Below are 46,100 nucleotides of genomic sequence, written 5' to 3'. Positions count from 1 at the left end.
CTGTGTCCGGGGGCGAATCCTCAACTCGCGATCATGCCGTGATCAAAGCCCTTCGCCGAGGATGAAAGAGGCTCACTGGTCACCGGCAGGGTCAGCGAGTTCTGCGTATCGGGGAATCATGATCCGGACGGAGATACGCTGCAAGAAAGCGCCAACGGGCAGAGCTGCTGGGAGACCATGACGGGGGAGTACCCGGGACTGACCGCCCCCAGTAGCGCCCCCACCGCCACCGCGCCGGCTGCAGCCGCGATCGAGTGGATCCTCCTGGCGCCCGAGCAGCGGTTCGTGCTCGTGATCGACAGGTCGGGCAGCATGGCTGGGAACAAACTCGCGGAAGCGAAGTTCGGAGCCGACTGGTGGGCCGACAACGCGGTGCGCGGCGACCGGCTGGGCGTCGTGTCGTTCGCCGGCGCGGCCAGCAGGAACCTGGGCGTCACCACGATCAATGGTGACGCTGACCGGACCTCGGCGCAGACCGCGATCGCAGGCCTTGTCGCGGGAGGCACCACGTCGATCGGCGGAGGCCTGCGGGAGGGGCTCAACAGCATCCTCAACGCCGGCCCACGTGCCGCTACCCAGGTGATGGCCCTGCTCACCGACGGGTTGCACAACAGCGGCGAGCATCCTTCGGCTGTTTTGCCTGATCTCATCAGCAACGGTGTCCGGGTATACACCGTCGGCATCGGAAGCTCCGTCGACACGGCTCTCCTGCAATCGATTGCCACGGCGACCGGGGGCACATTCCACCGCATCGACCCGAACCTCTCCACGTCCGATCAGGAATTCCGTATCCGCACCGTGCTTCAAGAGATCTCCGGTGTCGCCCGGAACAACGGCGGACTCGTCACGACCCAGCCGGAGGCGCTGGGTGAAGTGCCGGTAGAACGGTCGGTACTCATCGAGCCGGGCAGCGAACTGGCGACCTTCGGCATTACCTGGCAGGGCGAGGAGAACCTCCTCTTGCTCGAACTGGTCTCCCCCGACGGGGAGACCATCACGGCCAACTCCGTTCCCGACGGCACACGCAAGATCATGGGTACGCGTCCCTACAGGGCATTCCAGGTGGACCAGCCCGTCGCCGGGAACTGGAAGGTCTCCATCCGGCCCGAACACGGCCAAGGAGCCGTCCAGACCCGGCTGTTCGTCTTCAGTCAGAACCCGCACATCGACGGCGCGCTCTTCTCTCCCAGGCAGGCTTATGAACCAGGCCAGACCGTGCCGCTGTTCCTCCAGGTCTATTTCAACCAGCCGGTCACCGGACTTCAGGTCAGCGGGGTGGCCCGCCTACCGGACGGTTCCGCGGCACCACTGCGATTCGACGACACCGGCGACACCATCTGCGGGGACGAACTGGCCCGCGACGGCCTTTACAGCGCCCTGTTCGACGAGACCCACGACCAGCAGGGAACCTACACCTTCGAAGTCGAGGTCGAAAGCGACGGCAAAACAGTCGCGTATGCCGACTCCGGCGAACTGCTCCTGTCCGGCGACAGCCACGATCCCGAGCCGATTCCACGGTTCAAACGCCGCTTCCAGACATCACTCATCATCGGCCGCGAGCCGATCAAGACCGGCGACAGACAAGAGGACTGAAGTAGCCGCAGACGAACCAAGCCGACCGGCCAGTGGCTCATCTCCCAACGTTGCCGGGGTTTTGATCTACGCGGATGTGCCCGGCGGGTCCCGGGTCGAACTCGCAAACGCGATCTCCGAATACATCGAAGGGTTCTACGGTTCGAAACCACCACCCCAACGTCGAGCCTCATCTCCTCACCAGCGAGTCCGTGAAACCGAGGCAACATCAGCTTGGCCGTTGAACCGGGGGGAAGCTCGGATCAGTGCTTGGTCAGCGGCTTCGTCTTCTTGTTCTGGCGACGCTCATCCCTGGCATAGAGGGCCTTCACAGTGCCCACGCCGCGTCGTTCCAGCTCGAACAAGGTCGTTGCGGTCATCAGGTCGCTCAGCTTCGCGTATCCGTAGGTACGGGTGTCGAAGTCGGGGTGGCGTTTGGTGATGATGCCGCCGACGGACGCGAGATTGGCCCAGCCTTCTTCGTCGGAGGCGGCCTCGACGGCGTCGCGGAGCCGGTTGACCAGGAGAGTATCTGCTTTGAGCTTGGTGGCCGGGGCGCGCTGAGCGGGTCTTGTCGCTTCGACAGGGGTTGCCGCGTCAGGGGTGTAGACGAGGTTCTCGATGTAGATGAACTTGTCACAGGCGGCGACGAACGGCGAGGGCGTCTTGCGCTCGCCGAACCCGTACACGGTGAGACCCGATTCGCGCAGCCGCGAGGCCAGCCGGGTGAAGTCGCTGTCGCTGGAGACGAGGCAGAACCCGTCGAATCTGCCCGTGTAGAGAAGGTCCATCGCGTCGATCACCATCGCGGCGTCGGTGGCGTTCTTGCCGGTGGTGTAGGCGAACTGCTGGACCGGCTGGATCGACCGGGCGAGGAGTTGGTCTTTCCAGCCCGTGAGCCGTGACCCGGTCCAGTCACCGTAGGCGCGCTTCACATGAGCGGTGCCGTACTTGGCGATCTCCGCCAGCAGCCCTTCAGCGATGGAAGGCCGTGCATTGTCAGCGTCGATGAGCACCGCAAGCCTGGCTGCGTACTCCCCGGCCAGCCCGACCTTCCCCAGCTCCGTCATGAAAAACAGAATGCCCGACTTCAGACGAGTTCGTCCGCAGCTCAGACAGGAAACTTCTTGCCCGGTCTCAGCGGGGTGCGATCGTCCAGGAGGATGGGAAACCTACACGCCCGCCGCGACCACACCGGCCCTTCACCGAGACGCCCCCGACGGATTCGGATCCCTGTGATGACCGACCGCGACGTTCCCTCCCCCGCCGCCCTCAAAGCCGTCAGAAAGCTCGCACGCATCCGCATGGACCTGAAGACATAGCCGGGGAGCCTCAGATACCGGTCTCCCCCGTCAGGTAAGGACGGAGGACCATCACGGGCAACTGCGCGATACCTTCCCAGCGGGCCAGGGCGACGGCGATGTCCTCGGCGATCTCGTCTGGATCGGGGATCCCCGACTGAAGGTGGCGAGCGAGCTGGAGATGTTTCGCCGCGAAAGCCGACGCGCCGACCTTCCGTATCTGCAGCAGCCGATGGGTGAGCTCGACCCTTCGGTATTCAGGTGTCGTCAGTTCGGTGCTTCGACAGGGGCCTGCTGGGTGGCTATATGGCCGCCTGGCGGCGTAGCGGGTGCGTGGTTCCTGGGGTCTACCTGATTTCGGTCGCCTGGGACCACACCACTCGCCACTGGCCATCGATGTTCTCGTAGCTGTCGGTGTGCCAGTAGGTGGTGCGCGGGACCGGATGGCCGCCGAAGACCACCTCAAGGGTGGCCTGGTAGCGGATGACGGCGGCGTTCTCGTGGACGCGGACGTCGATGGGACCGGGCTCCCAGGCGACATAGTCGATATGCCCGGCCGCGATGGCCCCCAGGTAGTCGTCCTTGGACAGCGCCGCACCGATGGGGGTGATGAGCTGGAAGTCCGATGCGTGCAACTCGGAGGCAACGGCGACATCGCCTGCTACGAGCGCACGGAGCCGGGCGCGCTCGACTTCGCGGATCTGTTCTGCGACCACATCAATGGCGGGAACACCGGCTGTCTGTGGCATGGGACTTCACTCCTGGGTTCTGCGGGCGGGGTGCCGCGGCGGACGATGCTCGAGCCGAGCAGAGGTGGGGCGACGGCCGGACCGTCCACCGACACCGCTAGACAAATTAACACGGCTTGTCTAGTTGGACTCCATGCGTCCAAAAGGTTAGCGTATCGACATGGCAGACGACCGGACCGGACACATCCTCGACAGCGCGCTGACCGTTTTCAGTCAGTACGGGTACGCCAAGACCACCATGCAGGACATCGCCCGCGCCGCCGGGATGTCCCGGGCCGCGCTCTACCTGCATTTCGCCAGCAAGGAAGACCTCTTCCGGGCGGGATCCCGAAGGGCGCACACCCGGGCGCTCGAACACGTGGACGCGGCCCTCGCCGAGCAGGGCGACGTGCTGTCGCGAGTCGACGCCGCGATGGCCGCCTACTTCGGGGAAGTGACGGCGCAGATCTCCTCGAGCGCCCACGGCAGAGAGATCTTCGACGCCGGGCTCACCCTCACCGGGGACATCGTCAGCGAAACCAAGGCCGCCCTGACGGCCCGGTTGGCCTGCGCACTACAAACGGCCGCAGCAGCGGGGGAGGCACGGTTCTCCCACCTCGACACCACCGCCGAGGACATCGCACTTCTTCTCCTCGCCGCCGCAGACGGACTGCAGAAGACAAGCACGGACTCAGCGGTCCAACACCGGCAGAGGCTCCTGTTCCTACGCCTGGTACGCGAAGCGATCACACCGCCCGACGACACCGATTCATGATCATTCTCCTGCGCTACCAGGGTTGCCAGGCCTTCACTCATCTCGACTGGAGCGGGGGTTCTGGTGGCCACGGTCGCGAATCCAAGCGGGCCGAGGAGTCCGGCAGGCCGTTGGGAGTGTGCGGCAAGTCGTTGGATTCAGGGCCCGGTCGGCGTGATGCTCCTGTCGATCGTGGAAATCCGGCGAAGCGGTACTTTGCCGCCGTGACACTCGAAGACTTCTGGACGCTCATCCACCGATCCGCGGTCGAGACCGTCGGCCAGGACCAACGCACCGAATGGCTCACCGCGCGCCTCGCACGCCGTCCGGTCTCCGAAATCATCGAGTTCGAACTGCACCTCACCGCCCAGCGAAAGAGGGTCGACACCCGGCACATGTGGGGCGCCGCCTGGAACATCCTGCAGGGCTGGTGCTCCGACGACGGCTTCTGGTACTTCCAACCCTGGCTTGTCGGCCTCGGCCACGACGCCTTCGAACGCGTAGCCGTCCACCCGGACGCCCTCGCCGACACCCATGAGGTCCGCCGCCTCGCCGGACGTCCGAGCTCAGAGTGGACCGACGACGAATGGCCGGAATGGGAGAGCATGAACTACATCGCGCTCAACGCCTATGACCGCGCCACCGGAGAAGAAGAAGGGCTCGAAGACGCCCTCGAAGCACGAGGCCTCTACCGAGTCTGCGACGCCTCCCCCGAGGACGAGCGCTGGGATTACGACGACATCGAACAGCGCCGTACACGGATCCCTAGACTCACGGAACTCCTGGGAGAGCATCACCCTGCCACCTGACAGATCTGATTCCGCGTCATGCCGCATGGTCAACGACGGCGCCTCAGGCACCGAGGCCGCCGCACTCTCGAAATCGACCACTCCACCACCTGCGCCGCCGCTTCGCTGCCTGCAATCCGCTCACGCACCGGGCCTTACCAGGGGCGCCGCCCCCATTAGTGCGGCAACCACGCCGCTCGGGCACGTTATCCGGTACGTCAGCCGTCCGAGATCTACCCGTTGTGGGGTTGGGCTTACGTGGGCTGGACCCCTTGAACGACGGGCCCGCCCTTGTCAGTGGCCACCTGTTTACTTGGCATATGACCGACAAGATGAGTCACAGCTATGTCCACCGAACCACGGCTCTCACTCCCGGCACCGAGATGGTCGAGCCATACGGAGGCGGGACGGGATTTCGGTTCAAGATCCGCAACGTAAAGATCGATGGCCAGGCCGACGTGGTACACGTCCGCGGAGGAGGTTCGCACAAGGTCAGTTTCGACGTGCTGCATGATTGCTCGGAGTGCGGCAACGCCATCAACCAGGTGATCGTCGGTCTGGCGGGCCAGGATCGAGCCCAAGCGTCGGTTTGGAACGGTAAGCGGCGCAGCAGGGGCGGCTTGAAAGTGGTCAATGCCGGCACGCGCGTCGAGGCACTGGCGGAAGACAACCCGGGTCCGGCGGAGTGGGTGAATGTGTCGTGCGACCTCGTTGTTCCCGACGAACCCGGCGTCTACTCGGTTCGAGCACGTTATGCCCAGGCGTATCAGGGACGCCTGATGACTGCCGAGGGACGTGCGATCCCACAGCCGGAATACCAGGACGTGCTGGGTTGGTGGAAGGTCGACCGTCCGGAAGGGCCCGGCCCTGAATCGACCATAGGCACCATCATCGTCGAGGGGGTCGGCTGAGCATCGGCCGTAAATCCAACGATGTCGACGCTGAACTGCGAAGACTTCGGACGTGGCGGTGGTGCGGCCGAGCGTGGTGATGTCCCGGCGGCCCAAGGCCCTGGCAGTGGCGGTGCGCCGTCTGCACGCCGCGGTGCCGCCGGGCGGCCGCAGCCTCGCACACCTCGCTGCCCGATGTGGTGCGACGGGCTCTCGGGAGCGGGCTGGCGTGGCTGGCCGGCTCGGGCCTGGAGGACACGGGGTGGTCGGACTTCGTGCCGGTCTTCGGGCCCGGAGACGGTGACATCGCCGACTACCTGTGGGACGGCCATCGCGTCCGGGTGGTGGACTTCGAGGAGTCCGGCCGCAGCGATCGGGCCTTCGAGCTGGCCGAGATCACCGAGCACGCAGCCAGCTGGGTGGAGCATCCCCTGGACGTCGGGCTCTTCCTGGAGCAGTTCGACCTCACGGCGGCCGAGGCCGCCCGGATGCAGGACTGCCGCAGGCTCCTGGCGCTTGTCTGGCTGTTCCTGCCGGCCTTCGACGAGGGACGAAATCCTCCGGGCACCGCCGAACGACAGGCCGAACGACTGAGCCACCTGCTCACATGAGCAGGTGGCGGGCAAGGAAGCCACGCCACCGCCATGGCCGAAATCCCTGCAGGTCAGCGTCGACATCGTTGGATTCACGGCCGTTACTCGGCTGACCCGTCGAGGCGTGAATCCGCTGGTCAGCCTCTTCGGCCAACCGCATGACCTCGACCGAGCTCGGCATGGCCTCACCGCCGACGTCGATCGCGGGCCCGGAAAGTACAACCACCGGCACCTCATAATGCCGACCATGCAACTGCGCTCAGAGCTGCTCCCTCCACCGGTGAACGAACAACAGCTTCAGGCGATCGGTCGTGAGATCGAGAGGATCGCGAACCTCATCCAGCACGGCGAGCCCGCCGACGAAGCGATCGCGGTCTTCAATCGGTCAACCGGTCACCACTACGGCATGCACGACTTCGCCGAGTACCAGGGGTCTCGCGACCTCGCCGACTTCGCGCTGGAGGCGGCACGGCCGGCACACCCACGGGTTCCGGACATCACTCGCTACGAGCTCATCGAGGTCGTCGACAGGATCCTGGCCGCTGACCCGGAAACCGACTACTACCTGCGCCTTCTCGACGCCAATTTGGCGCACCCCGACGCCTCGGGACTGATCTTCCATCCGCCCGCAGAACTCCGGGACGCCTCGGCCGAACAGATCATCGACCACGCGTTGAGCTACCGCCCTATCGCGATGTGACCCCACCGCACACCCAGCGACCATCACAGAACGTGACGCCCGGCCGAGAACACAGACCACCCGATCACCAGGCCTTACCAGGGGCCCCTCCATAGGAGACAGACGGCGTCCTCCTCCCGAACGTGGCTCCCAGCTCCGAAGGGGTTCTGGGTAGCGTTCCCTACGTTGACAGCATTCCCTCCAGAACGGACTGCCCGATGCCTGCCGAGCTGTGTGAGCTGACCGTCCACATCGACACGGGCCGATGGAGCGAAACGGTTCTGGATGCGGTCGATCTCCTCGTACCGGACGGGAAGATCACCGCTCTGCTCGGCGAGTCCGGTTGCGGCAAGTCCATGGCCGCCGCAGCGCTCACCGGCTCGCTTCCCGGCTCCGCCCGCATCACGGGGCAGGTGCACGTCGACGGCGAGCCCGTGGGCGGACAGCACCAGTGGCGACGCCTTCGCGGCGGCGCCGTCGGGCTGCTGCCCCAAGCCGGTGTCACGGCCTTCCGCGCCGAGGACACCGTGGGCGCGCAGTTGCGCGAATTGGAAGACCGGTACCGGCGATGGAGCTTCGACCGCGCCTGCGCGGCCGCCCGGTACCCCACCGAGCTGGCCGACCTCCATCCGCATCAGCATTCAGGCGGTCAGATCCAGCGTGCCGCGCTCGCCGCCGCACTCCTGCCCGAACCCCGCGTCCTCATCGCGGACGAACCGACGGCCTCCCTCGACACCGGGACCGCCTACGGCGTGTGGGCCACCCTCCGCCGGTACGCCGACGCCGGAGCCGCCGTCCTGGTGATCACCCACGACGTGCCGATGCTCGCCTCTGCCAGGATCGCCGACCACATCGTGCTCATGCGCGGCGGAAAGGTCACCGCCACAGGCCGTCTCACCGACCTGGCCGCCCTCGACGACCCGTATGTGCGCGGCTTCTTCCAGCCGAGCGGTCACTGACCGCGTGACTCGAGCCCCTTCGCCGACTCGAACACGATCAAGTAGAAACCACAGCCGACCAACCCCATTCACCCACCTGCTTCGGAGCCGGAGACGGCTTCAGAAGCGGAGGACTCAAAGGCCCGGAGCACTGAAGGAGGAGGTGGATCCGGCCGCCGGGCCGCACTTGGGCTTCGCAGACGTCACCGCACCCGCAACGGCTTCCCCGCTACGCTCAACTGATGGCGCACACCGGCCTTGACCAGCGCACTCTCACCTCCTGCCGCGCCGACGCGCAGGCAGCCCTCACCGTCTACGACAACGCACTGTCCTGGCTGGAGACCGCGGTGCGGAAACCGATGGCTCCGCTGGCCGCGGAGGTCTGGGCGTTCGACTCCGCTTTTGAACGTGTGCTGCTGGTGCGGCACCGTCGGCGCGGCTGGGTCCCGCCCGGCGGGACGGTCGAGGCCGGGGAGACACCACGCGAAGCAGCACGGCGGGAGCTGCGGGAGGAGACCGGACTCGACACCCGTCTCCTGGAGCCCCCGGCCGCTGTGACGGTCCGGGCCTACCGGCCGGACTGGGCGCCGACGCTGGGCCTGTCGTACGCGGCCATCCTGGACGCTTCGCTCGTTCCGGCAGGGGAAAGCCACCAGCCCGCCGCCTGGGTACCGCTCCTCCACGACTGGGAAGGCGCGTTCCCTGAGGACCGGCCTCGAATCCGGACGTTCGCCGCGCAACTGAAGACGGTGGGAGTGACCGCAGCCGACTGATGGAGCGCATCCGTCCGGTGTCCCCCATCAGCGCAGCGCGCGTATCCGATCCGGATAAACGACTCGGACGGTGCGACCTCGGTCGGCGCCACCGCGGAAGCGTCTGCCCGTGCGTGCCGGGCTTAGGTCTCGCAGAACTGACCGTTTCTGCGAGCCACCCGCAGTCGCCCTCGTCACCCAGGGTTACTTTGCGGCTGGTGACGCGGCCCCGAGCGGGATCAACGTCACTGGCCGTTCGACTGCTGCTCAAGCACTGCGGCAAGCCGCAGCTTCAGGAGTTCCAGGCCGTGAGGGACCAGGCGTGACCAGCCGTCCGAAAGCCGGATCAAGCACGGGAGTCGTTGATCACAGCAACGGCCTCGACCTCGACGAGCTGGTCGTCGTAGCCGAGCGCCGCGACACCGAGCAGTGTGCTGGGCGCATCGTGGGCGCCCATGTAATCGCGGACGACCTGCCAAGCCTGAACAAGGTCATCCTGCCGGGAGGAGACGACGTACACGGTGGTCTTCACAACGTCGCTCAGCGTCGCGCCGGCGCCGCGCAGGGCCTCTTCGAGGTTCCGCATCACCTGGTGGGCCTGGCCCGCGTAATCACCGACCGCCACGGTGGCGCCCTCGCTGTCGAGCGGGCACGCCCCGGCCGTCCAGACGGCCCGGGCCGGGGTGAGGGACGCGGTCGCCGCGTAGGCGTACTCGACCACCTGTGTGAGCCGCTGGTTGCGGACGAGGGTGACATGGCCGTCCATTGCTCTCCGTTCCGGCTGGGTCTTCCTGTCGAAACGAACAGGAAACGATCAAGGTTCCGCGACCGGCTGTGCGCACGCTCGCACGGGCGGCGAAGGCGCTGCCCGGCTCTCCTCACTCGAACACCGCGGCCTCAGCCTGTTCAGCCGAGGGCGGGTTGGCCGCCCATGGCGCTGAGGGTGGCGCCGTTGACATAGCTGGCGGCGGGAGAGGCGAGGAAGGCGATGGGGCCGGCGATTTCCGCGGCTTCGGCGAGGCGCTTGAGGGCTACGGCTTGTCCGGCTGACTCGAAGGCTTCGCCGTGGACGGCGGTGCCTTCCGTGCGGGTGGGGCCTGCGGCGACGGCGTTGACGCGGACGCCGTCGGGGCCGTATTCGGCCGCCCAGACACGCGTGAGGGATTCGAGGGCGGCTTTGGTGGCGCCGTAGACGCCGCTGCCGAATCCGGGGGTGGTGGCGGCGCCGCTGCTGATGTTGATGATGGCGCCGTGCCCGCGCACGGCCATGCCGGGAGCGAGGGCTTGGACGAGGAGGTAGGGAGCACGCAGGTTGACGGCGATGTGGGCGTCGAAGGTGGCCGGGTCGGTGTCGACGGTGCGGGCGAAGCGGAAGATGCCGGCGTTGTTGACCAGGATGTCGACGGCGCCGACGGATTCCGCGAGTGCGGTCACCTGTGCCGGGTCGGAGAGGTCGGCGGGCTCGAAGCGGGCGTTCGCTCCCAGCGCCTCGATCTGCTGGAGGGTGTCGGCGGCCCGGTTCTCGTCGCGGCCGTGGACGATGATGTCAGCGCCGCGTGCGGCCAGGGCCAGGGCGGTGGCGCGGCCGATGCCTGCGGTGGCACCGGTGACCAGGGCGGTCTGCCGGGCGAGGTCCTTGTTCATGAGCGTGCTTTCTCGTCGGTGATGCGGGTGTGCCGGGCGGTGAGGACGGTGTCGTGGACGATCACCGGTGTGCCGTCTGGTGCGGTGACGGTGCGCGGGCGCGCGGTGCGGGTGATGACCGTCCACGTATGGGCGGGAAGGTCGGCTGCGAGGTCGTCGGCGGTGTAGAAGAGGTCGGGCTCGGGCGGGCGGGGCACGGCGGTGCCGAGGTCGCCGGGGTGGTGTCCGACGATCACCAGGTGCCCGTCGGGGGCGACCCGGGCCGCCAGAGCGGCGAAGACCGGGCGTCGTACCAGTGCGGGGAAATGGAGGAACGAGGCGGTGACCAGGTCGTAGAGGGGCCCTTCGCCAAGTCGCCAGTCGCGGATGTCCGCCTGCTGCCAGGTCGTGCGTCCGACCAGATCGGCGGGGGTGTGCCCGGCGGCCCGGCCGAGGGCATGGGCGGAGAAGTCGACACCGGTGACCCGCCAGCCCTGTCCGGCCAGCCAGATGGCGTCCGCGCCCTCACCGCATCCCACGTCCAGTGCCGTCCCGGGCGCGAAGGAGGAGACTTCTTCGACGAGCGCGGAGTTGGGCTCACCGCTCCACACCTGGCCGGTGCCGCGGTAGCGCCGGTCCCAGAAGGCTGCGCTGAAGCGCGGGTCGTTCTCGGTCATCACACACTCTTTCGGACGTCGGGAAGTTGTCGTGCGGGAACAGCCTCGCGGTGGGCGAGCCGACTCTGGTCATTGCGCATCCTCAGTCCTCGTTCACCCGTGCGTCGGGGCATCTGTCACCACCATCGGTCCGCCGGATCCAATGCGCAAAGTTTCTTGCTGCGGTGGCAAGATTGAGGCGTGGATGACGAGACTGCGTCGACGATGGCGGCCGTCGGCCCTCGCCTGAAGGGGCTGCGCACGCAGCGCGGCCTCTCGTTGACCGCCCTGGCCCACGCCACCGGGATCTCGCTGAGCACGCTGTCCCGGCTGGAATCAGGGCAGCGCCGCCCCACCCTGGAACTGCTGCTTCCCCTGGCACGCGAGCTGCGCGTGGACATCGGCGAGCTCATCGGAGCTCCGCAGACCGGCGACCCGCGCCTGCATCTCCAACCCGTCACCCGCCACGGCATGACCATGCTGCCCCTCACCCGGCGGGCGGGAAGCCTCCAGGCCTACAAACTGATCATCTCTCCCCGAACGCGCTCGCCCGAGCCCGAGCAGTCCAGCCACGAGGGCTACGAATGGCTCTACGTCCTCGACGGACGCCTCCGCCTGGTCCTGGGCGACAACGATCTGGTCATGGGGCCCGGTGAAGCCGCCGAATTCGACACCCGCATCCCCCACTGGTTCGGCAACGCCGACGACGACCCCGTCGAAATCCTCAGCCTCCTGGGCCACCAAGGAGAGCGCGCACACCTCCGCGCCCGAACGGTACGGAAGAAGGACACCGAGACAGATTCCGAGTGACACGACCGAGTGCCCTCAGGCGGAGAGGGCCGAGACCTCGTACAGGCCGCTGCTCACCGCCCGCCGGTCGCGGCCTGGAACGTCACGCCGCTCGCACCACTGAAGGGCTCCGGGCACGCGTCTGCCAGCGCATCTGTGCCCTCAACGCTGTGATCTGGCGCAACCGGCTGATCGATGCACCCGTCAAGCGCTCCCTGATCGCCTACGACCATTGACCGGCACCGACATTTCCCATCGACGATCTAGCGCGTCCGTTCCCTGAGGGCGGTGTACGCCTTGCGCGAGGACGGCAGCAGCGCGCGCCAGCACAGGCGCCAGACGCGGCCAGGCAGGAAGCGGCTGCGTTCCTCCCTGGCGACACGGCCGCGGGGGTGGCTCATCCAGCCTCTCCAGCCGGCCTTGTAGCGGGTGCCGTACTCGATGGCGCACACGTGCTTGACGTTCTTGTAGCCGTAGTGCGCGGGCGCCACCAGCCGCAGCGGCGCCCCGTTGTCGGGGGTGAGCGGGACGCCGCCGAGCGTGTCGGCGAGCAGCACGTCCCCGGTAAGGGCGTCGTCGAGCAGCATCGTGGCGCGGAAGCCGTCCAGGGCGATGAAGGTCACCCACCGCGCGGAGCCGCGGGGCTCCACCTCGCGGGCGATCATCTCGTGGACGGCTCGGAACGGCACGCCGTGCCATTCCAGGCCGACCGCGGTCCAGGTGGTGACGCAGTGCAGGTCGGCGCGCCGGTCGCCGTGCCCGGGCAGCGCGAGCAGTTCGGCGGCGTCGAACTGGGTGGGCCGCCGGACGGCGCCGCCGACCGTCACGCTCGGACGCGCCGGGACGCGCGGGTGCACCGCGGCGAAGGGGGTCAGCCCGAACGGCTCGAGCGGCGCCGGCCGCTGACCGGGCGGCAGCGGGTGCGGCGCGGCGGGTCCGGTGGCCGCAGGTCGGGTGGTGGCGGGCTGGGGGGCGGTGGTCTCGTCCAGATGCATGGTTCCTCCACGAATCACGAGGACACTGTATTAGAGGTCTCTCTCTAATACGGCCGAGACTATACCCTCGCATCCATGGGGAGACCATCGCGGTTCGACGAGGACCGACTGCTGGACGCCGCCGTAGGTCTCGCGGCCGGGAGCGGGCCGCGCGGCGTGACCGTCGCGGCCGTCGCGCGCGCCGCCGGGGCGCCCAGCGGCTCGGTCTACCACCGCTTCCCCGGCCTGGCCGCGCTGCTCGCCGCGCTGTGGCTGCGCACGCTCGAACGTTTCCAGGACGGCTGGCTCGCGGCCATGGCCGAGGCCCCGGACGCGGCGGCCCGGTACGTGGTCGCCTGGTCGCGGGCCCACCCCGAGGAGGCGCGCATCCTGCTCCACGGCGCGGCGGCGTTCGATGAGCCGAACTGGCCCGCCGAGGCCCGCGAGCGCCTGACCGCCGACAACGCGCGCGTCGCCGCCGCGCTCGCCGATGCGGCCGCCCGGCACACGTCCGGGGACGTGGAACGCCTCACCATGGTCACCGTCGATCTCCCGTATGCCGTCGTCCGGCGGCACCTGCTCGCGACCGGGGGGCTCCCCGAGCGCGCGGAGACGCTCGCCGCCGACGCCGCGGCCACCCTCCTGGCCGCGGCCCCGCTCCCCTAGAAGCCGGTCTTCACACACCGACCATGGGCGCCCTTCGCCGTGCCCGCACCCGGTTCACCACCAGCAAAGGCGACCTCAAACCCATCCGCCCAATGGGGAGAAACTCAGGGTCGATCAAGGGCCGGGTTGCAGCAGCCTGCTTTGCGGCTCGGCGCGGGCGGAAGCCGCCGCTGCCGTCGGGTGGAGATCTGTGCGGCTGAACACCGGACATCCGAGGAGTTCGGCCAGGACCTTGCGTTGCCTGTCGGTCAGCGGGTTGAAGAACACCACGGCTACGGCGTCGGCCGAAGTGCGTTCCTGCACGATCTCGCGGATCTTCCCTGTGCTCATGAGCGTCCTGGACGAGTAGGGCCGGCTCATGTTGCCCTTGCCTCCGGGCGCGTTCCCCTTCTTGCCTCCGGAGATCCCTCGGCGCTGAACGAAACACCCGGCGACCCGCCCGCCCAGTACAGCGACCTCCGCCGCCAGGGCGCCCATGCACTCGAGATGTTCTTTCTGCTTGGCGGAGAACAACCCCGCGATCAGGACATCACGGCCTTCGATGATCTCCCGGGGGCCGGACATGAGCGGCAGACGCCGTACGGCCTTTCGCCGTGGCGCACGCTGCCGCCCAGTACGCATTCCATCACTCTAAACGCTGATATTCGGGGGCGTCGAAGGAGTCCGCACCGGGAAACCGGGATCGTGTCGGCGGCTTCACCGATCAGAAATCTTCCGCCACGCCGTCAGTCCTGGTAACCCCTCGCCACCTGCGGAAGGATTGACGACCATGACCGACGCCAGACTGCCAGGCGCCGACAAGGCCGCGTTCATCGCGGCGGCCCGCTCGAACGACACGGCACGGTTCGCGCTCATCACGGAACGCTACCGGCGTGAGCTGCAGGTGCACTGCTACCGGATGCTCGCGAACTACGAGGACGCCCAGGACATGACGCAGGAGACGTTCCTGCGGGCGTGGAACAAACGGGAGTCGTTCAAGGGCCACGCCGCGCTGCGGACCTGGCTGTACCGGATCGCGACGAACGCCTGCCTCGACTTCCTGGAGAAGCGCAACGACCGCACACCCGTGCCCGCCGAGCTGCCGGGCGCGGGCTCGGAAGTGCGCTACCTGCAGCCCTACCCGGACCGGATGCTCCCCGAGGACCCGCAGGAATCGGTGGTGGCGCGGGAGACGATCGAGCTGGCGTTCATCGTCGCCGTCCAGCACCTGCCACCGCGGCAGCGGGCGGTGTTCATCCTGCGCGACGCCCTCGGCTGGCCGGCGTCGAAGGCCGCCGACGCCCTCGAGCTGACCGTCGCATCGGTGACCAGCGCACTGCAGCGGGCGCGCGTGACGATGCGCGAGCAGCTGCCCGACCGCCGCCTCGACTGGCGGAGCCCCGCCACGCATGAGCTGTCGAAGGACGAGCGCGGCGTGGTGAAGTCGTATATGGACGCCCATGAGCGCAACGACCTCGACGGGCTGACGGCCCTGCTGCGCGACGACCTGCGCTTCGCGATGCTGCCCGATCCGGGCACTTTGATCGTCACGGCCAAGGACGCGGTGGACGGCTGGGTCTCCAGTGGGCTCTTCCAGCGCGGCAAGGACGACTGGCGCTGCATCGCCACGACGGTCAACCGCATGCCCGCCGCCGTGCTGTACCTCCGCACCCCCGACGACCCGGAATACCGTTTGTTGAACATCGCCGTCCTGCACATCGCCGACGGGAAGATCGCCGAACTCACCGGATTCGACGTCACCGACAAACCATGGCTGAACCTGCCCGCGACGCTGTGATCAGACAAGTCCCCACCGTCGACGAGTCCAGCATGTGGGCCGACGTCACCGAAGTCGCCGCCCCGCCGGCGTTGCCGGCGGGGCGGCTTCATGCCCGAAGAACTCGGCCCCCGCTCATCGCCTCGTCTCGTATCGGGTCAGCACCACGCCGCCGGGAAACGTCCGCGTCTCGACCAGGTTCAGATTCACCCAGCCGTCCAGCGCGGTGAAGAACGGCGTGCCGCCGCCCACCAGGACCGGCGCGGTGACCAGCACGTACTCGTCGATCAGCCCGGCCCGCATGGCCGCCCCGGCGAGCGTCGCGCCGTTGATGTCCATCGGGCCGCCGTCCTCGGCCCTGAGCCGGGCGATCTCGGCGACCGCGTCGCCGGTGACCAGGCGGGCGTTCCAGTCGACCGCGCCGATCGTGGAGGAGAACACCACCTTCGGCATGTCCCGCCAGCGGCGGGCGAACTCGATGTGCGCCGGTGTGGCGCCGGGCTGCTGGTCGGCGGTCGGCCAGTGGGAGCTCATCCCCTCCCACAGCTTGCGCCCGTACAGCGCCAGTTCCGTCGCCCCCACCCGATCGGACCACCACTGGAACAGCTCGTCGCTCGGCACGCTCCAGCCGAGGTCGTCGCCGGGCGCGGCGACGTAGCCGTCCAGGGACACGTTCATTCCGTAGATCAGTTTCCGCATCGTGCAGCCTCCCTTGAGTCGATCTCACACGTACAGACGGGCGAGGCGCGGAAACCTCATCGGTGCGCGATCCACGTCCGCGGATCTCATCACGTGAAAGAGCGATCACTTCGAGCATGGGAACGAAAAGTCCCGCTAAGCGGGCTGGGTTGAGCTCGCAGGCGTGACTTCTCGTCCCCATGTTGCTCGGGGCAGGACCGGTGCGGGTCAGGGGTCGAGGCCGGAGGGCCCTTCGAGGGGCAGGGCCCGCTGATATCCGGGCCCTGCGCCGCCTTTCAGTCCTCGCCGTGCCAGGCGCGCAGCTCGCGGCGTGCTCGGTGACGGCTGCGGCGGCGCTCTTCACGCCGGAAGAGGTACCACTCCCGGCCTCCGCCGACACCACCGCAGTCGAACAGGAAGTAGGCGCTGGCACGCCAGTGGCAACCACTCGTGCGCTTGTTCAGGGACGCGCTGCCAGCGGTGATCTCACCCGTCAGCGTGCACGGCCCGAACCGGTGGTCGTGCTCGGGCACACAGGTCACCAGCGGTGCGTCCGCCAGCCGCACCCACCAGGGCCGGGTCTTGTCGGTCTTGCTCATACGGTCACCTTTCGGCTCCGTGACGCCCCGGGCTGGGGCTGTCATGGGACCGGATGCACCGTGATCACCTCCGAACTTCCACACACGACATATCACCGGCAACGCTACCGCGAGCCCCAAGAGCACACGAATGACGAGACCGCATTGTCGGCTCCCCACCGAAAGCCACGGCATGACCAGGACCGGAGGGGCTCAGCGTGTCTTTTCGTTCCGATGTTCCCACCGTTGTGAATGCCTCACGCTACGGAGCCGACCAACAGTTCCTCCCTTGATATCGGTGACCTGATGGCGCTGCAGACCGGCGGACGATGGGTCTCGACCATGGACCCGTTCAGATCATCCTCGCGGGCCGAACCAGGCCGGCCGCGGCGGTGGGGCCGTCTCGAAGAATCGCTCAGGTGAGTATCGGAGGTAGCGCCCAGGGGTCTTCATCCAGCACAGGTTCGGCGTCGTCGGGGTGAAGCAGCCCGCGGATGCAGCGGTGGAGGCCCGTGTCGTCCCCGTGGTCGACAGCGCGCATCCACGGCAGCGGCGCCATCAGGCGGGCCGTCTCCTCGGTCGCGCACACCTCGAGTGCGGCGAGCAGGGACTCCGGGGCAGGGGCGTCGGCCAGGCACAACCACCCCAGCGCGGCACTGACCCTCACCACAGGTGGCGTCGTGGGGTCGGACCACAAGGCCTCGGTCCATGCGCGGCACTCCGGGTCGGGGTGCTCACACGCCAGTTGCGCAAGCGCGAGCACCAGGCCGGCGCGCACCACCGGGTCGGCCTCGACGCGCAGGCGCACGTGCAGGGCGCTGCGGACGTCGTGGATGCGTCCGGCCGCCACCCCCGCGTAGGCGGCTGCGACGCGCATCTCGGGCTCGGGGTCGTCGAGCAGCGCCGTGACGAGGTCGAGATCAGCGGCGACCGCGTCACGGGCGGCTTCGATTCCCCAATGACCCGGGTAGGCGCTCGGTTCGAACCACCACTCGCCGCCGGACAGGCGCAGCAGCTCCTCGCGGGTGCATCGGCTGGGTCCCAGCGTCCACTGCACGATGTCCGCCACCAACTCCAGCGCAAAAACCCGGCAATGACCGCGCGGGTCGGCCGCGACGCGCAAGAGGAACGGCACGGCCAGCGCCGCCACCGAACAGGCGCTGTTGGCCAGCTCTCCGCTCACGCCGCGCAGCGCCCGGCGCACCACGTCGGCGTCGCCGGAGCGCAGGTTCGCCACATCACCCCGGGTCTCGGGGCCGCGGGGGAAGCGTTCCCACGGGAGATGGTCGTAGGCGAACGCGTCCTTGGCCTCCTGGGAGATCGACGCCATCGCTGCGCGCACGTCGAGCGGGCCGCCCGCGTGCATCTCCAGGTCTCCGCTCACGAACGCCTGCGCGATCGCCTGGTAGACCGGATCTTCCTCCCACCGCACCATCCGTCCCCTCTCAAAACCAGAACAGTCAGCCGCGATAAGAGGCTTCCTGGTATCAGGAGCATGCCTCATCCGGCGGGTCGACGGTGAGGAGATCGCCGGGCTGGCAGTCCAGGACGTGGCAGATGCGGGTGAGGGTGCTGAAGCGGATGGCCTTGGCGCGCTCGTTCTTGAGGATCGACAGGTTGACGGTGGTGATGCCGACGCGGTGGGCGAGTTCGGCCAGCGTCATGCCGCGTTCGGCGAGCAGGCGGTCGAGGTGGAGCCGGACCCGGTGGTCGTCTTCGTGCGGCATCAGACGACTCCCGCGAGGTCGTCGCGCATCCGGGCGCCGACCTGCATGATGCGGGCGATGGTGAGCAGGCCGAGGCCGGTCAGCAGGTCTGGCAGCGGGAGGGTGAGCGCGCCTTCGAGCAGGATGAGCCCGATGCCGTTGTGCATGAGGTCGCCGGGTACGGCGAAGGTGTCGACCAGCGCGGCGCTCATACCGTCCTGGACGGCGTGGGCGAGGTAGCCGCCGACGATCAGCGTCCAGCCGATGATGCGGAGCCGGACGGCGACCAGCGGACTGAACGGGCCGTCGGTCTCGGCCGTGCGCAGCAGCCTGAAGAACAGGAAGAACACCGTGAAATACAGCAGGAAGCCCGGCGCCTGCGTCATCGAGTCCAGGGCGCGCTGCGTCATGCTCGGTGTGTCGTCGCACATCTGCATGCTCTTCATCAAGATCATGGTGTCCGGCCGGACCAGCTCGCGGTAGGCGGTCAGGCCCTTGTCGTATTCGGTGCCGGCGAAGCGCAGCTCGGGCGTCGTGCACACCAGGCTGCCGCCCGCCCCCATGAAATAACCCTCTTTGGAGACCACGAGCAGGACCCCCACGACCGTGGAGGTCACCAGCAGGACGAGCACGAACCGGACGGCGAAGGAGAAGGGCTGCAGGGGGTTACGCGAAGCACGACTCATGCGCGATCCTGACATATCGATATTCGATGGGGGGATCGATATTCGATACCAACGACTCTCGATACGTCAAGCCGCCGCACCCGGCGAACCGCATCGCGCAGCCCGACGAGATCGCGCCGTTCCTGCTGAGCGACGGAAGGCGGACCCCGGGATGGGCTCGGGGTCCGCCTTCGACGGCGGTCAGATCTCGGTGGCGACCTTCCACGCCGAGTGCATCGCGCCCTCGATGTAGTCGACCTTGGTGGCGTCGCCGACGATGTGGACGTCGACGCCGGCCTTGGCCAGTTCGTCGGCGAGCGGCGCCGATGCCGAGACGCCCGACGCCACGACGACCATTCTCGCCGGCACGGACTGCGTCCTGCCGTCGGCCGTGAACTCGACGGTCTTGCGGGTGATGCGCTCGACGGTCGCGTTGCGGTGGATGTTCACGCCCAGTTCCTTGGCGTGCTTGACGGCGGTCCAGCGGCGGGGCATCGCCATCGGCACACCGAGCTGCCGGCCTTCTTCGATCAGGGTCACCCGGCTGCCGCGCTCGGCGAGGAACTCCGCGAGCTCGAGACCCACGAGCGATCCGCCGATGACGACGACGTACTTGCTCATCGGCAGGAACTTGAGGTATTTGCGGCTCAGGTCGCGGATCCTGGCGGGGGTCTTCGTGACGCCGATCAGGCCGCCGAGCCTGCCGGCGACCCGCAGGAACAGCGACTGGTCCGAGACGTCGCCGGTGCCGGTCATCAGGCCGCGCAGGCTGTCACCGGTGTGCACGTGGGGCAGGTCGCCGCCCGGAACGTTCGGACGCGCACGCACGGCACCCGTGGCGATGACGACGGCGTCGGGCTCGAGGGCCTTGATCGTCGCGGCGGTGGCCTCGGTCTTCAGCCGGACGTCGACACCGGCCCGCTGCACCTCCTGGGTGAGCCAGTTCAGCAGGCGCTCGTTGTCGGGAGTGGTCAGCGTCGAGAACCACAGCGTTCCGCCGAGACGGTCGGTCTTGTCCAGGAGGGTGACGCGGTGGCCGCGTTCGGTGGCGACGCGGGCGGTCTCCATTCCGCCCGGTCCGCCACCGACGACGACGACGTGCTTGCGGGTCTTGGTGCGGGGGAACGGCAGCAGCGTCTCGTTGCCCAGTGCGGGGTTGACCGCGCACAGCGGGGTGGCGTCCCAGAAGTTCTCCTGCACGCACACGTAGCAGTTGATGCACGGGCGGACCTGCTCGCTGCGGCCGGCCTTCAGCTTGTTGACCAGGTCGGGGTCGGCCAGCAGCTGGCGGCCCATCGCGACGAAGTCGGTGTTGCCCTCGGCGATCATCTTTTCGCCGACCTCGGGCAGCATGCGGCCGACGGTGATGACCGGGATCGACACCGCGCGCTTCACGACCGAGGCGTTGTCGGTGTAGAAGCCGACCTTGTCGGGCAGCGGGCCGTCGGTGAAGTTCGCGAACGCGTTCAGCGCGGTGCCGGTGACGTGGATGGCGTCGGCGCCGGCCTGCTCGAACATGGCGGCGGCACGGGCGGCCTCGTCGGGGGTCAGGCCCTCGGACTCGCCGTACTCCTGGCCTGCCAGACGCACGATGACGGCGAGGCTGTCGCCGACCTCCTCCTTGACCGCGCGGATCACCTCGCACGACAGCCGCGCCCGGTTCTCCAGCGACCCGCCGTACTCGTCGGTGCGCTGGTTGGAGTAGCGGCTCAGGAAGCCGCCGAGCACGTAGTTGTGGGCGCAGTGGATCTCGACGGCGTCGCCGCCGGCGGCCTTCACGCGGCCTGCCGCCTCCGCGAACATCCGGACCAGCCACTGGAGGTCCTCGTGGGTGGCCTCATGGTGGGTGGCCTTCTTGCCCTCCTGGATGGCGGCCATCTTCCCGAGTTCCTCGGGGGTGCAGTCCATCATCGCGCTCATGTCGCCGGGAGGCTTCGGGATGGACGGCACCAGCTGCGGGCGGCCGTCGAGCGTGTCGATCCGGGCGACCTTGCCGTGGTGCACCATCTGCACGCACAGCTTGCTGCCGGCCTCGTGGACCGCGTCGGCCAGCGCCTTGAGGCCGGGGATGAACCGGTCCTCGGACAGGCCCGGCTCCTTGCGGCTGGTGCAGCCGGCCGGGTAGGCGACCGCGCAGCAGCCCGTGATGATCATCCCGGTGCCGCCCTCGGCGCGGGCCGCGAAGTGGGCTATGTCACCCTGCTCGATCTCGCCGTCCTCGCAGAGGTTCATGTCCATCGCGGGGAGGACCACCCGGTTGGCCAGCGTGATTGGCCCGATCTTGCCGGGCGAGAGAAGGTTCGAGAACGTCTGCTGTCGGATCACCACCATCTGAAGCTATTTCGCAACGCCGATCGCTTGTAACACCTTCCCGCTCAGCGAGACGTCTCCAAGAGCGAAGCCCGGACGCCGCGACGAGATGACGCACCGCGGAGACGGGGGCTGCGGAACCCGATGATCAGCCGATCATGTCGAGGAGCAGGCGGGCGGCCGTGGACGCGCCGTCGGTGCGGATCTCGCCGGCGAGAGCGGTCGCCCGGGAACGGGTCTCGGGGGCCAGGGCCGTCTCCAGGGCGGTGGACAGGGCCCCGGCGGTCGGGACCGGGCCGTCGAGGACCGCACCGACGCCCAGGTCGGCGAGCCGGCGGCCCCAGTACGGCTGGTCGGCCAACTGGGGGACCACCACCTGGGGGGCACCCGCCAGGGCCGCCTTCGTCGTCGTACCCGCGCCGCCGTGGTGGATGACGGCGGCCACGCGGCCGAACAGGGCGTGGTGGTTGGCCTCGCCGACGGGAAAGCAGTCGTCCCGGTCGTCGATCAGGCCCAGGTCCGCCCAGCCCCGCGAGACGACGGCGCGGCGTCCGTGGCCGCGGACCGCCTCGATGGCCGCCCGGGACGCGTCCTTCAGGGCGTCCGTCGACATGCTGCCGAAACCTACATAGACCGGCGGTGTTCCGGCGTCCAGGAAGGCCATCAGGTCGGGCGGAAGCGGCCGGTCGTCGGGGAGGACCCACGCGCCGGTCTGCACGGCGCCGAGATCGGCGGGCCGCCGCCAGGGTGCCAGGGCCGCGTCCGCCGCCAGCAGCGGACGGTCCGTGAAGACGTGGTCCCGGACGCTCTCCACCGCGGGCAGCCCGATCGACGTCCGGTGAGCGTTGACCGGGCCGCCGAAGACGGCGTTCATGTTCTCGCGGTCCAGCTCCCACAACACCCGGTTGTCGGTGACGTCCTGGGGAAGCGGACGGCCCGGGTAGGAGAACGGCGGGTGATACGGCGACGGCAGGACCCACGGGCAGTAGACCGTGAGCACATACGGAATGCCTCTCTTGTCGGCGACCGACCGCGCGGCGGCGGAAGACGGCATCAACCCGGTCGCCACCACCAGATCGCATCCCTCGGCCACCGCGTCGACCGCCTCGTACTGCGCTGCCAGCACCTCCGCCACGGTCTCGGAGAACCGCTTCACCGGACGTGACCTGGCTCGCTCCACGAAATCCCGCACCGGCACCCCCGCCGGCACCGACGTCACACCGACCTCGGCCAGCCGCTTGACGAATTCCTCGTCCGGCGGCGCGCACATCAGCGTCTCCGCCCCGAACTCCTGCAACCGCACCGCCAACGCCGCCAACGGCTCGACGTCCCCCCGCGACCCGCAGACAGACAGCAGAACACGCATTTCGAGACCCCCCTCGTTTCCGCTTTCGCGTTCGGCCTGCGATTTTGCTCCACACCCCGGGTCTTGCGGCAAGTCCCCCTGTGCGTTATAGCTTGAAAATGGAAGGCGATTCCCCTTCCTCGTCCGCGATGGATTCGGCCGCCATGGCGCGGACAGCGCGCCTCCTTTTTCGCCCGCGCCACCACGGTGTCCACGGTCGCGCTGCTCCAGTCGACATCAGCACAGCACGACATCAGCGCAGCAGACCACCTAAAAAGCCGCGTAAGGCATGGTCTTAGGCGGCTGCCGGTCTGGGGCTTATGACCGACCCACCCGCCATTTCGTTTTCGGCCCCGCGGCGATCATCCGATTTGGCACTATGAGGGCGACGAATCCCGACCGGAGCGAGGAGGACCGCGGATGGCCCTGCAGGCCGAGAAGACCGACCGCAGCCACGGTGCCCGCTTCACCTCGGGTCTCGTCCGCGTCCTCGACCCGCACGGCACCACGCACGGGCTGGGCCTGCTCGTCGGGGACCGCGAGATCGTCACCTGCGCGCACGTCGTCAACGGATCCCTCGGCCTGGACTACACCGAGGCCGGGCGGCCCGCCGAACCCGTCCAGGTGGAGTTCCCCTTCGCCGCGCCCGGGACCCGGCTGACGGCCGAGGTCACGGCCTGGGCGCCGATGGGCGCCGACGGCTCAGGCGATGTGGCGGGCCTGCGGCTGCACCGTCCGCCGCCGACCGGCGCGATCTCCTCACCCATGGCCCTCGTGGACGACCTGTTCGGCCATCCCTTCCAGGTCTTCGGCTTCTTCCCCGGGCACGAGACCGGAGCCTGGGTGACCGGCGAGTTCCGCGGCCTCGACACCGTCGGCGGCGTCCACCTCGTCGGCGAGGCGCGCAGCGGGCTGCGGATCAGCCCCGGGTTCAGCGGCTCGCCGGTGTGGGACGCGCGCCTTGAGGCGGTCGTCGGAATCACCAGCCGCGCCGCCGTCGGCCGCGACGCGCCGCCGAGCGCCTACTGCGTACCGACCGCGGCGATCGTCGGGGCATGGCCGGAGATCGAGCCCGCGCTGCGCCCGCCCTGCCCTTACCGCGGCCTGCAGGCGTTCCGGCAGGTGGATGAGAACCTCCTGTTCGGCAGGCGCGACCTCGTCGAACGGCTCTCCGCCGACCTGCCGCGGCACAGGCTGACGATCCTGTCCGGCCCGTCCGGTTGCGGGAAGTCGTCCCTGGTCAACGCGGGCGTCCTCCCCAGGCTCCGGCGACGCGCCGACCTCGAGGTGCGCGTGTTCCAGCCCGGTGTGGCGCCGTTCGCCGCGGTGGCCGAGGCCGCCGCACCCCGCATGCTGGAGCAGGCCATCGCCGACCCTTCAGTGCTTCATGGGGAGCGGTTCGCCCGCGAGGTGGCCGCGGAGCTCGACAGGGCCGGGGCCGAGCGCCTGGTCCTCGTCGCCGACCAGATCGAGGAGCTCTTCGCCCACCGGGCCGAGGTCGTGGCGGACATGACCGGGCTGCTGGCCGGGATCGCCGCGCTGCGCCGACCGGACGGGCGGCCGCTGGCCTGCGTCGTCGCGGTGGTCCGCAGCGACTACCTGGACGAGCTCCTGGAGGCGGCGCCGCTCGTCGAGGCGCTGGGCCGGGACCGGGCGGACGCGCAGCGCGGCGTCCAGCACGTGCTGCCGATGAACCAGGCGGAACTGCGCGAGGCCATCGAGGGCCCCGTCGGCGTGTCGCGCGCCGTCCGGCTGGAGGACGGGCTCACCGACCGGCTCCTGCGCGACATCCGGCGCATGACCAACCCGATCACACTCGTCGCGTTCGCCATGACCGAGCTGTGGGACAGGCAGCGGCTCGGCGTCCTCACCCTCTCCGCCTATGAGGAGATCGGCGGCGTCGCCGGGGCGCTGCGCGGGCATCTGGACCGGGTGTTCGAGGAGGAACTGGACGAGGAGGACCAGCGCACGGCCCGCGACCTGCTCATGCGCATGGTCGTCCCGCACGAGCCCGACGGCTATGCCCGCCGCAGGCTTCCGCGCACCGAGGTGGACGCCGACCGGTGGCGGCTGGCCCAGCGGCTCGCCGGGCGCCGCGTGGTCGTCCTGAACGTGGCCGCCGACGGCACCGAGACCGCCGAGCCCGTGCACGAGGCGCTGCTGGAGGAGTGGCCGCGGCTGCGCCGATGGCTCGACGACGACCGCGCCTTCCTGCTCTGGCGCAGTGAAACGCGCAAGGCCGCCGCGCGCTGGCACGCCGACAAGAGCGCCTCCGCGCTCTTGCGCGGGGCCCAGCTCGACGAAGCCGTCGCCTGGACCGCCGACCGGGCGGACGACCTCACCGAAGGCGAGCACGAGTGGGTCCGCCGCAGCGAGCAGTACCGGCGCCTGCGGCGCAGGGCGCTCATCGCCGGCGCGATCGCGATGGCCGTCGTCCTGGCTGCGGCCTCGTCCTTCGCCTCCCTGTGGTACCGCGGGCACGTCGAGGCCGAGCGGTCCGCCGACCAAGAGGCCGCCCGTCTCAACGCCAGCGCCGCCTCCAGCGAGGACGTGTCGGGGGCGCTGCCGTCGGTCGTGGTGGAGTACCGCCGGGAGGTGCCGCTTCAGGCGCGGATGACCATCGCCCGGTGGCAGCGGCTCACCGGCATGGTCGAGTGGACGCGACGGCTCGACCTCAGCAGGGTCGGCGGGCCGCTGTTCAATCCGGCGGCGCCCTATGTCTCCCTCTACCGCACCGAAGGCGACAGGGTGGTCCGGCTCGACGACCCCGCGCTCCCCGCCACGACGATGACGGGCGGACCTTCCATCGCCCGCGCCTTCAGCCCGGACGGGCGGTTCGCCGTCTACGCCACGCTCGACCACGAGATCGTCTTCTGGGACCTCTCCCTCGGCGCGGAGGCCCGCCGCATCCCGACGTTCGGGGCCGACGACACCGCGGTCTCGGCCCTGGCGGTCTCCCCGTCGGGCGAGTACGCGGCCTACATCCGGGGGAAGAAGGCCTACGCCGTCGACGCCGCCACCGGACGACGGAAACTGGCGGTCCTGCCGGTGCGGCGGGCAGCGCAGGAGCTCACCGTGGAACCCGAGCTGTGGTTCGACCGGACGAACCGGTGGCTCCGGCTGTGGGGCGACTTCCCCGTCATCGCCGACCTGCGGACGGGAGGCACGCGCTCGGCGGAGGAGCCGAACGCACAGGTCCCCGGACCGCACGGCTACGCACCGTTCCGTGCCGCCGACGGTTCCGCCTATGTCGCGTGCGACGCCGTCGACGAGGCCGCCCCGCCGAACGACCCGGCGGCCCGGCGAGTCCGCGTCGTCGACGCCACCACCGGTGCGCGGCTCGGACCAGTGCACCTCCTCGAAGGCGCCTGTACGGATCACGCCTTCGCGCTGAGCGACACCGAGCTGTTCGCTTTCCACCATGCCCGGCTCGCGGAAACCTCAAGCGCCGACACCACGATCCTGCGGATCTTCAACCGGAGGACCGGAGATCTCACCGGTGTCTTCGCGCTGCCATGGGTGCTCGCCGTACGCGCCGTCTCCGAGTCGGCCGACGGCACCCGCCTCACCGTCGAGGGCGGGGAGTCTGTCTACCGGCTGCTCATCCCGCCCCCCGACGGCATGGTCCGCGCCCTGAGCACGGCCGATGAGGCGGTCCTCAGCAGGGACGGAAACCTGATCGCCACCCTCTCCCCCGTCGATGGCCTGCGCGTGTGGGACAGGGCGTCCGGGCGTCCGGTGGGGGCGGTCTCCCCCACCGAGGCGTGCGGTCGGGAGGCAGCGGAAGGGTCACCGAACATGCCCCTGTCCGTGGCCTTCTCCGACGACGGGCTGAGGGCCGCCGGCAACTGCCGCGACCGCCTCACCGTCCTGGACACCTCCTCAGGCCGCGTGCTGCGGACCTTCGTGCTCAGCGACGCCGAAGGGGCCTCCCCCGACGAGGCCCCCACGTTCGCGCGCGTGGACTTCCTGTCGCGTGACGAGATCCTCTATCGCCTTCTGGGCCCCACGACCCTGCTCAACGTGGCGACGGGCGCGCACGCTCCCCTGCCCGTCGCGGACTTCACCGAGACCTACAGCATGTACACCCCGCGCCCTGGTCGGCGGCAGCTCGCCGCGGTCCGGCGGGACGGCCGGGGCATCGATCTGCTCGACCTCGACCGGGGCTCCGTCGCCGGTGCCCTCCCGGTGACACCGCTCAGCAGCCCCGCCGGGCCGCAACTGCACTTCGACGCGACGGGCCGCAGGCTCGCGGTGGCCGGCGGCAGCGAGGGCGCCGTCGAGATCTCCCTCTGGGACATGGCGGAACTCAAGCGCACGGCGACCCTGCCGGGCCCGAAGGTCCGCTCGCTCGCCGGGCTCACCCGATCCGGCACGGCGGCCGCCTACACCGTGACGCGCGGCCTCACGGGCGGCGGCACCCTGTCGTTCGTGCGCGCGCGCAACGGCGGCCTGCCCTGGCAGGAGGACACGGCGACCGAGACGATCCCCCTCGAAAACACGATCAACGTACAGGTCAGCGAGGACGGCGGGCACGTCCTCTACCCCGGCTTCCCCGGGTGGCGCCTCGTCGGCACCGACGAGGCGGCCTGGAAGCGGCGGCTGTGCGACCTGTACCTCGAAGCCCGGCTCACCGGCGCCCCGCACGACAAGGCTTCCGGCGAGCCGCCCTGCCGCTGACCCGTGCCGCCGGCCGTGCGCCGGCGGCACGGCCGGCCTCAGCCGGCGTTCTCGGCCTCCTCCGCGTCGTCCTCCTCGCGGCGCGCCCGCCGCCGGGAGCTGTCGCGGTGCCACTCGGCGATGACCTTGATGTGCGCATCGGCGGTGGACTCCGCGATGACGACGCCCGCCTTCGCGCTCATCTTGAGCCCGAACTCCACAGCGAGCACGTCGGGCGGCTGAACGGTGTCGCGCATGCGGACCAGGACCTCGTCGGCGAACGCCTGCATCCGGTCGAGACCGGTGGAGAAGGCCTCGGGGAGCCTCCCCACCACGTCGCGGCCCCGTCCCACAGGGACGACGCCCTCGACCTGTCCGGTGACGTCGACCAGCACGGTCTCGCCGTTGGCCAGCGGGATCTCAAGAAGGAACGGCACGGGGGACCCTTTCCTGTTCAGCGGATGGGAAGGATGAGACGCTCCGCGGCCGCCGCTCGGTTCCGGCCGGTGGAGGACATCGGGACGTAGCCGAACCAGGAGGTTCGCGGAGCCGGGTCAGAACGGAGCGGTTCCCATGGACCAGATCCTCGCCCAGTCGCCGCGGACGCCGGTGGCCTCGAAGCCGCCGAGTTCGGTGGCGGCGAAGGGGTCGGCGAGATAGCGGACCTCGTCGTGGTCGGGGCCGCGGGGATCGGTCGTGACGAGGGCGAGGCGGTAGCGCGGAGCCGCGTTCTTACCTGTCATGACCTCGTTGTGGGTGACGAAGAAGTCCTTGGCACCATCGACACGGGTTTTGACCTCGATGCGGTAGGTGTCGCCGTTCGGCGCGGTGGACAGGATGCCGAAGCCGCTGTGGGCGGTGGTCTGCTCGACGGGGTGGCGGCCGAGGGAGCGCTCATGGGCCATGACGAGGTCGATGCCGCGGCGCTTGACCTGATGGGGCTCCCCGGCGCGGGCAGGAGAGCCGGGTGGGAGGTCGCCCTCCAGCATGGTCGAGGGCAGCACGAGGGCTGCGGTCGCGATCAGCGGCGGCTTGGTGGACATGAGCGCCTGTCGGTCGAGTAGTTCCAGACGCCTGCGCAGCCGCGCGTCCAGGTCGACGGCCTTGCGGCGCAGGCTCTCGGCGGACTCACCCGGCTTCTTCCCGGGGCGTTGCTCCTCCCGTTCTGCGGCTGCGGCATCGTGCAGAAGCCGTTCGCGTTCGTCTTCGAGCCGTCGGGTGACGAGCTCTCGGGTTCTGTCGAGCTCGGCTGCCCGGCGGGGCCGCACCTCGTTCAGATACTCGGGCAGCCGATGGGCGATGATCCAACTGACTGCCCGGTCCTCGGCCTCGGCCAGCCACGGCAGATTCCGGGCCGCGGCGGTGGCGGGCGTCTCCGGTGCGGCGACGCAGTCGAGGTAGGGCGCGGGACCGGCGGGGGAAACGGTGCCGACCCCGTCGACGTACGCGTAGCCGAACCGGCGTGCGACGGTCGCTTCGGTGGCGTCGGTCACCTCCTCGATGACGCCGACGAGCAGCCGGGGCTCTTCCAGGGTCGCGGAGACGAGCACGGTCCCGCTGTTCAGGGCACCGCCGAGGAGCCGAACGGTTTCGTCCATGACGGAGTCGTGCAGGGGATGGCCGGGCGCGAGGAGATCGGCCTGCGACAGTCCGTCGGGCCGCACGTGCGCGAGGTCGAAGGCGACTCGGTCGTATCTGGTGGAGATGGGTCCGTGCGTTCCGGCACGGACTTGGGCGGGCACCGCGGAGATCTCGTAGCGGCCCCGCTCGCGCCTGGTCATACGGCCGCCCAGCCGAGTGAACGCCGTGGTGAAGGCCAGTTCGATGTAGTGCGGCTGAAGGCGGCGGGCGCGCGCCTCGTCCATCGCGGTGCGCATCTCGGCGAGATCTGACGCCTCGAGCCGATGGGAGGACAGGGCGCTCTCGTCGAGCAGTTCCCGCAGCCCGTCGCCGACGTTCCGGTCGATGATCTGGTGCATCCGAGCCTTCACGTCGAGGCGTTCGCCGTATTGGACGGCGTCCATGAGCAGTTGCCTCAGCGGTGTTTCGGCGAAGGCTTCGCCGAGCACGTCGAAGACCTTCCCTCCGTATGCCCTGCGCTGTTCGTCGATCTTGTCGAGCAGGCGTGTGAACACCTCGCCCTCGCGGGTGTTGGCGGCGACCAGGTTCCACAGCCGGCAGACCTCGGTCTGGCCGATGCGGTGAATGCGGCCGAAGCGCTGCTCGATGCGGTTGGGATTCCAAGGCAGGTCGTAGTTGACCATCAGATGGGCGGCCTGCAGGTTGAGCCCCTCCCCCGCGGCATCGGTCGCGATGAGGATCCGGCAGGAGGGGTCCTTGCCGAACTGCTCGGTGATCCGCCGACGGTCGCTACGCCGCACCCCGCCGTGGATCGTCTGGACCGCTTCGTGCCTGCCGAGTTCGGTACGGATCCGTGCGGCCAGATAGTCGAGGGTGTCGCGGTGCTCGGTGAAGATGATGAGTTTGCGGGGACGTCCGTCCGGGCCTGCCGTCAGCGCGTGGTCATGCAGAATCGCGCGCAGTTCGTTCCATTTGCGGTCGGTGCCGAGTCCGCGGACCCGCTCGGCGGCCTTGGTGAGGTAGGCGAGCTCGCCCAGTTCGGCGTCGAGCTCCTCGACGGTCCGGGCGGCGGTGGCCGAGTCCAGGAGCTCCTCCTCGAGCTGCTCGACCTCCTCGGCGGTGTAATCGTCGACATCGAGCCCGTTGAGGTCGACATCGTGCTCCCTGTCCCGGTACGCGCCATCGAGGATCTCCCGCTTCCTGCGCTCCAGGCGGGCGGCGCGGCGGACCAGGCTCCGGTGGATGGCCTCCGGGCTCGAGGCCAGGCGGCGCTGCAGGACGGTGAGCGCGAACCCGACGGTGTTCTTCCGCCGACCGCCGACCCGCTCGGCCCGGTTCATCCCCTCTCGCACGTAGGCGGTGACCTGTTCGTACAGGTCGTACTCCAGCGCGGTCAGTTCATACGGCACGGTCTCGGCGATCCGCTCGGGGAACAGTCTTCTGCCCTCGAAGGTGAGCAGGTCCTCCTTGACCATGCGGCGCATCAGACCTGCGGTGTCGGCGGTCCGCCGGGACCTGCCCTCGAAGCGGTCCCGGTCGAGCAGGGTCAGGAACAGCTGGAAGTCCTCCTCTTTTCCCGCATGCGGCGTCGCGGTCATGAGCAGCAGATGGCGGGTGGTCCGGGCGAGGAGTTCGCCGAGTTGGAAGCGCCGGGTCTTCTCCAGCTTGCCGCCGAAGTAGCGCGCGCCCATCCGATGCGCCTCGTCGACGACCACGAGGTCCCACGCGGTCTCTTGCAGCCTCGCCTGGAGGTCGGCGTTGCGGGAGAGCTGGTCCATGCGGGCGATCAGCAGCGGGCTGTCGTCGAAGACGTCGCGGTGGAACGCGGTGTCGGCGAGCTGGGTGGTGAGCAGCTCGAACCGGAGCCCGAACTTGAAGAACAGCTCGTCCTGCCACTGCTCGACCAACCCACCCGGAGCGACGATCAGGCAGCGCTTCACGTCGTCGCGGAGGACCAGCTCCTTGATGTAGAGACCGGCCATGATGGTCTTCCCCGCACCGGGGTCGTCGGCGAGCAGGAAGCGCAGCGGGGTGCGCGGCAGCATCTCTCCGTAGACCGCGCGGATCTGGTGCGGCAGCGGCCGCACGTCGCTGGTGGCCACCGCGAGCATCGGGTCGAAGATCCCGGCCAGCTTGACGCGCTGTGCCTCGGCGGCCGCCTTGAAGTCGGACGCGGGCGCGTCGAACGGCCGACTTCCCGTCCGGGCGACGCTGAGCTCGTCCTGGTCCTTGCGGAAGACCACCCGCTGCCCGAGGGCGCCGGCCTTCGTCTTATAGGTGAGCTCGAGCGCGTCAGAGCCGTGCCACTGCGCGGCCAGTACGGTCACGACCTCGGAAGGGACCACACCTTCGATCCGCATCCCCTGTTCGAGCTCTTCAAGCAGCACACCGACCTCCCGACGGACGTGAACGCCCAATTTTCCCCGAAATATCGCTAGTCTGTGTACAGCACTCACGAACAGCAGGGCCCATGGGACAGAACGAACAACCGCAGCTGCGCGAGATCCTCACCGAGATCAGCGGATGGATCGACCAGGCCCGCCACCTCCTCGCGCGCCGCGTCGAGGCCGACAAGGCAGTCCCTGAAGCCGTCGCGGCACTCCAGCGCAAAGTCGTCGAGGTCCGCCGTGACGGCGGCGCCGCCTGGCGCGTACTGCCGCTCCGCCCGGACGACGGCCGGTATCTGAGCGATATCGCACTGCGGGCGTTTCTCCCCGCCATCTCCCATGACGAAAACAGAGTCATCGGCCAGCTCGTCTCCGAAGCCGCCGGTGCCGTACACGACGCGCGAGTCCTCTTCGGAATCCGGAAGTTCCTCAGCGTAGGCAAAAAGCGCGAGGCCGGGCAGAATGCGGCGCGGTTCCTCGGCGGCTACCACGACTGGGCGGTGCGCAGCGGACTGCCCGCTCTCCTGCACCGCCTCGACGTACCCGCCGACCAGGTCCCCGCCGTCGACGTGTCCGAAGCGTTCACCGACCGAGTGGGCCTGTTGCCCTGGCTCTCCCACCTGGGACACTCCCCGGAGCTGGTCCCGGCGAGCGTCTTCGCCGACCTGCCCGAGGCGGTGCGGGCCATCGGGCAGTCCCTCGCGCGCGAGGCCGGGCTCAGATCCGACGCCCTCGCCGCCGGAAACGAGGTCCGCCGCGCGGAGACCCGCAGGATGCTCGCCGATATGCCGGTCGAACGACTCAAGGACGTCACCCGGGATCGCCTCCGGATCAGTGCGCTCACCGACGCCGGGATCACCACCGTCCAGGCCGTGCTCGACCAGGGGGTCCGGCTGGAGCGCCTCCCGGGCGTCGGAGCCACCACGGCCACCAGGATGCGCGGCGCCGCACAGACGCTGCAGCAGACGACGTACGACGAGCTCCCGATGCGCATCGACATCAAGAACCGGATTCCCGAGACGACCGTGCTGCTGCACCGGCTCCGTCTATGGGACGCCGTTCGCAAGACCGTCAACGCGACGGATGATCGGAACCGCGCCTCCGAGCTCTCCGGTCTCGCCCGCGTCCTGGATCGGCAGGTCGGCCACGCGGCCGTCTTCTCCTCGGAATCCCGGTCCGCCGCGGAACTCCGGGAGTCGGTGGGAGCCGTCGTGAACCGGGGCCGTCTGATCGCCCAGGCCTCCGCCCAGGCCGGAGGCGACGACCCATGGGACGACTTCCTCGCCCGTCCCGCGGACTATTTCGCCCTCCTGGCCGAGCTGGGCTTCATCACCGAGGACGAGCAGAAGGCCCACGGCGACCTCCCCGACGAGATCGTCGAAGCGGTCCGCCGGCTGGAGCTGAAGACCGAGCATCTGTCGGCCTCGCTCCGCGGCTACCAGAGTTTCGGCGCCCGCTTCGCCCTCGTTCAGCGCAAGGTGGTCATCGGCGACGAGATGGGCCTGGGCAAGACCGTCGAGGCGATCGCGGTCCTGGCCCACCTCCGCGCCAAGGGCGTCCACCACTTCCTCGTGATCTGCCCCGCCGCCGTCGTCACCAACTGGGTCCGCGAGGTCTCCGCCAAGTCGACATTGCGCGCCCACCGCGTCCATGGCCCCGACCGGGAGCAGGCCGCCCGCTCCTGGGTCCGTGACGGCGGCGTCGCCGTCACCACTTTCGAGACCCTCGGCTCGTTCGAATCCCGGCTCCCGGAGGTCCGTGACCTGGGCTGCGTCATCGTCGACGAGGCGCACTACATCAAGAACCCGGCCGCGCAGCGCAGCCGCCGTGTGACGGCGCTCCTCGATGTGTGCGAGCGGGCCGTCCTGCTCACCGGCACTCCCCTGGAGAACCGCCTCGAGGAGTTCCGCAACCTCATCGGCTACCTGCGCCCCGACCTGATCGTCGACGCCGACGAGCTCGCGCCCAGAAGGTTCCGCCGCCAGGTCGCCCCCGCCTACCTGCGCAGGAACCAGGAAGACGTCCTCACCGAGCTTCCCGAACTGGTGGAGGTCGAGGAGTGGCTCCCGATGTCCAGAGCCGATTCCGCCGCCTACCGGCAGGCCGTGGCCGACGGCAACTTCATGGCGATGCGCCAGGCCGCCATGCTCCAAGCCGAGTCGGAGAAGCTCAGGCGCCTCATCGAGATCGTCGAGGAGGCCGAGGAAAACGGCCGCAGAGTCCTGGTCTTCTCCCACTTCCGCGCCGTCCTCGACCAGGTCGCCCGGACCTTGCCCGGCAAGGTCTTCGGTCCTCTCACCGGCGCCGTCCCCGCGGCCGCCCGCCAGAACATGGTCGATGACTTCTCTGCGGCGGGCCACGGCGCGGTCCTCGTCGCCCAGATCGTCGCCGGCGGCGTGGGCCTCAACATCCAGGCCGCCTCCGTCGTGGTGATCTGCGAACCCCAGTTGAAGCCCACCACCGAATGGCAGGCCATAGCCCGCGCCCGCCGTATGGGCCAGCTCGAGTCCGTCCAGGTCCACCGGCTTCTCTCCGAAGAAAGCGTGGACGAGCGCGTCACCGAGATCCTCGCCAGGAAGAGTGCGCTCTTCGCCGACTTCGCCCGCGAAAGCGAAATCGCCGGTTCCGCCCCCGAGGCCTACGACATCTCCGAGGCCGACCTCGCCCGCGAGGTCATAGCCGCCGAACGCGAACGGCTCTTCGCCCATCCATCCTGAATCGATGCCACCGAGGCCGGCCAACGGTCATCCTTCCTTTCTCCCCTGCGCCCGGCAGTACGATCCCAGGGGATCCAGCGTCACCACCGAACACTTCACATCGATGACTCGACCACTTCAGTCCGGAGGGTCCGGTCGCGCCTCGCGAGCCGGGACACGGGTAGTTCGTCACACGAACTATCAGGGGTTCAAGGGTATCCTGGGCGCGTGAGTGAGCATGATGACGGGCGGATCGGAATCGTCGCCGCACTGGTGCGGTCCACTTTCCTGGTGAACGCCGTGTACACCGAGTCGGCCCGGGAGTACGGCCTGACCATGCAGCAGGGGCAGCTGCTGTGCGTGCTGATGACGCGGCCGTACGGCATGAGCGAACTGGGGGCGGTGCTGCGGCTGGCCAAATCGAGCCTCACCGGCCTGGTCGACCGCACCGAGCGCAACGGCCTGGTCCAACGCGAGCCGGACCCGCGGGACACGCGCGCGGTGCGGGTCTCGCTCACTCCGCGGGGGCGCGACCTGGCCGAGGAGTTCTACCCCGAGACCTGCCGCCGCATCGAGGCGCTGCCGGCGGAGCTCGACGCCTCCGAGCAGGAGGCTCTCGCCGCCCTGCTCGGCCGCGTCGTGCTGGACAACGAGGTGCCGGTGGTCTTTCCGGGACCGGGAGAAGGGGGTTCCACCGCCCGCGGAAGCTGAACGAACAGCACCGTCCTCCCCGGGAGGGATTGCAGTTCGTAACACGAACTAATATGGTTCGTGCTACGAACTGAATCCTTCTTTCAAGGAGCGTGGAATCATGGGCCGTAAGATCGCCGTCATCGGCGGGGGCTCCGCGGTCGCCGAGGCGCTGGACGCCGAGGTGGTGGCGCAGAACATCATCGCCCGGCTGAACGGCGAGCAGCCCACCGCCGTCTACCAGCCCTCCCCCGAGCCCATGATCCTGCTCCCGCTCGGACCGCGCGGCGGCGTCGGCCAGTTGCCCGCACCCGACGGCCCGACCGTCGTCCCGGCGGCCACGGTCTCCGAGTACAAGGGCGCCGACCTGTTCACCCGCCGCTTCGCCGAGCTGTTCGGCACCGTCTGAAAGGCGAGGGACATGGAGTACACCCGTCTCGGCCGCAGCGGCCTTTCGGTGTCCCGGCTGGTCCTGGGCACCATGAACTTCGGGCCGGAGACGTCCGAAGAGGACAGTCACGCGATCATGGACCGTGCGCACGAGCACGGCGTCAACTTCTTCGACACCGCCAACGTCTACGGCGTCGAGCCGGGCGACGGCGTCACCGAGGAGATCATCGGCCGGTGGTTCGCCGCGGGCGGTGGGCGGCGCGACAAGACGGTGCTGGCCACCAAGGTCTACCTGCCCACAGGCGAGGGTCCCAACGAGTCGTTCCTGTCCGCGCTGAACATCCGGCGCGCGTGCGAGGCGTCACTCAAGCGGCTGCAGACCGACCACATCGACCTGTACCAGATGCACCACATCGACCGGAGCACTCCGTGGGAGGAGATCTGGGAGGCCTTCAGCGTCCTGCGCCAGCAGGGCAAGGTGCTCTACTTCGGCTCGTCGAACTTCGCCGGCTGGCACATCGCGCAGGCGCAGGAGGCCGCGCGGTCCCGGCACTTCCTCGGACTGGTCTCCGAACAGTCCAGGTACAACCTGATGACCCGTTGGGCCGAGCTGGAGGTACTGCCTGCGGCCCGCGCCTACGGACTGGGCGTGATCCCGTGGGGGCCGTTGAACGGCGGTGTGCTCGGCGGCGTCCTGCGCAAGCAGAGAGAGGGCACCGCTTCTCGCGGCGGCTCCGGACGTTCGTCTGCCACGCTCGCCGCGCACCGGGAGACCATCGAGGCGTACGAGAAGCTGTGCGCCGGCCTCGGCGAGGACCCGGCCCATATCGGGCTGGCGTGGCTGCTCGCCCAGGACGGCGTGACCGGGCCGATCATCGGTCCGCGCACGGCCGGGCAACTCGACGGCTCGCTGCGCGCGCTGTCCATCAGGCTCGACGACGACACCCTGGCCGAACTGGACGAGTTGTTCCCGCCGCCCGGACCGAACGGCGCCGGGCCCGCACCCGAGGCGTACGCCTGGTGACGGCGCCCTGCCGGCGAAACAACCCCTCGAACGATAGGAAGTACCTTGTCCGTACAGAAAACCGTCTTCGGCTTCGGCGCGCACACCGGCCTCGACGAGGTCCCGGAACTCCTGCGCATGGTCCAACGGGCCGACCGTGACGGCCTCGACCTCTTCTCCCTGTCCGACCACCCCTATATCGGCGGACGTGTGGACGCGTACGCCGCCATCGGATTCCTCCTCGGACGTACGCGGCAAATCTCGGGTTTCGCCAACGTCACCAACCTGCCGACCAGGCCCGCTCCCCTGCTGGCGCGGACGGTGACGTCGCTGTCGGCGCTGTCGGGCGGCCGTGTCGTCCTCGGCATGGGCGCGGGCGGATTGTGGGACCGCATCTCCGACATGGGCGTGCCGCGGCTCTCCCCGAGCGCCGCCGTGGAAGCCTTCGAGGAGGCGATCACCCTGGTCAAGCTTCTGTCGGGTGGCGGCCCGCCGGTCACCTACCAGGGCCGCCATTACCAGGTGAACGAGGCCGAGCCGACGCCTGTGGCCGCGCCCCCGGTGTGGACCGGATCGGTCGGCCCGGCCTCGTTGCGCGCCACCGGCCGGGTCGCCGACGGCTGGATCCCCGGCCACGCGGCGGACTGGCTCAGCGAGCGGTACCGGACGTCGCGACCGGTCATCGACGAGGCGGCCGAGGCCGCAGGCCGCGATCCACGCGAGATCCGCACGGTCTTCAATCTCCCCGGGCGCATCACCGACCGGCCCTTGCCCGCCGCACGCGACCGCGATGGCCGCTGGATCGGCGGATCCGTCGCCCAGTGGGTCGAGGAACTCACCGGAGCCGTACTGGAGCACGGCGCGTCGGGCTTCGTCCTCTTCCCGCCCGGGCACGACGCGCACGACGACGACTCCCTCGGCCGCTGGGCCGCAGAGATCGTCCCGGCCGTACGCGAGGCGATCACGAAAGAGACCGGCGAGGAGAGGTGAGCCGCAGGTCCTCCTTCGTTCGCCCGCCGCGGGCGGGGCGGCGCCGTGCGGATCTTCCTTGATCCGCGCGGCGCCGCCCTGGTCGTCAGCCGGTGGTGTCCGGGGCGGCGGGGCCGCCGGTCACCGGCTTCCCTCGATCGCCTCGAGGATGGTGGCGGCGACGGCCTCGGGCTGCGAGACGCCGACCGCGTGCGAGGCGCCGGCGACCTCGCGGGTGCCCCGCGAGGAGGCGCGTTCGGCCATGAACCGCAGCGCCTCGGCCGGGATGTTGAGGTCCCGCTCACCGTGCACGAACCACGACGGGAGGGTGCGCCACGCGGGCTCGGCGGTACCCAGTCCGTCGGTCAGCGCCTCCTTGGTCACCGGCCGCTGGGTGGCCGCCATCAGGCCCGCCTTCTTCGCGCCGAGGTCGGCGCAGAACTGGTGGTGGAACTTGGCGGGATCGATGCGGAACTCGTCGCCGCCGGAGGAGAGCGGGTAGGAGACCAGCGCGTCGCCCAGGCTGCTGCCGGGGAACTTGCCGGACAGCTCGAAGGCGCTCTCCCCGGTCTCGGGGGCGAACGCGCCGACGTAGACCAGGGACCGGACGGCGGTCAGTCCCGCGGCGGCCTCGGTGATGACCATGCCGCCGTAGGAGTGGCCGACGAGGACGACCGGACAGCCGAGGCCGTTGATCACGTCGCGGACGTAGGCGGCGTCCCCCGCGAGGGCGCGCAGCGGGTTGGCCGCCGCGACCGATCGGTGTCCGTGCTCGTGCAGGCATCGGATGACGCCGTTCCAGCTCGCGGACTCGGCGAAGGCGCCGTGGACGAAGACGATGACGGGCTTGTCCTCTGAGGTGCTCATGACTCGTCCTCTCCGGAGTGCAGGGCGTGCTTGAGAGCCGAGATGGACTGCGCGACCGCCGCGCGCACGGCTCGGGTCCCGCTGAGGGGGTTGAGCATCATGAAGTCGTGCAGCGTGCCGTTGTAGCGGACGCTCGTGGTCGGCACGCCCGCCTCGGTGAGGCGGCGGGCATAGGCCTCACCCTCGTCGCGCAGCACGTCGTTCTCGTCCACCAGGACGAACGCGGGCGGCAGCCCGGCGAGCTCGTCGAGAGTGGCGCGCAGCGGCGAGGCGGTGATCTCCATGCGCTGGGCGGCGTCGGTGGTGTAGGCGTCCCAGAACCAGGCCATGGCCTTGGCGGTCAGGTAGGGGCCGTCGGCGAACTCGCGGTAGCTGCCGGTGTCCTGTCCCGCGTCGGTCACCGGGTAGTACAGCGACTGGTGGACGAACCGCACGTCGCCGCGCTGCTTGGCCATGAGGGTGAGTGCGGCGGTCATGTTGCCGCCGACGGAGTCGCCTGCGACCGCCATGCGGGAGGCGTCGAGGTTGCCCTTGGCGCCGTTGGCGGTCAGGAACCGCGCGACGACGTAGGCCTGCTCGATCGCGACCGGGTACTTGGCCTCGGGCGAGCGGTCGTACTCCACGAACGCGACGGCGGTGTGCGCGCCCACGGCGAGTTCGCGGACGAGCCTGTCGTGGGTGCCGGCGTCGCCGATCACCCATCCGCCGCCGTGCACGTACAGGACGACCGGCAGGAGCACCTCGGCGGTGTCCTTCGGCTTGACGATGCGGACCTTCACCTCACCGACCTCGGACGGAACGGTGAGCCACTTCTCGTCGACCTCGGGCAGGGGGACGTCGGCGTTCGCCTGGAGGTCGGCAAGGACCTTTCGGGCGCCCTCCGCGCCCAGCTCGTAGAGGAACGGGGGTCGGGACGTGGCGTCGGCGATCTCCTGCGCCGCGGGTTCGAGGACATGGTCGCTCATGGCGTGATTCCTTCCGTTTCGACCGGGACGCCGATGTCCCGGCCTGGTCTTCGACGGCTACTCGCGGAAGCCGATCGTCCGGTGGGTTCCGTCGCAGAGGGGCTTGGCGGAGGAGTGGCCGCAGCGGCACAGCGTCGTCCGGTTGCGGGTCTCCAGGGGCTTTCCGTCCGAGCGCTCGACGCGGACTCCCCCGGTGACCCACAGCGCGCTGGCCAGGCCGTCCTCCTCTTCGAGTACCGAGACGGCCTCGGGGAGGTCGACCTCGACGGTCTCGCCGCCGCGTTCCAGGGCGTAGGTGTAGGACCCGGACGGGCAGTGGTCGATGCGCCCCATGATGTTGGAGCGGACGTCGGGGTCGGCGGTGTCGTCGAGCATCTTGGCGATGGGCCGGGTGTGCCCGATGCAGAACGCCGCGTGGATGCACAGTTCGCCGACGCGCTGGGCGGAGACGCCGATCCCGTCGTGGACGTGCTGGAGGTCCTCGTACGGCGCGGTGATGGCGTTCTCCGAGCCGTCGAAGCCGACGACCGCGTGCGTCCCGTCGCAGAACGGCTTGGCCGAGGAGCGGCCGCAGCGGCAGAGCGCGTAGGTCTCCTCGGTCTCCAGGTCCTCGCCGGTCCGCCAGGTGAGGGCGTCCTTGTCCTCCGGTCCGACGATCTTGGTCTTGCGGCGGAGCGGGACCTTGCCGTAGACGAGGTAGGGCCCGTCGGGCAGGACCGTGATCCGGCGCCGGCCGCTCCGGCTCCAGCCGCGCTGCTCGGGCGGGACGTAGTCGAACGTCGGTCCGGCCGTCATGCCGTCGCCGTCGGGCATCCGCATCAGGGCCTGGGCCTGCTTCTGGAGCCCGTACATGGTGCCCGTCGCGACCGAGAGCAGCCGCGGGCTGCCGTTGAACGCCTGCTCCAGCAGGTGCAGGAGGGCGGAGTAGGTGCGGTTGAACTCCTCCTGCGCGTCCCGGATCGGACTGCCGGGCTCGTGGTCGTCCAACCGCGGATCGGCGCGCATCCGGTGCACGCCCTCGGGATCGAACCGGATCGGCGCTCCGGTCGGTCCGGACTCCGGGGTGTCCCCTTTCCGATAGCGGCGGCCGGCCTTGAGTTCGTGGAAGCGGTAGTAGTGCGCGACCTCGTCCCGCTCGGGGTGGTGGACGTCGCGGTCGCCGTCCCAGACCCCGCCGCGGCTCAGGCCCTCGCCCTGCTCGACGATCTCGGCCAAAGCCGCCAGCGCGGACTCCAGATCGGTGACCTCGACGATCCGGCCCGCGGTGTGCCGGAAGTGGCGGTTCTGGAGCTGGCGTCCCGGGTCGCCGGAGAAGACCTCCTCCTGCCCGAGCCGGGCGCACAGGTACCGCAGCCCCTCTTCGATCGCGGCGTAGAACTGGCCGATCGTGGTGTAGCCGTCGGCCTGCGCCGGGGCGTCGGGTGGCGCCGGACGCTCCAGCCGCAGGAACAGGTCGAGCGCGTCGGGGCCGAACGGCAGCAGCGACAGTTCCAGGGACGGGTCGCCGTGCGGGAGGCGCCGGGGGTGCCGGGGCAGCATCCGGGGCGTGTCGAGGACCGGCCTGCCGCCGACCGCGTTGAGCAGGTTCGCGGCCAGGGCCATGTGGAGCATCTCCTCCACGAAGACCCCTGCGACGAGTTGGGCGGCCTCGGGATTGCGCTCGGCGTCCAGCGAGTAGAGCGCGCACAGGTAGGGCGGCAGCGTGGAGTGCTCCAGCTCGATCGCCCACTGCAGGTGCTCGCGCAGGTCGTCGAGGGTGTCGATGGCCGCGGTCCGCGCGGAGGCGGAGGCGGTGGGTCGCCGTACGGGGAGGTTCACGGGGTCTCGTTTCACCGGTCGAAGGGATCGGGGTGCGTCGGCAGGTCCGCCGGCCCGGGCTCCGCGCCGCGCTCCAGTTCCTGTATCGCGCCGAGAAGGCCGCGCAGCTCGACCTCATAGGCCTGCTCCTCGACCGGGTCGAACAGCCACTGCGCGGGCGACTGCGTCAGGAGCTCCTCCGCGCAGCTCGCCCGAGCCGCGCGGAGTTCCCTTTGCACCTCGATTTCGAGGTCGAACTCGACCTCGTCGTCACCGGGCGGGGTACTCATGTGTCCTCCCTGAGGGGGCCGGGTCCGGCGGGCCGGGCGCGGCACCGCGTGGACCAGCTGGATCGAGGCCTGTCCGGACGCGAACAGGCGGGTGAAGCTCGCGCTCTGGTGGGCCGCCAGCTCGTAGGCGCGCTCGGCCCGGTGCCGGAGCGCGACGACCTCGGCGACCCGGGCCGCGCGCCGCGACCATGACAGCGGCGCGTCGTTCGGCCGTTGGACCTGCTCGACCAGGTCGAAGCCGGTCTCGTCGAGGACGGCGGCGAGCTCGGCCTGGGTGGGGAAGTGGTTGCCTTCGGGCACCGGGGAGATCCGCCGGTCGCGGGCGACGACCACCAGCAGCCCCAGCGACGCCCCGGGCTTCAGCACCCGGTGGATCTCGCGGAGCAGCGCCGCCTTGTCCTCGACGGTGTCCAGCACGCCCAGGCACCAGGCCGCGTCGATCGACGCGGAGGGCAGGGGCATGCTGCGGCCGTCCGCCTTGATGACGGGCAGGCCGAACATCCGGGACGCGGCACGGCACGCGGCGGGCATCGGCTCGACCAGGATCGGCCGGACGCCGAACCGCCGGGCGGCCCAGGCCGCGGGGCCGCCGGCGCCCGCGCCCACGTCGAGCAGGACGGTCCCGGGTGACAGTTCGCAGGCCTCGGCCAGCCAGGCCAGCGCGGCGGGGCTCGCACTGCCGCGGCAGGCCGCCGGGATCGCGTAGCGCTCCCCCAGCTGTGCGACGGCGTCGGCGGTCCAGCCTGCGACGTCGTCGAACTCGGCTTCCATCGCCAATGCGGTCATGACGGGACTTTCCTCCGGTCTGCGGTGCCGCCGCGCGGGCGGGCCGCGGGGTTCTCGGGCTGCGGCAGAGGGTGGGTCAGGCGGTCTTCAGCCAGTCCTCGTAGGTGGTCTCGCCGAGGACCGCGCCGTCGCCGGGGACGAGGTCCAGCTCGGTGAGCTCGGCGCCGAAGTAGCGCGCGTGCGGGTCGGTGACGACCTCGCGCGGGTCGCCCCAGGCCGCCAGCGCGCCGCGGAAGAACTCGTCCATCCGGCACCGCTTCGGACCGGCGATCTCGATCGCGCCGTTCAGCGGTGTGCCCGCCGCGGTCCGGCCGACGTTCCGGGCGACGTCGTCGCCGGCGATCGGCTGGAACGCCACGGGGGCGATGTGCACCTCGCCGCCCGTGGTGGCGCCGTCGGCGATCCGCTGACCGAACTCGAAGAACTGGGTGGCGTGGACGATCGAGTAGGGGATGCCCGACTCCCTGATCAGCTTCTCCTGGGCGAGCTTCGCCGCGAAGTAGCCGATGTCGGGGCGCCTGCCGGTTCCCACCACCGAGAGCGCGACGTGGTGGCCGACCCCGGCCTCCTTCTCGGCCGCCAGCAGGTTGCCGGTGGAGGTCGTGAAGAACTCCAGGACGGCGGCGTCCTCGAAGGACGGCGAGTTGGAGACGTCGATCACGACGTCCGTGCCCTTCATGGCCTCCGCGAGCCCCTCCCCCGTGAGCGTGTTCACTCCGGTGTTCGGCGCGGCCGCGACGGCCTCGTGCCCGTGCTCGCCGAGCTTCGCCACGAGCTTGGACCCGATCAGTCCGGTACCCCCGATGATCACGATCTTCATGTGCGGCCCTTCTGTCCGCCGGGGCTTCGTCGTCGCCCGGTCGCCAGCTATGACCGGGCACTCCGAGCGGCTGTGACAGATCCTCCGGAAACACTTTTCGATTCCTCGGATCCGCACCGGGTGTCACATCAGCGGGCGCCGCCTTGTCTTCTCGGCATACGGGGTCTCCGAGGGAGCTCCGCGGACGGAAGGAGCCCCCCATGCCGCCGGCAGGCGCCGAGTACCGGATCCGGGTGCGCATGACCGCGCGTGCCGTCGACGAGCCGCACCGCAGCGCGAGCCAGCTGGAGCTGCTCTTCGACCTGACGTTCGTGGTCGCGGTGGCGGCGGTCACCGCGCAGTTCGCGCACCACGTGGCCGAAGGGCATGCGCTGAGCGGGCTCCTCCCGTTCCTCCAGGTGTTCTTCGCCGTGTGGTGGGCGTGGATGAACTTCACCTGGTTCGCCTCGTCCTACGACACCGACGACGCCGCCTACCGGCTGCTGACGATGGTGCAGATGGCCGGCGTGCTCGTCCTCGCCGCGGGTGTGCCCGCCGCGTCCGACCACGGCGACTACCTGCTCATCACGGTCGGGTACCTCATCATGCGCGTCGCGCTCGTCGCGCAGTGGCTGCGGGTCGCCTCCGAGCACCCGGAGAGCCGCCGCACCGCGCTCCGGTACGCCGGCGGCATCGGGCTGCTCGAGGCCGGCTGGATCCTCCGCCTCCTGCTCGCCGAGGCGGGAGGGCTGCCGCCCGCGGCGCAGCTCCCCTCGTTCGCGCTGCTCGCCGCGCTGGAGCTCACCGTGCCGTGGTGGGCCGAGCGCGAGCGGGAGACGACCTGGCACCCCCACCACATCGCCGAGCGCTACTCCCTGTTCACGATCATCCTGTTCGGCGAGAGCGTGCTCGCCGTGTCCGACGGCGTGCGCGGAGCCCTCGAGACGGCGCACGTGAGCGGCGGTCTCGTGATCGTCGCGGTCTCCGGGCTCGTGCTGCTGTTCGCGCTGTGGTGGCTGTATTCCCTGCTGCCCTCCGGGCAGGGGCTGAACTCCCGCAGGCACGTCTCCTACCTGTGGGGGTACGGGCATTTCGGCGTCTTCGCCGCACTCGGCGCCCTGGGCGCGGGGCTGGAGGTCGCGGTCGAGCGGACCGGGCACGACCTCGCGGCCTCTCCTCTCGCGATCGCCTACGCCGTCGCCGCCCCCACCGCGGTGTTCGTCGTCCTGCTGTGGCTCACCCACCTTCCGCTCCTCGGCTCCCGCGGCCTCCCGCCGCTCGCCGCGCTGGGCGGGGTCGCGGCCGTCCTGCTGATCCCGCTGGCCGCGCCGGGCGCGGGGGTGGCCTTCGTCGTCGCCGCGCTCGCGGGCACGGCGGTGCTCATCGTCTTCGTCTCGCTCCCCGCCGTGTCCCGGTTCTGCTTCGGCGACCGGACCTCCCGCTGGGACGACGTTCTCCAGTGATCCCGCGCCGCCGGCGGCGGCGGGGCGCAGCACCGGGGCGGCGCAATGCCGCGCCCGCGGACGGCAGAAGAAAGGAAGGCCGCATGCGGTCGGTGGAGGAAGGGTCCCTTCGGGAGCCCGCGTTCAGGGGGCGCGACGCGGAGATCGCCGTCCTGGCCGGGCTGATCGCGAGGCTGCGCCGCGGGTTCGGCGGCGTCGTGCTCGCCGACGGCCCGCCGGGAGCCGGCAAGAGCCGCTTCGCGCGGGAGGCACTGAGGCTCGCCGAGGAGGCAGGTGTCCGAGTCCTGCACGGGACGGGTGAGCTCGGCCATCGGACGGTCCCGTTCGGCGCGCTGCCCCAGGCGCTGGTGTCCGACGGGCGGCCCGTCGTCGACGTGGACACCCTGCGCGGCCTCTCCGAGGCCGCCGACCGGCGGTTCTGGCTGTTCCAGGCGGTGCAGGACCAGATGGGGCAGGCGGCGCTCGACCGGCCGCTGCTCCTCGTCATGGACGACCTCCAGTGGTGCGACGCCGGGACGCTCCTGGCACTGCGCACCCTGCCCGAACGGCTCTCCGCGCATCCGGTCCTCTGGCTCTGCACCGTCCGGACCGGTTCGGCCGACCCCGACGTACGGGCCACCGTCACCCGGCTCACCGAGGCCGGAGCCCGCCCGCTCCGCCTCGGCCCTCTGTCCGAGGAGGCGGTGGCGCTGATCGCCGGCGACCTGCTCGGCGCCGTGCCCGACGCCGGACTCCTGGCCCTCCTCGATGAGGCCGAAGGCAACCCGCTCCAGGTGACCGAGACCATCCGGGGACTCGTCGGCGAGGGTGCCGTCACCAGGTCGGACGCGGTCGCCCACATGAGCGGGGCACACTCGCCGATCCACTCCTACGGCTCGGCGCGGCGCCTCCTGGGGCATCTGTCGCCGCTCGCCCGGGAGGTGCTCCGGCTCGCCTCGGTACTCGGCCGGGACCTGGCGCCCGACCGGATCGCCGAACTGGGCGGGCGCACCATCGCCGAAGTGGTCACCGCCCTCCAGGAGACCGTCGACGCCGACCTCGTCCGGCCCACGGACCCTCTGACGTTCCGCAACGACCTCGTCCGCGCGGCGGTCCGGGAGACCGTGCCCGTCCCGCTGCGCCGGGCTCTGCGCAGGCAGGCCGCCGACTTCGACCTGGCGCAGGGCGTACCCCTCGGCCGGGTCGCCATGGCCCTGGCCGAGGCCGCCGAGCCCGGCGACGACGAGGCGGCCGCGCTGCTGCGCCGGGCGCTCGCCGAAGCCGCCGAGAGCGCTCCCGAGGCCGCCGTGCGAATCGCCCGGCAGGCCGTCGAATTCGCGGTCGCGGGCTCGACAGAGCGGGCCGAGGCAGTCGCGGACGCCCTCCCCCTTCTCGCGCGGACCGGCCGCGGTACCGAAGGGCTCGCCCTCGCGGAGTCCGTCCTGGACGGCACGCCTCCCCCGCCCGTCGAGGCGCGGGTCCGGCTCGGCGCCGCCATGACGGCCCTGTACGGGTCGCCCGGCGACGCCCTGCGGCACGCCCGCGCCGGAGTCGCCCTTCCCGGCGCGCCCGAAGACGTCCACGCGCACCTCGCCGCCCTCCATTGCCTCGCCGCCGCCCTGACCGGTGACATCCCCGGCGCCGAACGCCTCCTCGCCCCCGGTGCCTCCCTCTCGAGCACCGGGGTGGCGCAGACGCTGCTGGGAACGGCAGAGTCCCTGGTGCGGGCGTTCCGGCTGGACTTCGGGGCGGCCGGAGACCTGGCCGCGGCAGCCGTCGGGGTGGCGGCCCCGGCGGCGCTGGTCGTCGCACCGGTATGGCTCGCCGCGCTGCACGGTCTCACGGGCCGCGTCGAGGAGGGGCTGCGGGCGACCGAGGAGGGCGCGGCGGCGGCACGCCGGCCGGGCGGCGCCCACGGCCTCGGCCTCTGGCTCACCGTCCGTGCCCGGCTGCTGCTCACGGCGGGCCGGCTGGGCGAGGCGCGGGCGGAGGCCGAAGCGGCGCTCGCGGCCGGGGAGTCGGGAGCCGGTGAGGCGAT

At 70.0% G+C, this 46,100-nt stretch carries 40 protein-coding genes and 1 pseudogene; 20 read left to right on the top strand and 21 right to left on the bottom strand.

The window, feature by feature from the left end; genetic code table 11:
- The first annotated feature begins 177 nt into the window (after positions 1-177).
- Complete coding sequence (locus ABD140_RS34665; RefSeq protein WP_344246239.1) at positions 178-1,593, top strand: VWA domain-containing protein; 1,416 nt, start codon at positions 178-180, stop codon at positions 1,591-1,593.
- Between the two features lie 242 nt (positions 1,594-1,835).
- Here the strand turns inward: ABD140_RS34665 and ABD140_RS34660 are convergent, their stop codons facing one another.
- Both ABD140_RS34660 and ABD140_RS34655 read right to left on the bottom strand, forming a co-directional pair.
- Positions 1,836-2,642 (bottom strand): NYN domain-containing protein, encoded by an 807-nt coding sequence (locus ABD140_RS34660; RefSeq protein ID WP_344246237.1) that lies wholly within the window; start codon positions 2,640-2,642, stop codon positions 1,836-1,838.
- 578 nt (positions 2,643-3,220) lie between these two features.
- The gene (locus tag ABD140_RS34655) at positions 3,221-3,622 is read right to left on the bottom strand and encodes a nuclear transport factor 2 family protein (protein WP_344246235.1); all 402 of its coding nucleotides are present in this window, start codon (positions 3,620-3,622) and stop codon (positions 3,221-3,223) included.
- A gap of 160 nt (positions 3,623-3,782) precedes the next feature.
- On the opposite strand from ABD140_RS34655, the gene ABD140_RS34650 reads away from it, so the two are divergent.
- The 7 genes from ABD140_RS34650 to ABD140_RS34620 all read left to right on the top strand — a co-directional run bounded on the left by ABD140_RS34650 (position 3,783) and on the right by ABD140_RS34620 (position 9,016).
- Positions 3,783-4,376 carry a TetR/AcrR family transcriptional regulator gene (locus ABD140_RS34650; RefSeq protein WP_344246233.1) on the top strand — a complete coding sequence of 198 codons (594 nt, stop codon included), beginning with the start codon at positions 3,783-3,785 and terminating at the stop codon, positions 4,374-4,376.
- A 203-nt stretch (positions 4,377-4,579) separates the two neighbouring features.
- Positions 4,580-5,164, top strand: a complete 585-nt coding sequence (locus ABD140_RS34645) for a DUF4240 domain-containing protein (protein WP_344246232.1) — start codon at positions 4,580-4,582, stop codon at positions 5,162-5,164.
- 299 nt (positions 5,165-5,463) lie between these two features.
- Positions 5,464-6,054 (top strand): hypothetical protein, encoded by a 591-nt coding sequence (locus ABD140_RS34640; RefSeq protein WP_344246230.1) that lies wholly within the window; start codon positions 5,464-5,466, stop codon positions 6,052-6,054.
- 176 nt (positions 6,055-6,230) lie between these two features.
- A complete protein-coding gene (locus ABD140_RS34635) occupies positions 6,231-6,644 on the top strand; it encodes a hypothetical protein (protein ID WP_344246228.1) in 414 nt (137 codons plus the stop codon).
- Between the two features lie 4 nt (positions 6,645-6,648).
- Positions 6,649-7,326: a hypothetical protein gene (locus tag ABD140_RS34630; protein ID WP_344246226.1), complete on the top strand. Its 678-nt coding sequence runs from the start codon at positions 6,649-6,651 to the stop codon at positions 7,324-7,326.
- Positions 7,327-7,523: 197 nt separating this feature from the next.
- Positions 7,524-8,264, top strand: coding sequence for an ATP-binding cassette domain-containing protein (locus tag ABD140_RS34625; protein ID WP_344246224.1), 741 nt, complete (start codon positions 7,524-7,526; stop codon positions 8,262-8,264).
- Positions 8,265-8,485: 221 nt separating this feature from the next.
- Positions 8,486-9,016, top strand: a complete 531-nt coding sequence (locus ABD140_RS34620) for an NUDIX hydrolase (protein WP_344246222.1) — start codon at positions 8,486-8,488, stop codon at positions 9,014-9,016.
- Between the two features lie 325 nt (positions 9,017-9,341).
- Here ABD140_RS34620 and ABD140_RS34615 read toward each other — a convergent pair whose 3' ends face one another.
- From ABD140_RS34615 to ABD140_RS34605, 3 genes are all read right to left on the bottom strand, one after another.
- Positions 9,342-9,761, bottom strand: coding sequence for a RidA family protein (locus ABD140_RS34615; protein ID WP_344246220.1), 420 nt, complete (start codon positions 9,759-9,761; stop codon positions 9,342-9,344).
- 140 nt (positions 9,762-9,901) lie between these two features.
- Positions 9,902-10,639 (bottom strand): SDR family NAD(P)-dependent oxidoreductase, encoded by a 738-nt coding sequence (locus tag ABD140_RS34610; RefSeq protein WP_344246218.1) that lies wholly within the window; start codon positions 10,637-10,639, stop codon positions 9,902-9,904.
- Positions 10,636-11,295, bottom strand: a complete 660-nt coding sequence (locus ABD140_RS34605) for a class I SAM-dependent methyltransferase (protein WP_344246216.1) — start codon at positions 11,293-11,295, stop codon at positions 10,636-10,638. Before ABD140_RS34605 ends, ABD140_RS34610 begins: the two co-directional genes overlap by 4 nt.
- Before the next feature lie 180 nt (positions 11,296-11,475).
- Between ABD140_RS34605 and ABD140_RS34600 the strand changes: the two genes are divergently transcribed.
- Positions 11,476-12,084 carry a helix-turn-helix domain-containing protein gene (locus tag ABD140_RS34600; RefSeq protein WP_425544182.1) on the top strand — a complete coding sequence of 203 codons (609 nt, stop codon included), beginning with the start codon at positions 11,476-11,478 and terminating at the stop codon, positions 12,082-12,084.
- 71 nt (positions 12,085-12,155) lie between these two features.
- Positions 12,156-12,299, top strand: a pseudogene (locus ABD140_RS40240) (IS982 family transposase); the annotation flags it as partial.
- A 27-nt stretch (positions 12,300-12,326) separates the two neighbouring features.
- Here the strand turns inward: ABD140_RS40240 and ABD140_RS34595 are convergent.
- Positions 12,327-13,058 carry a molybdopterin-dependent oxidoreductase gene (locus tag ABD140_RS34595; RefSeq protein ID WP_344246214.1) on the bottom strand — a complete coding sequence of 244 codons (732 nt, stop codon included), beginning with the start codon at positions 13,056-13,058 and terminating at the stop codon, positions 12,327-12,329.
- A 75-nt stretch (positions 13,059-13,133) separates the two neighbouring features.
- Between ABD140_RS34595 and ABD140_RS34590 the strand changes: the two genes are divergently transcribed.
- Positions 13,134-13,703, top strand: coding sequence for a TetR family transcriptional regulator (locus ABD140_RS34590; protein WP_344246212.1), 570 nt, complete (start codon positions 13,134-13,136; stop codon positions 13,701-13,703).
- A 114-nt stretch (positions 13,704-13,817) separates the two neighbouring features.
- Here the strand turns inward: ABD140_RS34590 and ABD140_RS34585 are convergent, their stop codons facing one another.
- On the bottom strand, positions 13,818-14,267 hold the full coding sequence (locus ABD140_RS34585) for an HflX-like GTP-binding protein (protein ID WP_344246210.1): 450 nt from the start codon (positions 14,265-14,267) through the stop codon (positions 13,818-13,820).
- 205 nt (positions 14,268-14,472) lie between these two features.
- On the opposite strand from ABD140_RS34585, the gene ABD140_RS34580 reads away from it, so the two are divergent.
- Positions 14,473-15,480: an RNA polymerase subunit sigma-70 gene (locus ABD140_RS34580; RefSeq protein ID WP_344246208.1), complete on the top strand. Its 1,008-nt coding sequence runs from the start codon at positions 14,473-14,475 to the stop codon at positions 15,478-15,480.
- A 114-nt stretch (positions 15,481-15,594) separates the two neighbouring features.
- Here the strand turns inward: ABD140_RS34580 and ABD140_RS34575 are convergent, their stop codons facing one another.
- From ABD140_RS34575 to ABD140_RS34545, 7 genes are all read right to left on the bottom strand, one after another.
- Positions 15,595-16,158 carry a dihydrofolate reductase family protein gene (locus tag ABD140_RS34575; protein WP_344246206.1) on the bottom strand — a complete coding sequence of 188 codons (564 nt, stop codon included), beginning with the start codon at positions 16,156-16,158 and terminating at the stop codon, positions 15,595-15,597.
- A 275-nt stretch (positions 16,159-16,433) separates the two neighbouring features.
- Positions 16,434-16,736, bottom strand: a complete 303-nt coding sequence (locus tag ABD140_RS34570; protein WP_344246204.1) for a hypothetical protein — start codon at positions 16,734-16,736, stop codon at positions 16,434-16,436.
- Positions 16,737-17,130: 394 nt separating this feature from the next.
- A complete protein-coding gene (locus tag ABD140_RS34565; RefSeq protein WP_344246202.1) occupies positions 17,131-18,147 on the bottom strand; it encodes a hypothetical protein in 1,017 nt (338 codons plus the stop codon).
- 55 nt (positions 18,148-18,202) lie between these two features.
- Positions 18,203-18,442 (bottom strand): helix-turn-helix domain-containing protein, encoded by a 240-nt coding sequence (locus tag ABD140_RS34560; protein ID WP_344246200.1) that lies wholly within the window; start codon positions 18,440-18,442, stop codon positions 18,203-18,205.
- Complete coding sequence (locus tag ABD140_RS34555) at positions 18,442-19,107, bottom strand: DUF2975 domain-containing protein (RefSeq protein ID WP_344246198.1); 666 nt, start codon at positions 19,105-19,107, stop codon at positions 18,442-18,444. Before ABD140_RS34555 ends, ABD140_RS34560 begins: the two co-directional genes overlap by 1 nt.
- 180 nt (positions 19,108-19,287) lie before the next feature.
- Positions 19,288-21,417: an oxidoreductase gene (locus tag ABD140_RS34550; protein WP_344246196.1), complete on the bottom strand. Its 2,130-nt coding sequence runs from the start codon at positions 21,415-21,417 to the stop codon at positions 19,288-19,290.
- A 127-nt stretch (positions 21,418-21,544) separates the two neighbouring features.
- The gene (locus ABD140_RS34545) at positions 21,545-22,762 is read right to left on the bottom strand and encodes a glycosyltransferase (protein ID WP_344246194.1); all 1,218 of its coding nucleotides are present in this window, start codon (positions 22,760-22,762) and stop codon (positions 21,545-21,547) included.
- A gap of 399 nt (positions 22,763-23,161) precedes the next feature.
- Between ABD140_RS34545 and ABD140_RS34540 the strand changes: the two genes are divergently transcribed.
- A complete protein-coding gene (locus ABD140_RS34540) occupies positions 23,162-27,421 on the top strand; it encodes an nSTAND1 domain-containing NTPase (protein WP_344246192.1) in 4,260 nt (1,419 codons plus the stop codon).
- Between the two features lie 38 nt (positions 27,422-27,459).
- On the opposite strand, the gene ABD140_RS34535 is transcribed toward ABD140_RS34540, so the two are convergent.
- Both ABD140_RS34535 and ABD140_RS34530 read right to left on the bottom strand, forming a co-directional pair.
- Positions 27,460-27,837 (bottom strand): CU044_2847 family protein, encoded by a 378-nt coding sequence (locus ABD140_RS34535; protein WP_344246190.1) that lies wholly within the window; start codon positions 27,835-27,837, stop codon positions 27,460-27,462.
- A 117-nt stretch (positions 27,838-27,954) separates the two neighbouring features.
- Positions 27,955-31,368 (bottom strand): helicase-related protein, encoded by a 3,414-nt coding sequence (locus ABD140_RS34530; protein ID WP_344246188.1) that lies wholly within the window; start codon positions 31,366-31,368, stop codon positions 27,955-27,957.
- Positions 31,369-31,451: 83 nt separating this feature from the next.
- Here ABD140_RS34530 and ABD140_RS34525 point away from each other — a divergent pair, with 83 nt between their 5' ends.
- The 5 genes from ABD140_RS34525 (at position 31,452) to ABD140_RS34505 (ending at position 37,137) form a co-directional block, all read left to right on the top strand.
- Positions 31,452-34,085, top strand: coding sequence for a DEAD/DEAH box helicase (locus tag ABD140_RS34525; RefSeq protein WP_344246186.1), 2,634 nt, complete (start codon positions 31,452-31,454; stop codon positions 34,083-34,085).
- 207 nt (positions 34,086-34,292) lie between these two features.
- Positions 34,293-34,775, top strand: coding sequence for a MarR family winged helix-turn-helix transcriptional regulator (locus ABD140_RS34520; protein WP_344246184.1), 483 nt, complete (start codon positions 34,293-34,295; stop codon positions 34,773-34,775).
- Positions 34,776-34,875: 100 nt separating this feature from the next.
- Entirely contained in the window at positions 34,876-35,163 is a 288-nt protein-coding gene (locus tag ABD140_RS34515; RefSeq protein ID WP_344246182.1) for a hypothetical protein, read from the top strand.
- Between the two features lie 12 nt (positions 35,164-35,175).
- Positions 35,176-36,168, top strand: a complete 993-nt coding sequence (locus tag ABD140_RS34510) for an aldo/keto reductase (protein WP_344246180.1) — start codon at positions 35,176-35,178, stop codon at positions 36,166-36,168.
- A 45-nt stretch (positions 36,169-36,213) separates the two neighbouring features.
- Positions 36,214-37,137, top strand: coding sequence for an LLM class flavin-dependent oxidoreductase (locus ABD140_RS34505; RefSeq protein WP_344246178.1), 924 nt, complete (start codon positions 36,214-36,216; stop codon positions 37,135-37,137).
- A gap of 120 nt (positions 37,138-37,257) precedes the next feature.
- On the opposite strand, the gene ABD140_RS34500 is transcribed toward ABD140_RS34505, so the two are convergent.
- The 5 genes from ABD140_RS34500 to ABD140_RS34480 form a co-directional block, all read right to left on the bottom strand.
- Positions 37,258-37,983 carry an alpha/beta fold hydrolase gene (locus ABD140_RS34500; protein WP_344246176.1) on the bottom strand — a complete coding sequence of 242 codons (726 nt, stop codon included), beginning with the start codon at positions 37,981-37,983 and terminating at the stop codon, positions 37,258-37,260.
- Complete coding sequence (locus ABD140_RS34495; protein WP_344246174.1) at positions 37,980-38,948, bottom strand: alpha/beta hydrolase; 969 nt, start codon at positions 38,946-38,948, stop codon at positions 37,980-37,982. Before ABD140_RS34495 ends, ABD140_RS34500 begins: the two co-directional genes overlap by 4 nt.
- A gap of 57 nt (positions 38,949-39,005) precedes the next feature.
- Positions 39,006-40,766, bottom strand: coding sequence for a ferritin-like domain-containing protein (locus ABD140_RS34490; RefSeq protein WP_344246172.1), 1,761 nt, complete (start codon positions 40,764-40,766; stop codon positions 39,006-39,008).
- Between the two features lie 11 nt (positions 40,767-40,777).
- On the bottom strand, positions 40,778-41,821 hold the full coding sequence (locus ABD140_RS34485) for a methyltransferase domain-containing protein (protein ID WP_344246170.1): 1,044 nt from the start codon (positions 41,819-41,821) through the stop codon (positions 40,778-40,780).
- A gap of 76 nt (positions 41,822-41,897) precedes the next feature.
- On the bottom strand, positions 41,898-42,641 hold the full coding sequence (locus ABD140_RS34480; protein WP_344246168.1) for an SDR family oxidoreductase: 744 nt from the start codon (positions 42,639-42,641) through the stop codon (positions 41,898-41,900).
- 200 nt (positions 42,642-42,841) lie between these two features.
- On the opposite strand from ABD140_RS34480, the gene ABD140_RS34475 reads away from it, so the two are divergent.
- Both ABD140_RS34475 and ABD140_RS34470 read left to right on the top strand, forming a co-directional pair.
- On the top strand, positions 42,842-44,083 hold the full coding sequence (locus ABD140_RS34475) for a low temperature requirement protein A (RefSeq protein ID WP_344246166.1): 1,242 nt from the start codon (positions 42,842-42,844) through the stop codon (positions 44,081-44,083).
- An 83-nt stretch (positions 44,084-44,166) separates the two neighbouring features.
- Positions 44,167-46,100 (top strand): AAA family ATPase (locus ABD140_RS34470; RefSeq protein WP_344246164.1); only part of this gene is annotated, 1,934 nt, incomplete at its 3' end.

The sequence above is a fragment of the Actinocorallia libanotica genome, assembly GCF_039525175.1.
Taxonomy (GTDB): Bacteria; Actinomycetota; Actinomycetes; order Streptosporangiales; family Streptosporangiaceae; genus Actinocorallia; species Actinocorallia libanotica.
Note: the sequence above shows the minus strand (reverse complement) of the source record. Positions and strands in the feature narration are given on the sequence as shown.

Excerpts from the sequence above, each read along its gene's own strand:
- ABD140_RS34480 (WP_344246168.1), bottom strand. The coding sequence starts at position 42,641 with ATGAAGATCGTGATCATCGGGGGTACCGGACTGATCGGGTCCAAGCTC.
- ABD140_RS34500 (WP_344246176.1), bottom strand. The coding sequence starts at position 37,983 with ATGAGCACCTCAGAGGACAAGCCCGTCATCGTCTTCGTCCACGGCGCC.
- ABD140_RS34615 (WP_344246220.1), bottom strand. The coding sequence starts at position 9,761 with ATGGACGGCCATGTCACCCTCGTCCGCAACCAGCGGCTCACACAGGTG.
- ABD140_RS34595 (WP_344246214.1), bottom strand. The coding sequence starts at position 13,058 with ATGCATCTGGACGAGACCACCGCCCCCCAGCCCGCCACCACCCGACCT.
- ABD140_RS34625 (WP_344246224.1), top strand. The coding sequence starts at position 7,524 with ATGCCTGCCGAGCTGTGTGAGCTGACCGTCCACATCGACACGGGCCGA.
- ABD140_RS34660 (WP_344246237.1), bottom strand. The coding sequence starts at position 2,642 with ATGACGGAGCTGGGGAAGGTCGGGCTGGCCGGGGAGTACGCAGCCAGG.
- ABD140_RS34485 (WP_344246170.1), bottom strand. The coding sequence starts at position 41,821 with ATGACCGCATTGGCGATGGAAGCCGAGTTCGACGACGTCGCAGGCTGG.
- ABD140_RS34655 (WP_344246235.1), bottom strand. The coding sequence starts at position 3,622 with ATGCCACAGACAGCCGGTGTTCCCGCCATTGATGTGGTCGCAGAACAG.
- ABD140_RS34590 (WP_344246212.1), top strand. The coding sequence starts at position 13,134 with ATGGGGAGACCATCGCGGTTCGACGAGGACCGACTGCTGGACGCCGCC.
- ABD140_RS34665 (WP_344246239.1), top strand. The coding sequence starts at position 178 with ATGACGGGGGAGTACCCGGGACTGACCGCCCCCAGTAGCGCCCCCACC.
- ABD140_RS34620 (WP_344246222.1), top strand. The coding sequence starts at position 8,486 with ATGGCGCACACCGGCCTTGACCAGCGCACTCTCACCTCCTGCCGCGCC.
- ABD140_RS34510 (WP_344246180.1), top strand. The coding sequence starts at position 35,176 with ATGGAGTACACCCGTCTCGGCCGCAGCGGCCTTTCGGTGTCCCGGCTG.
- ABD140_RS34585 (WP_344246210.1), bottom strand. The coding sequence starts at position 14,267 with ATGTCCGGCCCCCGGGAGATCATCGAAGGCCGTGATGTCCTGATCGCG.
- ABD140_RS34495 (WP_344246174.1), bottom strand. The coding sequence starts at position 38,948 with ATGAGCGACCATGTCCTCGAACCCGCGGCGCAGGAGATCGCCGACGCC.
- ABD140_RS34550 (WP_344246196.1), bottom strand. The coding sequence starts at position 21,417 with ATGGTGGTGATCCGACAGCAGACGTTCTCGAACCTTCTCTCGCCCGGC.
- ABD140_RS34650 (WP_344246233.1), top strand. The coding sequence starts at position 3,783 with ATGGCAGACGACCGGACCGGACACATCCTCGACAGCGCGCTGACCGTT.
- ABD140_RS34525 (WP_344246186.1), top strand. The coding sequence starts at position 31,452 with ATGGGACAGAACGAACAACCGCAGCTGCGCGAGATCCTCACCGAGATC.
- ABD140_RS34605 (WP_344246216.1), bottom strand. The coding sequence starts at position 11,295 with ATGACCGAGAACGACCCGCGCTTCAGCGCAGCCTTCTGGGACCGGCGC.
- ABD140_RS34575 (WP_344246206.1), bottom strand. The coding sequence starts at position 16,158 with ATGCGGAAACTGATCTACGGAATGAACGTGTCCCTGGACGGCTACGTC.
- ABD140_RS34515 (WP_344246182.1), top strand. The coding sequence starts at position 34,876 with ATGGGCCGTAAGATCGCCGTCATCGGCGGGGGCTCCGCGGTCGCCGAG.
- ABD140_RS34540 (WP_344246192.1), top strand. The coding sequence starts at position 23,162 with ATGGCCCTGCAGGCCGAGAAGACCGACCGCAGCCACGGTGCCCGCTTC.
- ABD140_RS34555 (WP_344246198.1), bottom strand. The coding sequence starts at position 19,107 with ATGAGTCGTGCTTCGCGTAACCCCCTGCAGCCCTTCTCCTTCGCCGTC.
- ABD140_RS34640 (WP_344246230.1), top strand. The coding sequence starts at position 5,464 with ATGACCGACAAGATGAGTCACAGCTATGTCCACCGAACCACGGCTCTC.
- ABD140_RS34560 (WP_344246200.1), bottom strand. The coding sequence starts at position 18,442 with ATGCCGCACGAAGACGACCACCGGGTCCGGCTCCACCTCGACCGCCTG.
- ABD140_RS34545 (WP_344246194.1), bottom strand. The coding sequence starts at position 22,762 with ATGCGTGTTCTGCTGTCTGTCTGCGGGTCGCGGGGGGACGTCGAGCCG.
- ABD140_RS34570 (WP_344246204.1), bottom strand. The coding sequence starts at position 16,736 with ATGAGCAAGACCGACAAGACCCGGCCCTGGTGGGTGCGGCTGGCGGAC.
- ABD140_RS34580 (WP_344246208.1), top strand. The coding sequence starts at position 14,473 with ATGACCGACGCCAGACTGCCAGGCGCCGACAAGGCCGCGTTCATCGCG.
- ABD140_RS34610 (WP_344246218.1), bottom strand. The coding sequence starts at position 10,639 with ATGAACAAGGACCTCGCCCGGCAGACCGCCCTGGTCACCGGTGCCACC.
- ABD140_RS34475 (WP_344246166.1), top strand. The coding sequence starts at position 42,842 with ATGCCGCCGGCAGGCGCCGAGTACCGGATCCGGGTGCGCATGACCGCG.